Genomic DNA, 55,142 nt, shown 5'->3' with positions numbered 1-55,142 from the left:
GGCAGGGCGCCACCGCCGCCGCTGCTCCCGCCGGAGGTCGTGGTGGCCGTCACCGACGCCGACTTCGCCGACTCGCCCGCCGCGTTCGTCGCGGTCACCTGGAAGGTGTACGACGTCGACGCCGACAGGCCCGTCACGGTCGCCGACGTGCCCGTCGCGGAGGTCACCTTCGTGCCGTTCCGGTACACGTTGTAGCCCGTCGCGCCGGAGACCGCCGACCAGGACAGGGAGACGGACGAGGACGTCGTACCGGAGACCGCCAGGCCGGACGGCGTGGACGGGACCGTGGGGGCGGGGTCGCCGCCTCCGCCGCCGTCGGGGCCGTAGACCGAGACGTCGTCGGCGTAGTAGGCCGCCTGGCCGTACCAGCCGTGCGTGTAGATCGTGACCGATGTCGTTGACGCGCCGGTGGTGAAGGTCGTCGAGAGCTGCTTCCAGGACGCGGTGTCGGGGGTCCACGTCGAGACGTCCGTCGTGCCCGTGCCCGTCACGCCCAGGTAGGAGTAGCCGCCCTGGACCCATGCGCTCAGGGTGTACGTGGAGTTGGGCTTGACCGCGACCGTCTGGGTGCACTGGGCGTCGTCCTGGCCGGCCGGGGTCGCCTTGAGGGCCGCGGTTCCGCCGTGCACCGGGGAGGAGACGGTCGTGCCGCTGCCCGCCGTGCACGTCCAGTTGGCGAGGCCCGACTCGAAGCCCGCGTTCTTGACGTTGTTGACGTCCGCGGCGGAGGCGGGGCCGGCGGCGGCGGTGAGGCCCGCGACGGAGAGGGCCAGGGCCGTGGCCGCGGACCACAGGGTGATTCGCCGTCCACGGGGTCTGGGTATGCCTGGTGCATGGTCCACTGGGGCCTCCGGTGGGGAAGTGGGGTCCGGCGAGGGAGCCTGGGGAGGGGAGGGAGAGGCGGTGGCCACCGTCCGGCTACAAGTTGGTCCAGACCAATCCGGGTGTCAAGAGGTCCAGACCAAATACGTTTCCGGTTCGCCGCTCAACCTGTCCGGTTTTGGCGGGACTTGTGCCGGACGAGTTCCACGCGAGCTTCACAAACGCTGTTCTCCGGTCATTCGGCCGTGGATACAGTGCTCACGTAGTCACGCAGTGAAGTCGTCCTGGCTCACGGGAGTGACCTCCGTGAGCCGGCGGGTGTGAAGAGCGGGGAGCTGCGCGTGCCAACTGCCATTGCCGTGACCAGTGCCGACATGGCACTGCCGGCACAGGACGAACGGACCATGCCGGCCGTCGTGCTGAGCGGCCTCGACCAGCGGCCGCTGGAGCACACCCTCACCGAACTGCACACCCTGACCGAGCAGTACGGATACGTCATCGTCGTGTGCTCGACCGCGACGCCCGAGCCCGTGGTGCGCCGGCTCCACACCCTGCGCTCGCTGCTGGAGAGCGACCGCATCGCCGTGTTCCGGCCGCCCGAACTGCCCCCGCTGGCCATCGCCGTGCTCGCCCGGCAGCTGCGTCAGCTCGCCTCCTGCGACCTGAGCCCCGGTGTGCTCGCCTCCGCCGGGCGACTGCTCACCCACTACGTCCACGCCGGCGCCGTGCTCGGCTCGGTCGCCAGGCTGGACCGGGTGCCGGTCGGACTGAAGGCGCACGCCAAGTCGTGGGTGCCCGGCAGCCAGTTCGCCGTACTCGCCCATCCCGAGCCCCAGCTCGTGCGCACCGGTCCCGGCGTCACCCTCAAGGGACCGGAGTTCAACACCTGGATGCTGGTCGCCAGAGGACAGCAGGCGCAGGGCGACTGGGTCTCCGGGCTCGCGGGGCAGTGGAGCGTGCACGGTCTGCGCGAGGTCCCGCTGCCCGCCGAGTCCCCGGTGTGGTGGGGGACGGGCCGGACGACCGAGTTCTGCAGCTACCTCGCCGATCTGTCCGTTCTGTATCAACTGGTGACGTCGGTACGGCAGTCCAGCTGTCACTGGTGCGGACTCGACGTCATCGGCGACCGCTGTGTCTTCTGCTCCGCCACCCCGCCCGCGTACGAACCCGCCGCGCCCCGCGCCCTGGAACAGCGCACGCCCGCCTGACCCGGCCAACCAGTCCGCATCCCGCTCGACCGATTCCCCCAATGAGGTTGCACGGTTCATGAACTCCCGTCAGCGCCGCGGCGTGATACTCCTGATCCTCTCGGTCCTGTGCGCTCTCGGCGCGTTCGCCGGCGTGCTCTCCGTGGTCCACAACGTGAACTCCAAGGTCGGCCCCGAGGTCACCGCCTACCGGGTCAGGTCCGACGTGAAGCCGTACACCGCGCTGAGCGGCGACCAGTTCGAGAAGACCAAGATGCCCAGGCGGTGGCTGTCCGGCACCGCGGTCACCGACCTCCGGCAGATCCAGGGCAAGATCGCGGTGACCACCCTGCGCGCCGGCTCCCTCCTCCAGACCGACATGATCGTCGACCAGCCCGCCCTCCAGCCAGGACAGCAGGAGGTCGCCATCATGATCGACGCGGCGACCGGTGTGGCGGGGAAGATCACCCCGGGATCGCACGTCAACGTGTACGCCACCTTCCCCGGCAAGAAGGAGGGCGACCCGGACCAGTCGAAGATCATCGTCACCGACGCCCGGGTCCTCGACGTCGGCCAGATCACCGCCCTCGACCCGGACCAGAGCAAGAACCAGCAGCAGCCCAGCGAGGCCGTGCCGATCACCTTCGCGCTGTCCACCCTCGACGCCCAGCGCATCACCTACGCCGAGTCCTTCGCCCAGCGCGTCCGGCTCGCCCTGGTGGCACCCGGCAGCGAGACCAGCGTCCCCGACAAGGACCGCACCTACGAACTCGCGACGGACAAGTGAGAGGCGGCCCGCATGCCCACCAGGATCCTCCCGGCCGGCGCGGACCCCGACGCGGTCCGCTCCCTCGTCACCCTGCTCAGCCAGCTCCCGGACGCCGAGCCGCAGTCACCCGCCGGCGACTCCACCCAGCTGGTCGACACCCTCGCCCGCCTCGCCGCCGAGTCCGTGGACGAACTGCCCGAAGTCGTCGTCGTGCACGAGCGGATCGGCCCGGTCCCGGCCCTGGAGCTGATCCGTGAGGTCGCCCTGCGCTTCCCCGCCGTCGGCGTCATCCTCGTCACCACCGACGCCGGCCCGGGCCTGTTCTCCGCCGCCATGGACTCCGGCGCCCGCGGCCTGGTCGCGCTCCCGCTGTCGTACGAGGAACTCGCCAGCCGCGTCCAGGCCGTCGCCCAGTGGTCGACGGGGGTACGGCGCCATCTCGGCCACGGCGCCGACGTGTTCGGCGGAGCCGGCGGTACGGTCGTCACGGTCAGCGGCGCCAAGGGCGGCGTGGGCACGACGCTGACGGCCATCCAGCTCGCCCTTGCCGCGCAGGCCTCCGGGCGGCCGGCGGCCCTGGTCGACCTGGACCTGCAGACCGGGGACGTCGCCTCCTTCCTGGACATCCAGTTCCGACGGTCGGTGGTCGACCTCGCCGCCATCACCGACATCTCGCCCCGCGTCCTCGCCGACGCCGTCTTCCGCCACGACACCGGGCTCGCCCTGCTCCTCGCCCCCGCCGAGGGCGAACGCGGCGAGGAGGTCACCGACCGGGCCGCCCGCCAGATCGTCAGCGCGCTGCGCTCCCGCTACGAGGTGGTCGTCGTCGACTGCGGCGCCCAGCTGAGCGCCGCGGGCGCCGCCGTGGTGGAGATGGCCGACACCGCGCTGCTCGTCACCACGCCGGACGTCGTCGCCGTACGCGGCGCCAAGCGGACGGTACGGATGTGGGACCGGCTGCAGATCCGCAAGGCCGAGGAGACGACGGTCGTCGTCAACCGGCACACGCGCAGCACGGACATCCAGCCCGCGCTGGTGCAGCGCATCACCGGCACGGCGCTCGCGCGTACCGCCGTTCCCGCCAACTTCAAGGAACTTCAGGCCGTCGTGGACGCCGGACGGCTCCATGAGCTCGACAACAAGAGCACTGTGAAGCAGGCGCTGTGGGGGCTCGCGGGAGAGCTGGGTCTGGTGAAGGCGGCCGAGGGGGCGGCGCACCGCGGGAGCGGGCGCGGCCCCGGCGGATTCCGGCGGCGGAAGGAGTGAGCGCTCCATGAGAAGGCCCGACGGAGACCGGGGGCAGGTCAGCATCGAGTTCCTCGGCATGACGCCGCTGATCGTCCTGACGCTGGTGCTGGTGTGGCAGGCCGTACTCGTGGGGTACACCTTCACGCTCGCCGGGAATGCTGCCGACGAGGCCGTGCGGGCGGGGACGGCCGCGGCCCCGGGCGGCGCACGGCAGGCGGCCTGCTCGGCGGCGGGGCTGAAGGACCTGTCGGCGGCGTGGAGGGGGAGTGCCAAGGTGACCTGCAGTCCGAGCGGCTATGTGACGGCCGACGTCGCGCTGCACGTCCCCGTCCTCTTCCCCGGCCTGATCGACTTCCCGGCCACGGTGACCGGCCACGCCGGTGCCGTCGAGGAGGTGAAGCGCTGAGATGCCGTACCGGCGCGGGCGACGGGACGCGGGCCAAGTCGCCATCGAATACCTCGGGTTCCTCCCGGTGCTGCTGATCGTCGGGCTGGCCGGCATCCAGATCGGCGCCGTCGCCTACGCCGCCGAGCAGGCCGGCACGGCGGCCCGGGCGGGGGCGCGGGCCGCGTCGCTGCAGCAGTCGTACGGGCAGGCCTGCGCGGACGCGGTGAGCGGCGGGATGACGGTGAACTGTTCCGCCGCCGAGGGAGACGACTCCGTGACCGTCACCGCCACCGTCCACATCCCCAAGATCGTCTGGGACTTCGGCAACGCCACCAAGTCCGCCACCATGCCGCTCGACCACAGCGAGGAGCCATGAGCCTGCGGGCACGCATCAGCACTCCGGAGGAGCACGGCAGCCGGGGCGAGGACGGCCACCTGGTCGCCTCCTACCGGGCCAAGCTGCTGGAGGAGATCGACCTCGCGGAGATGAGTTCGCTCGCGGCCGCCGAGCGCCGGGCGCGCCTGGAGCGGGTGCTCGGGCACATCATCAGCCGCGAGGGCCCGGTGCTGTCGACCGTGGAGCGCTCGCAGCTGATCCGCCGGGTCGTGGACGAGGCGCTGGGCCTCGGCATCCTTGAGCCGCTGCTGGAGGACGCGTCGATCACCGAGATCATGGTGAACGGCCCCGACGCGATCTTCGTCGAGCGGGGCGGACGCGTGGAGCAGCTGCCGCTGCGGTTCGTCTCCGCCGACCAGCTGATGCAGACCATCGAGCGGATCGTCTCCACGGTGAACCGCAGGGTCGACGAGTCGAACCCGATGGTGGACGCCCGCCTGCCCTCCGGCGAGCGCGTCAACGTCATCATCCCGCCCCTGTCGCTGACCGGCCCGATCCTCACCATCCGCCGCTTCCCGCGCTCCTTCACCCTGCAGGAGCTGATCTCCTTCGGCTCGCTGGACGAGCACATGGTGTACCTGCTGGCGGGCCTGGTGCAGGCGAAGTTCAACATCATCGTCTCGGGCGCCACGGGCACCGGGAAGACGACCCTGCTGAACGCGCTCTCCGGACTGATCCCCTCCCACGAGCGCATCATCACCATCGAGGACTCCGCCGAACTCCAACTCCAGCAGACGCACGTGGTCCGCCTGGAGTCGCGGCCGCCGAACGTCGAGGGCAAGGGCCAGGTCAGCATCCGCGACCTGGTCCGCAACTCCCTGCGCATGCGCCCCGACCGGATCGTGGTCGGTGAGGTCCGCGGCGGCGAGTCCCTCGACATGCTCCAGGCGATGTCCACCGGCCACGACGGTTCGCTCGCCACCGTCCACGCGAACAGCGCCGAGGACGCGCTGACCCGGCTCCAGACCCTCGCCTCCATGTCCGACGTCGAGGTCCCCTTCGTCGCCCTGCACGACCAGATCAACAGCGCGGTCGACGTCATCGTCCAGCTCACCCGGTTCGCCGACGGCGCCCGCCGGATCACCGAGATCGCGCTCCTCGACAGCCACGGCGGGGAGCCGTACCGGATCGCGACCGTGGCCCGCTTCGACGCCCAGCCCATGACCTCCGACGGCCGCGTGTACGGCGCCTTCCGGTACTTCCCGCTGCCCCGCCGCACCGCCGACCGCCTCTACATGGCGAGCCAGCCCATCCCCCAGGCCTTCGGAGTCGCCGGCTCCGAGGACCAGCTCGCCACCCGAGAAGCCAGGTAGGCCACCCATGGAACTCCACACCCTCGTCCAGCTCACCACCGGCGTGACGCTGCTGACCTGCGTCCTGGCGGTGGCCGGCGTGCACACCTACGCCTCGGGCCGGGCCCAGCGCGCCGCCCTCGTGGACCGCCTCTCGCACACCGGCCCGCTCCCGGCCACCGGCCGCAGACGCCGCTTCCGCGACCTGGACCGGCGGCTGCGCCGCACCCGCTTCGGCCGCTGGCTCGAGCTGCGCCTCGCCGCGACCGGCCTGGACGTCACCCCGGGCGAGTTCTTCGTCTACATGCTCGCCACGGTCGCCGCGCTCTGGCTGATCGGCCAGGCCACCCTGGCCCCCTTCTTCGGCCCGATCGCCGGCCTCCTCGGCATCTGGGCGGCGGTCCAGTTCCTCAACTGGCAGCGGCAGAAACGCATCGAGCGGTTCATCAACCAACTCCCCGAACTGGCCCGCATCCTGGCCAACGCCACCCAGGCGGGCCTCGCCCTGCGCACCGCGATCGGCATGGCGGCGGAAGAACTGGAGGCTCCGGCGGGCGAGGAACTGGGCAAGGTCGCCGACCAACTGGCCATCGGACACTCCCTCGACGACGCGCTCGGCGAGCTCGCCGAGCGCCTCCCGTCGCGCGAACTGGTCGTCCTGGTCACCACCCTGGTCCTCTCGAACCGGGCGGGCGGCCAGGTGGTGTCGGCCCTGCGCAACCTCACCGAGACGCTGGAGGAACGCAAGGAGACCCGGCGCGAGATCCGCACCCAGCTCTCCCAGGTCACCATGACCTCGTACGCCGTCCCCGTCCTCGGCGTCGGCGCGCTCTTCCTCATGAACGCGGTCAAGGACGGCGCGCTGGCCCGGATGACCGGCTCCCCGGTGGGCCAGGGCTGCGTGATCGTCGCGTTCGCGATGTACGCCGTCGGCTTCGTCCTCATCCGGCGCCTGAGCCGGATCGACGTGTGAGGAGGCCGACGACCCGATGGCATTCCTGCTCGCACTGCTGATGGGCCTCGCCGTCTGGGGCGCCTTCACCGGCATCCGCATGTACCGCGCGGAGGCCAGGCTCCCCGGCGACCTCGCCCTCGCCCTGGAGGTGGGCGCCACCCGCACCGGCGCGGTGGGCTCGGTCATCGACCGGATGGGCATGCGCTACGCCCCCGCCGTGCTGCGGCTGATGGGCCCGCGCCTGGTCGCCAAGTACCGCCGCAGGATCGACCTCGCGGGCAACCCCGGCGGCCTGACCATCGACCGCTACGCGGCCCGCCGGGCGGTCTACGGCGCACTCGGCGGCGTGGGCTGCCTGGTCTTCCTCCTCCGCGGCCAGTGGTTCGTGGCCGTACTGCTGCTGCTCTTCGGCGCGTTCTGGACGGAGGTCGGCATCTGGTCGGCGATCCGGGTCCGCAAGGACGTCATCGAGCGCACCCTGCCCGACTTCCTGGACGTGCTCGCGGTGGTGGTCAGCGCCGGGCTCGGCTTCCGCCAGGCCCTGGACCGCGTCGCCTCGCGCTACGAGGGCCCCTGGGCCGACGAACTGCGCATCACCCTGCGCCAGATGGACCTCGGCATGAGCCGCCGCCAGGCCTTCGCGGAACTGCGCCGCAGGAACGACTCCGAGCAGGTGGCGATGTTCGTGACGGCGTTGCAGCAGGGCGAGGAACTGGGCGCGCCCATCGTCGACACGCTCGTCTCCCTCGCCAAGGACATGCGCCGCACCGACGCCCAGAACGCCCGCCGCAAGGCCGCCCGCGCGGTCCCCAAGGCCACGCTGATGATCACCACGTTCATGGTCCCGGCCACGATGCTCTTGCTGGGCGCCGGCCTGCTCCTCGGCTCGGGCGTGGACTTCGGCTCACTCACGGGGAAGTGAGGCGGACGTGACGGTGGCGGGTCTGACGGGGCGCGGCGGCGGGGGCGGGGAAGGTGCGCTCTTCGGAAGCCGGGTGAGAGGGGCGATGGCCCGTCTCCTACACCGGGTACGCGGACCGGAGCCGAGGGCCGGGGCAGCGGCCGGCCGGAGGGCTGGGGTGGTGGCCGGGGCGGGTGCCGGTGCCGGTGTGGCGGCTGGTACGACGGCTGGGGTGGTGGCCGGTGTGGCGGCTGGTACGACGGCTGGTGTGGTGGCCGGGACGGGTGCCGGTACGACGGTGGGATCGGCTGCCGGTGTGGAGGCCGGTGGGATGGCCGGTGTGGTGGCCGCTACGGCGACCGGTGTGGAGGCCGGGGTCGGTGTTGGCGTGCCGCCCTCGGAGAAGATCCAGGTCCGTGCCCTGCAGGCCATGTGCCGGCAGGTCTTCGGCTTCCGTCTGGCCATGATCGCCCTGGCCGCCCCCGCCGCCCTGCTCAACGCGGCCCCCGGCCTGGGCGTCCGCCTGGTCGGCGCGGCCGTGGTCGTCACCTTCATGGTGTCCTACGTCCTCTTCCGCGACTGGGAACGCTTCGGCCCCCTCCTCCTGCGCCACCCCAGCCTCCTCGCCGCCGACACCCTCTTCGGCTCCTTCCTCCTCATCTCGGCCGGCCCGGACACCACCCTCGCCTACGTCAGCGTCTGCACCCCGCTCCTCGCGGGCCTGGTCTACAGCTGGCGCGGCGCGGCCTGTTTCGCCTCGCTCCAGTCCCTCATCCTCCTGCTGGTCCACGCCACCCTGAAGGCCGACCGCCACGCACCGGTCGCCGAGGCTCTTCTCCTGCCCGGCCTGTGCGTCATCGCCGGCGCCATGGGCTCGACCCTGCGCAACCTCATGCTCCGCTTCGGCGCCGCCACGCACGCCCTGACGACGGCCCAGGCGCGCCTCGCGGCGGCGGAGGCGGTGAGTGCGGAACGCGCCCGGCTGGCCCGCGAGATGCACGACTCCGTGGCCAAGACCCTGTACGGCGTGGCCCTGGCGGCGGACGGCCTCGCGGAGACGGCCTCGACCGACGCGCCGGACCCCGACCGCATCAGACAGCAGGCGGAACTGGTGTCCCGCTCGGCCCGCAGGGCGGCGGCGGAGTCGAGGGAACTGCTGACGGACCTGCGCGGGCGGCAGCCGGACGCGTCGGGCGGGACCGAGACGACGGTGTGGCACGAAATCGCGGGCGTGGCCCGGGGTTTCACGGCTCGCACGGGACTCCCGGTGGCGTGTTCCTGGCTGGACGGCACGACGGGAGCGGACGACACGGACACGGACACGGACCAGGACCTCCCGGCCCCCCTGCCCGCACTGCCCGCCCCCACGGCTCGCCACCTCCTCTCCATCACCACGGAAGCCCTGGAGAACACCCACCGCCACGCGTCCGCGACCCGGGTGGAGGTGCGGGTGGCGGTGCACGGCGGCCTGCTGCGCCTGACGATCCACGACGACGGCCGGGGCCTGCCGCCCGCCACGACACTCGAACGGCTCCGCGCCGCCGGCCACTTCGGCCTGCTCGGCATGGTGGAGCGGGCCGCACAGATGGGCGCCCGGATCCGCATCGGCCGCGGCGGCCACGCGCGGGGCACGGAGGTACGTGTGGAACTCCCCCTGTCATTCCGGGAAGCCTGAGAGGAGGCACCATGCAGCACGGTCACCCCTGGCCCGAGACCCCCTCGCCGGCCCCTTCCCCCCTGCGTCTGCTGGTGGCCGACGACAACCCCGTGGTCCGCGCCGGCCTGACGGCCCTGCTCTCGGGCCGCGAGGACACCACGGTGGTGGCGGAGGCGGCGGACGGCCGCGAGGCGTACGAGGCGGCGCTGCGGCACCGGCCGGACGTGATCCTCCTGGACGTCCGCATGCCCGGAGTCGACGGAATCTCGGCATTGCCGCACCTGGTACGGCTGGCGCCGGTCATGATGCTGACCTACAGCCACGAGACGGAGACCGTACGGGAGGCGTTGCGGCTGGGAGCGGGGGGATACCTGGTGCACGGCGAGTTCACGACGGAGCAGTTGGTGCGGGCCGTGCGGGATGTCCGGGAAGGGCGGCCGCATGTGACGCCCGGGGCGGCGAAGGCGTTGCTGACGGAGCTCAGGGCGAATGCACCTGCACACGCGAAACATCAAGTCCCGCATATTTTAGGCAAAAGCGAGCTCCAAGGTCTTTCGCAATTGCAATCACCTATGGGACAGTCGTCCCGTTCACGTTTCCGGCTGAGCACGAGGGAGGCGGAGATCATGGACCTCATCGCGTCCGGCATGACCAACCAGCAGATCGCCGCCGCGTGCTTCATCTCCGAGAAGACCGTCAAGAACCACATCAACCGCATCTTCGCCAAGCTCCAGAGCACCACGAGGTCGCAGGCGGCCGCGAAGTGGCTGGGGGTGGCTTGAGGTGGAGTGGGTCCGGGGTTGGGCCCTGGGGCCCTTGGGTGACGGGAACGCCGGGTCGTACGTTGCCGAAATCGGAGGCGAACCCGGAGGGGACCACCATGAGCAACTGGTTCAACACCACCGTCGCGTATCTACAGTCCCGCGCCGCCCGCGGCGACAGGGGGCAGACCGCGGTGGAGTACCTGGGGATCATCGCGGTGGTTGTGGCGATCGTGTTGGCGATCACGGGTACGAGCATCGGACAGACGATCTTCGACGCGATCAGGAACAAGATCAGCGAGGTCACCGGGGGCTGATTCCTCCCCGTAGCGACGCAGGGCAGGCCTTCCCCATCTACATCACGGTGGTGGCGGGCCTGCTCTTTCTTGCTCTCGTCTACCTTGCGGTCGGCCAGGCGGCGGTGAACCGCAGCGGGGCCCAGGCGGCGGCTGACGCGGCGGCACTCGCGGCGGCCCAGAACGAGCGTGACCAACTCACGGCGCAGTGGCTCAAGGTTCTCGCCGACCCCACGAAGTGGCAGGAGATCTTCGACGGCAAGGCGACCTTCGATGTCGACCCGTGCGGGCGGGCCCGCCGACTCGCCGCGGCGAACGACGCCGTGCTGAACGGCTGCTTTCCGCCCGGGTTGCTGAAGTACCAGGCCGACGTGAAGACCAACAGATCGGTCGGGCGGTCCGTCGTGCCCGGTTCGGAGGACTTCAAGTCCACGGCTTCCGCCACCGCCGAGATCCAGCCCCTCTGCAGCAAGCTCCCCGACGAGGGTGCGGACAGCAAGGCGCTGCCCGCACTCGCCTGCAAGGGCAAGATCTGGCATCTGAAGCCGGACCAGACGACGGGGCTCCCACAGCCCCAAGACCTCTTCGACGTCCACCTGACCGACTCACCGGCGAACGATGAATGACGAAGGAAGCGGAGCGATGAGCATGCGGTTCACTGCGAAGGCCCGCAGGGGGATGGTCGCATTGGCCGTTGCGGCCGGCCTGGCGGTCGGTGTGGCCGGTTGCGGTGGAAGCGGTGGCGACGACAAGAAGCCGGACGGTTCGGCGTCCGCTTCCAAGGCTACCGGCCCGAACCCGAGCACCCAGCAAGGGCAGTCCGACCAGCCGCTGGCCGAACTGAAGGGCACGGATGGCCTGCTTCTCCAGATCACCTCCGCGCAACGTGATTCTGGTGGCTTCGTCACTGTGAACGGCACCTTGAAGAACGACGGCGCCAAGGATCTGCTCATCCCGTCAGCCCTCAGCGGCAACGAAACCGAGATCACCAAGAACGGCCCGTCCTTGGGCGGAGCCACCCTCGTCGACTCCAAGGGCAAGAAGCGCTACTACGTACTGCGCGACACGGAGGGCCGCCCGCTGACCACGACCGGTCTCAACACGCTCAAGGGGGGCCAGTCACTGCCGGTCTTCATGCAGTTCCCGTCCCCGCCCACGGAGACGACCGACGTGACCCTCCAGCTGCCCACCTTCTCCTCCGCCGACATCAAGATCTCCGGATGAGGCCCAAGTGACCACCCCCCGTCTCGCCCTCGCCCTCACCGCCGCCGCGCTCCTGCTCGCCACCACCCCCGCTCACGCCGATGACACCGACCCCAGCCCGCCCCCCGCCACCGAGCCCTCCGCCAGTGCCCCGGTGAAGATCGACTCCACCGATCCCGATCTCAAGCTGCCCGAGGGTGCCACCCTCGCCGCGCCCAAGGTGCTGGACATCAAGTCGGTCGTCGAGGACCAGAGTGGGGACGAGCGGCGGGAGGACACCAACGCCGACGTCACCTTCGCCCTCCAGGCCGAAGTCCTCTTCGGCAAGGACAGCGCCAAGCTCGGTGACGAGGCGAAGAGCCGGATCGCCGCCATCGCGGAGGAGATCAAGAAGCAGCACGCGACCCAGGTCCGCGTCTTCGGCTTCACCGACAACCTCGGCTCCTCCGCGCACGGCGACATCCTGTCCAGGCAACGCGCCAACGCCGTACAGGCGGTCCTGGACCAGGACCTGAACGACCCGGACATCACCTTCGAGGTCCGCGGCTACGGCGAGCAGTTCCCGATCGCCGACAACTCCACCGAGGAGGGCCGCAGGAAGAACCGGCGGGTGGAGGTGTCCTTCCCGCGTACGCAGGGGTGACCCGGCGGCGAAGGCCCGCTACTCACCCACCTCGTACTCGAACCAGATCCGATGGGTGCCGTCCGCGTCGATCTCCAGGCCGCCGGTGCCCCGGATCCCGGTCAGCGCCCCCGTCCCGCTCCCCGGCACGATCACGAGGAAGTCGGCCTCCCTGCCCTCCCCGAGGGTCGTCGCCGAGTGGGCGAAGTTGAAGGCGCCGCTCAGCCCGCCCAGCGTCCCTTCGAAGGACTCCATGGCGACATACGTGCCGGTCCCGCTCGACTGGTCGTACGCCGCGGTGAACAGCGTCCCGGACACTCCGGCGACCCCGCCCTCGTACCGCTTCCGCATCGTGGCCACCCCGACCGGCACCGCCGTCTCGACCGCCGGTTCCGGCAGCCGCACCTCCGCCGGGGTGAAGTCCTCGACCTCGAACGTGCCTGAAGCTCTCATGTCGCGATGCTAGAGCCCGCCACTGACAGCGCCCTCGGTCTCGACGCTCACCCGCACCCCCGCCCGCAGGCCCCACCCCGCCATCGTCCCCGCCTCCGCCTCCAGTACGTGCCGGGCCCGCAGCCGGGGCAGGCCGAGTCGGCCCGGGTTCATCGTGCGGACGGCACGGACGGTCAGGTGGCGGTCGAGGTAGGCGACGTCGATCGGGATGCGCATGCCGAAGGTGTGCACCCCGCTCGCCGGTGACAGCAGCATCGCCCCGTCGACCGTGTCCCGGCCCAGCAGCCCCTTCGTACGGGCCCGGTAGGAGGCCGCGATCTCCAGGGGAAGGACCACCGGGTCCCGCCCACCCTGCGCGCCCGGCACGATCAGCCTCCCGGTCCCGTCCCGCCAGCGTCCGCCCATGTGCCCTCCCGCTCTCCCGCCTACGTGTCGCGCCGCCAACTCTGCGCCGGGGAAAACCAGTTGTCACCCCGCTTCCTCCCCACTAGGAAGAGCCCCATGACTGCACTCGGTGTCGTGTTCCGTCCGCAGCTCCCGCCGGAGCGCCTGCGGGCGGTCGCCCGTCTCGCGGACGACGTGGGGCTCGACGAACTGTGGCTGTGGGAGGACTGTTTCCGGGAGGGCGGCGTCTCGACCGCCGCCGCGGCGCTCGCGTGGACCGAGCGGGTGCGTGTCGGGGTCGGACTGCTGCCCGTGCCCCTCAGGAACGTGGCCCTGACCGCCATGGAGGCCGCGTCCCTGCACCGCATGTTCCCCGGCCGCGCGACCCTTGTCGTCGGGCACGGCGTGCAGGACTGGATGGGACAGGTCGGCGCCCGCGCCGCCTCCCCGCTCACGCTCCTCGGCGAGCATCTCGACGCCCTGCGCGCCCTGTTGGACGGTGAGCGGCTCAGTGTGCGGGGCCGGTACGTCTCGCTGGACGACGTGGCCCTCGACTGGCCGCCGCAGGCAGCGGCACCCGTGTTCGCCGGCGCCACCGGTCCCCGTACGCTCCGCCTCTCCGGCGCCCGGGCCGACGGCACGGTCCTCACCGCTTCCACCTCGGCGGACGGCGTACGGCAGGCCCGCCGGCTCATCGAGGAGGGGCAGAAGGAGGCGGGGCGCGGGGGAGCCCACCAGGTCGTCGTCTACCTGCTCGCCGCCACGGGGCCGGACGCCGGCGACCGGCTGCGGGCCGAACTCGTCGCCGAGGGCCTGGGGGCGGCCACGGACGTGGGGGTGGCGGGCGACGCCGACGCCGTGGCCGCGGCCGTACGGCGGCTCGCCGAGGCCGGTGCCGACACCGTCGTGCTGCAGCCGACCGGGGACGAACCCGACCCGGAGGGGTTCGTGCGGTTCGCCGCCGAGCAGGTCCGCCCGCTGGTGCCGTAACCGCAGGTGGCGAGGCGTTGTCAGAGGCGGCTGCCACACTGCCCCGCATGACCGATGAGCATGGCGAGCACAGCGAAGTGAGCCTGCGGGGCGTCACGGACGACGATCTGTACGTCTTCCTCGCCCATGAACACGACGCGGAGGCCGTCCGGCGGTCGAGGTTCACGCCCCGGCCGCGGGACGCCTTCCTCACGCACTGGCGCGAGCGGGTGCTGGGCGACCCCGACAGCCTGGTGCGGACGGTCACCGTGGGCGGCGAGGTCGCCGGGAACATCGTGTCCTGGACGCAGGGCGAGCGGCGGTTCGTCGGGTACTGGCTCGGGCAGCCGTACTGGGGCCGCGGCGTCGGCACCCGCGCGCTCGGCCTCTTCCTGCAACTGGAGCGCGTACGGCCGTTGTACGCCGACCCCTTCCACGGAAACACCGCCTCCGTCCGCCTGCTGGAGAGACACGGATTCGAGCGGTCCGGCACCGTCCGGCACGGCGAGGACGAGCACATCCTGCTGGTGCTCGGCGGGCCGACGGCGCCCCGATGAGGTCGATGCCCGCAACCGGCCCGCCCGGCCACCGTCCGTGCACCACCCCGCGGCCCGCGAGGCCGGACGCCGGCCTGCTGGACGCGCCGTCGGCCGGGGCGGCGTACGACCTCGCCGCCCCGGCCCTGGTCAGATCCGGTCCGTGACCGGAGGATGGTCGCCGGTGGCGCCGTCGATCAGCTCCCGCAGGATGTCCATGTGACCGGCGTGCCGCGCGGTCTCCTCGACCATGTGGACCAGCGTCCAGCGCAGGCTGACGGTGATCTCCCGCCAGGCCGGGCTGCCCTGGGCGTCCAGGGGCAGCGCGTCGATCACCGCGTCGGCGGCGGCGCGGGCGCGGCCGTAGAAGGCGACGATCCGCTCCGCCGTCTCCTCGGGGGTGACGCGCATGTCGTCGTGGGGGTCGAACCACAGCGGCTCGGCCTCGCCGCCGAACGTCTCCACGAACCAGCCGTACTCGACGCAGGCGAGGTGCTTCACCAGGCCCAGCAGGTTGGTGCCGGACGGTGTCATGGGCCGGCGCAGCTGCTCGTCGTCGAGGCCGTCCAGTTTCCACAGGACGGCGTCCCGGTGCCGGTTCAGGCTCGCGTGCAGGGTCTGCTTCTCCCCGGCGGAGTAAGTCGTCATACGGGTCGTCATGCGGGCGGAAATTAGCAGGCGGCACCGACAGGAGTCCTGCGATCATGGGCGGCATGCCGGTGAACCCTTCCTTCGAGGACCTCGTGGCCGAGGGCGCGGCCGTACCGACCGGGGGCTGGGACTTCTCCTGGTTCGCGGGGCGGGCCACCGAGGAGCGGCCCTCGTGGGGGTACGCCGTGTCGGCGGGGGAGCGGCTGGCCGGGGCCGAGGCCGTGCTCGACGTCCAGACCGGCGGCGGTGAGGTGCTGGACTTCGCGCTGGGCAGGGCCGAGCCGGCCCGGCCGGTGCTGGCCGCCGCGACGGAGGGCTGGCCGCCGAACGTGGCCAAGGCCACCGCGCTGCTGCGGCCGCGCGGGGTGGTGGTCGTCGCCGCGCCGGACGACGCGCCGCTGCCGTTCGCCGACGAGTCGTTCGACCTCGTGCTCAGCAGGCATCCGGTGCGCCCGTACTGGGACGAGATCGCCCGGGTGCTGCGGCCCGGCGGCACGTACTTCGCCCAGCATGTCGGCCCGGCCAGCGTCTTCGAGCTGGTCGAGTACTTCCTCGGGCCGCAGTCCCCGCAGGTGCGCTCCTGCCGGGACCCCGAGCGGGAGCGGGCCGACGCCGAGGCGGCGGGCCTGGAGGTGGCCGGACTGCGGGCGGAGCGGCTGCGGATGGAGTTCCACGACATCGCCGCCGTCGTCCACTTCCTGCGCAAGGTGGTGTGGATGGTCCCGGGCTTCACGGTGGAGGCGTACGCGCCGCGACTGCGTGCGCTGCACGAGCGGATCGAGCGGGAGGGCCCGTTCGTCGCGCACAGCACCCGTCATCTCTTCGAGGTCCGCAAGCCGGCCCGCTGACGGTTCGGGCGGCTCCGGGGCGAAGGCGGCGGAAACCGGCTGAAAACAGTCGCGGTTCACCCACGATCTTCCCGAGGTTTCCACATCGTTACCCTCTTCGGTTCACAGCCGTCCCACCTGTCACGTAAGTTCAGACCAAGGTAATTCGCGTCAGCAAAGCTGCGCGGGCGGCATCGCGCAGTGGAGGGGGCTGCGCGGTGCTGTGCTTGCCGGCGCGGTCGCGCGCATCCCGTAGCGGAACCGTCAAGTCACCGTTCGCCCGCCGGGTAGCCCGTCGGGGGGACCCCCGGGGTGACTCGCCGACATGACCCCAAGGTGGCTTAAACCGCTCGGATCCCTACGAAACATTTCTTATCCGACCGGTTTTCCCTGAGAATCCGCTGTGAACCGGCCATGCGGCCCCCCTGAATCCGGCGTTCCGAGCCCACCGGGGCGTCGCCGGACGATTCCGGAGAGTAGTTGTCTCGCGGCAATGCACCCACCATCCCTCACGAAGGGTTATGGTGGAAACCCCCCCTCGGGCCGGTCCGTCTCCCCCCCACGGACCGGCCCGTTTTTCTTGCCCGCCGTCGGCACGTCCTTCGACGGCACACCGGGAACCTCTCGGCGCGGGCTCGGCGTCCCCACCAGTGGGGCGCGGGAACAGCCCCCCGCCCCGAGCCGGAGCCGAGCCACCGGCGGGGGTAGGCTCAACGGCTCCGCCACCTACCTACCCCGCGCCATCCCCGGAGGGCCACGTGAACCTGCGCGACAGCCTGCGCAGCCTGCTCGTCAGGCTCTACGCACGCCGGGTGGAGGGCCACCTGGACCACGACCAGGTGCCCAAGCACATCGGCGTCATCATGGACGGCAACCGCCGCTGGGCGAAGGCGTCCGGCTCCACCACCGTCCACGGCCACCGGGCCGGTGCGGAGAAGATCGAGGAGTTCCTCGGCTGGTGCACCGAGACCGACGTCGAGGTCGTCACCCTGTGGCTGCTGTCCACGGACAACTTCGACCGGCCGCAGGAGGAACTCGTCCCGCTGCTCGGCATCATCGAGGACGTCGTCCGTACGCTCGCCGCCGACGGCCGCTGGCGCGTGCACCACGTCGGCACGATGGACCTGCTGCCGGCCGGGCTGCAGCACATCCTGAAGGAGGCCGAGGAGGCCACCGCCCACATCGACGGCATAGTCGTCAACGTGGCCATCGGCTACGGCGGCCGGCAGGAGATCGCCGACGCCGTGCGCTCCATGCTGCTCGACGCCCATGACAAGGGCGAGACGCTGCAGGGCCTCGCCGAGTCCGTCGACATCGACATGATCGGCCGTCACCTCTACACCGGGGACCAGCCCGACCCGGACCTCGTCATCCGCACCAGCGGGGAGCAGCGGCTGTCCGGATTCATGCTGTGGCAGACCGCGCACTCCGAGTACTACTTCTGCGAGGTCTTCTGGCCGGCCTTCCGCAAGGTGGACTTCCTGCGCGCGCTGCGCGACTACGCCGCACGTCACCGCCGTTACGGCGGCTGAGCCACACCGAACACCCCGCCGGCCCCAGGGCCGGCGGGGTGTTGCGTTCGCCCCGATTCGGGCAGCCTTAACGAGGAGTTCACCGGCACGCCGATGGCCGCTTTTGCATGGCAGTGCATGTTCGAGGGCATAAGCCAGTCAGGTCGACACCCGAACCACGGGTGTCGGATCTCAGCGGGCGGCTCGGGGCCGTCCGCCCGGGAGGCCCTTTGCACCAGCCCGATCGTGCGGTCACAGCGCGGACGAAGAGGCGGAGGGCCGGTTGCCGGCCCGTGCAGGGCGGCCGTCGACCGGTCCAGCTCCTTCTCGTCGCTCCCCGACCTCATCCGAGGGGGTACGTCCTTCCGTGGTGACCAGCACAAAGCGCCACAAGCCAGACCGGCGCACCTATGTTCTCGACACCAGCGTCCTGCTGGCCGACCCGAACGCCCTGACCCGCTTCGACGAGCACGAGGTCGTGCTCCCCATCGTCGTGGTCACGGAACTGGAGGCCAAGCGGCACCATCCCGAACTCGGCTACTTCGCCCGCCAGGCCCTGCGCCTGCTGGACGACTACCGGGTGAAGAACGGTCGCCTCGACGCCCCCATCCCGATCGGGGAACTGGGCGGGACCGTCCGTGTCGAGCTCAACCACTCGGACCCCAGCGTGCTGCCCACCGGCTACCGCCTGGGGGACAACGACTCCCGCATCCTCGCGGTGGCCCGCAACCTGCAGGCCGAGGGGTACGACGTCACCGTCGTCTCGAAGGACCTGCCCCTGCGGATCAAGGCGTCCTCGGTCGGCCTGCTCGCCGAGGAGTACCGCGCCGAGCTCGCCATCACGGAGAACTCCGGCTGGACCGGAATGTCCGAACTGACGCTCTCCGGCGAACAGGTGGACATCCTCTTCGAGGAAGGGCACCTGTACGTTCCCGAGGCCGCCGAACTGCCCGTGCACACCGGACTGACCATCCACTCCGAGCGCGGCAAGGCGCTCGGCCGGGTCAGCGCCGAGGGCAACGTCCGTCTGGTGCGCGGCGACCGGGAGGCGTTCGGCATCAAGGGTCGCAGCGCCGAGCAGCGCATCGCGCTCGACCTGCTGCTCGACCCGGACGTCGGGATCGTCTCGATGGGCGGCCGGGCCGGCACCGGCAAGTCGGCGCTCGCGCTGTGCGCGGGGCTGGAGGCGGTGCTGGAGCGGCGCCAGCACCAGAAGGTGATGGTCTTCCGGCCGCTGTACGCGGTCGGCGGGCAGGAGCTGGGGTATCTGCCGGGTTCCGAGGCGGAGAAGATGAGCCCGTGGGCGCAGGCCGTCTTCGACACGCTGTCGGCGGTCACCAGCCGCGAGGTCATCGAGGAGGTCACCGCACGCGGCATGCTGGAGGTGCTCCCGCTCACCCACATCCGCGGCCGCTCGCTGCACGACGCGTTCGTGATCGTGGACGAGGCGCAGTCGCTGGAACGGAATGTCCTGCTGACTGTTCTGTCCCGAATCGGCGCCAATTCGCGGGTCGTTCTGACCCATGATGTGGCGCAAAGGGACAATCTGCGCGTGGGGCGCTATGACGGTGTGGTGGCCGTGGTGGAAAAGCTGAAGGGGCATCCGCTCTTCGCGCACGTCACCCTGACCCGATCCGAGAGGTCCCAGATTGCGGCGCTTGTGACCGAAATGCTGGAGGACGGTCACATCTGACCCCACCCGTACGGCAGTTGGCGCCGTCCGGCAAAGGCCAAGAGCCTAGCCGGGCGGCGCCTCGGCGTGTGGAGCTTTCCGGAAATCCGCGGGGCCAAACGGGATGTGAGCTTTCACACTCAACGCAGAATTGCCACCCGGCGTCCGGTTACGGCAGAGTCTCAGTCCTGTCAGGCCCCGCATACGACACACCTGTACCCCCAGCGGTACAGCACCACAGAAGCACCACCAACTCCATAGAGTTCGTCGTATGCCGCCCGAGCACCACGCGGCGCTCCCCCTGAGGGGAGTTGCCCACCGGGCCCGTGCCTCCCGTGACCCCGCAGTTGGGAGGCCAGTGTCAGGGGCACGATTGCGTCCGCCAGGGTCACCGAAGCGGGCGATGCTGGAAGGAAACCGTGTGAGCCGGATTTCGGTCCGGGGATTCGCAGTGGCCTCGGCCACCGCGGTCACCGCCGTCGGAAGCGTCGTCGGAGTTGCCTCGGGCAGCGTCGCGCAGAACAACAACGACGCCGAGGCGACGGCAGCCGACACCACGCTCCTCGCCGACATACCCGAGGGCCAGCAGGCTCAGGTCCAGTCCGCGTCGCTGACGCAGCAGGCCGACGCCCAGGCCATCGCGGCCGACGCGAGCGCCAAGAAGGACGCCGAGGAGGCGGCCCGCAAGGCAGCCGCCGAGACCGCCGTCGCGAAGAAGCAGGCGGCCGAGCAGGAGGCGGCCAAGCAGGCGAAGGCGCGCGCCGAGGCGAAGGCCGCGGCCAGCCGTGACAGCGCCCGCGACTCCTCCAGCTTCCCGGTCCAGAGCAGCTACACGGTCGCGCAGATCCAGGCGATGGCGCGTCAGATGGTGGCGAGCGACCAGTTCCAGTGCTTCAGCAACATCGTGGACCACGAGTCCAGCTGGAACTACCAGGCGACCAACGCCTCCTCCGGCGCCTTCGGTCTCTTCCAGGCCCTGCCCGCCGGTAAGTACGCCTCCGCCGGCGCCGACTGGCGGACCAACCCGGCGACCCAGATCAAGTGGGGCCTGAACTACATGAACAGCCGGTACGGCAGCCCCTGCCAGGCCTGGTCGTTCTGGTCGGCCAACCACTGGTACTAGGCGTTCCGCCGGGTCCGGCCGACTGAGCGCCTGCGCACGTCGAGCCGCCCCGCTCAACCTCGCGCGGCCCCTCCCCGTCCTCAGGGGAGGGGCTTTCGCACTGTACGGTCGTACCCGGACGCCTCCAGGGGGAGGAGAGGTGGCGAGCACGCGGGGACGCGGGGGAAGAGGACGGATCATGTCGCGAGTGCCAGGGTGGCTCGGCAAGCTCGGTGCCGGTCTCACCGAGATGAGCGAGCGCCTGGACGAGCGCCGTGCGGAGGTGGAGCGGGAGCAAGACCCGGACGCCCCGGAATCCTCCGACTTCCCGAAGGTCCCACCGCAGCCCGCCGCCCCGGAACCCGCCGTCCCGGAACCCGCCGCCGAGGCCGCCGTACCGCCCGCCCGCCGGCCCGCGCCCGCGGCCGGACACCGGCCGGACCCCGCCGAGGCCGTCCCCTGGGGTGTGCGCGTCGCGGCCGAGGCCGGCTGGCGCCTGCTGGTCCTCGCCGGCACCGTCTGGGTGCTGATGCGGGTCATCAGCGCGGTCCAGCTGGTGGTGTTCGCCTTCGTCATCGCGCTGCTCGTGACCGCGCTGCTGCAGCCGACGGTCGCCCGGCTCACCCGGCGCGGGGTACCGCGCGGCCTGGCCACCGCGCTGACCGCCATCAGCGGGTTCGTCGTCATAGGGCTGATGGGCTGGTTCGTGACCTGGCAGGTCATGGAGAACATCGACACGCTCTCCAACCAGATCCAGTCCGGCATCGACGACCTGCGGGACTGGCTGCTGAAGAGCCCCTTCCACGTCACCGACAAGCAGATCAACCAGATCGCCAAGAACCTCCGTGAGGCGATCGGCGCCAACGCCGACCAGATAACGTCCGCAGGACTGGAGGGCGTTCAGGTCATCATCGAGGCCCTCACCAGCATCCTGCTGGTGTTCTTCTCGACGCTGTTCCTGCTCTACGACGGCCGACGCATCTGGGAGTGGTTCCTCAAGCTGGTGCCCTCCGCGGCCCGCCCGGGCGTGGCAGGTGCCGGCCCGCGTGCCTGGCGGACCCTGACGGCCTACGTCCGGGGCACGGTCCTGGTCGCCCTGATCGACGCGATCTTCATCGGCATCGGCATCTACTTCCTCAACGTGCCGATGGCCGTGCCGCTGGCCGTGTTCATCTTCCTGTTCTCGTTCATCCCGCTCGTCGGCGCCGTCGCCTCCGGCGCGCTCGCGGTGATCGTGGCGCTGGTGACCCAGGGCGTCTTCACCGCTGTCATGACCCTGGTGGTCGTGCTCGCGGTCCAGCAGATCGAGGGCCATGTCCTGCAGCCGTTCATCCTGGGCCGCGCGGTCCGCGTCCACCCGCTGGCGGTCGTCCTCACGGTCGCGACCGGTGGCATGGTGGCCGGCATCGGCGGCGCGGTGGTGGCCGTACCGCTGGTGGCGGTGACGAACACGGTGGTCGGGTACCTGCGGCAGTACTCGGAGGAGCTCCAGCGGCAACAGGCCGCACCGGAGGAGACCGTCGCCCAGAACGCCGAAGACCCCGTCCACCAGGAGTGAACGGGGTCTTCAGGGGGTGGCCTACTCGGCCAGCACCGCCTCCGCGTCGAGGGTGACGCCGACCGCCTGGATCACCGAGGCGATCTTGAACGCCTCCTGGACGACCTCGCGCTCCACGCCGGCCTTGCGCAGCACCTGCTCGTGCGAGTCCAGGCACATGCCGCAGCCGTTGATCGCGGACACCGCGAACGACCACAGCTCGAAGTCGACCTTCTCCACGCCCGGGTTGCCGATGACGTTCATCCGCAGGCCCGCGCGCAGGGTGCCGTACTCGTGGTCGGACAGCAGGTGACGCGTCCGGTAGAAGACGTTGTTCATCGCCATGATCGCGGCGGCCGACTTGGCGGCCGTGTACGCCTCCGGCGTGAGGTTCGCCTTCGCCTCCGGCTCCAGCTCACGCAGCACGATCGGGGAGCGGGAGGCGATGGCGGTCGCCAGCACCGTGCCCCACAGCTGCTGCGCCGGCAGGTCGGAGTTGCCGATGACCGAGCCCAGGTTGAGCTTCAGGTCCTTGGCGTAGTCCGGGACGCGGGACTTCAGCGAGTCGAGCGACATGGGTCACTCACCGGCCAGCAGCGCGACCGGGTCCAGGGTGTTCTCGCCCTTGGTCCAGTTGCACGGGCACAGCTCGTCGGTCTGCAGGGCGTCCAGGACCCGCAGGACCTCCTTGGGGTTACGGCCCACGGAACCGGCGGTGACCATGGTGAACTGGATCTCGCGGTTCGGGTCGACGATGAAGACGGCGCGCTGCGCGAAGCCGTCCTCGCCCTCGATGCCCAGGTCGCGCATCAGCTCGTGCTTGGAGTCGGCCATCATCGGGAACGGCAGGTCGGTCAGGTCCGGGTGGTCCTTGCGCCAGGCGTGGTGGACGAACTCGGAGTCACCGGAGAAGCCGAGGATCTGGGCGTCGCGGTCGGCGAACTCGTCGTTCAGCTTGCCGAACGCGGCGATCTCGGTCGGGCACACGAAGGTGAAGTCCTTGGGCCACGCAAAAACGACCAACCACTTGCCCTCGTAGGTCTTGTGGTGGATCTGCTCGAACTCCTTGCCCTTCTCCAGCGAGACGCAGGCGGTCAGTTCGAACTCGGGGAACTTGTCACCGACAGTGAGCACACGCTCTCCTTGCAGCGAGGAAGGACCCCTTTTGAGGATCCTTCCCATGGGTTGGACTCCGTCGATGCTGGCACAGGGTGCATTGATTCGGGAAATAGCTACACTCGGTCATGTTGATCGGAGGTGGTTATCAGTGACCATGGGTAACGGCAAGCGGAGGCAGCCGAGCCTCGCCCAGCTGCGTGCCTTCGCCGCCGTCGCCGAGCATCTGCACTTCCGGGACGCGGCGGCCGCCATCGGGACGAGCCAGCCCGCCCTGTCGGGTGCGGTCTCGGCGCTGGAGGAGACCCTCGGGGTGACCCTCCTCGAGCGTACGACGCGCAAGGTGCTGCTCTCGCCCGCCGGCGAGCGGCTCGCGGTGCGGGCGAAGGCGGTGCTGGACGCGGTCGGTGCGCTGCTGGAGGAGGCCGAGGCGGTCCGGGCGCCGTTCACGGGCGTCCTGCGCCTCGGCGTGATCCCGACCGTGGCGCCGTACCTCCTGCCGACCGTGCTGCGGCTGGTCCACGAGCGCTATCCGCACCTCGACCTCCAGGTGCACGAGGAGCAGACCGCCAGCCTGATCGAGGGCCTGGGCTCCGGCCGTCTCGACCTGCTGTTGCTGGCGGTCCCGCTCGGCGTGCCCGGTGTCGTCGAACTCCCGCTGTTCGACGAGGACTTCGTGCTCGTCACCCCGCTCGACCACTGGCTCGGCGGCCGCGAGGGCATCCCGCGCGAGGCGCTGAAGGAGCTGAACCTGCTGCTCCTGGACGAGGGCCACTGCCTGCGCGACCAGGCCCTGGACATCTGCCGCGAGGCCGGCCGCGAGGACGCCCCGGTGACCACGACGGCCGCCGGGCTCTCGACCCTGGTCCAGCTGGTCGCCGGCGGCCTCGGCTGCACGCTGCTGCCGCGTACGGCGCTGAAGCTGGAGACGACGCGCAGCAGCCAGCTCCTCACCGGGTACTTCGCGGACCCGGCGCCGAGCCGCCGGGTCGCCTTCGCGATGCGGGCGGGGGCGGCGCGGTCCGCCGAGTACGAGGAGTTGGCCGCCGCTCTGCGAGGGGCGCTCGGGGCCCTGCCGGTGCGGGTGCTGGAAGCTTCCGTTTAGCGCTCCGGCCGGCCCGTTCCGGTGCGGGCCGACGCGGCGGAGTCGCGTGTCGCGCGCGGTCCCGTGGCCCTCCGGCGCGCTACTCCGTGCGCAGGCCCTCCGGGCGCATCAGCCGGACCAGCGGCGGCAGGCTCAGCGCGGTCACCGCGAGGACCACCGCCCCGCCGGGTACGAGGAGTTGGCCGCCGCTCTGCGAGGGGCGCTCGGGGCCCTGAGGTGCGGGTGCTGGAAGCTTCCGTTTAGCGCTCCGGCCGACCGGTTCCGGTGCGCGCCCACGCGGTCCCGTGCCCCTCCGGCGCGCTACTCCGTGCGCAGGCCCTCCGGGCGCATCAGCCGGACCAGTGGCGGCAGGCTCAGCGCGGTCACCGCGAGGACCACCGCCCCGCCGACGCCGGTCATGGACAGCATGCTCGACCAGTCCACGCCCACGGTCACCCCCACCATCTTCAGCAGCACCGCGCCCAGTGTCAGCCCCACGGCCGAGGCGAGCAGCAGGCCCAGGGCAACGGGGATGGCCGTCTGCCACAGCACCGACATGCTCAGGGTGCGCCGCCGGGTCCCGAAGGCGACCAGCGACGACAGCAGCTTCCTGCGCTCGCGCAACTGCTCCAGCTGGGAGACCAGCAGGCTCACGCCGATCAGCGCCAGCACACAGACGGCGCCGGCGAACGTGCCGGTGCGGATGGAGGCGAACTGCGCCGACCGCTCGGTGGCCCGCCAGATCATCGGGTCCGAGAACGGGTCGATCGCCGCTGCCGTGTTGCGGACGTACTCCGGCACGTCCGGCACCGAACCGTCGTACCAGACGTACACCGATCCGGTCAGCGTGCGGCTCGCCCGGTCGGGGACGGCGCCCGGGGTGGCCAGCACACCGCTCTCCCTGAGATCGGTCAGACCGGGGATCGCGCGGCCCTTCTCCAGTCCCCTCGGCACGGTCCACACGACGTCCGGGCCTCCGCCCTCGCCGTTGCTCGTGTCGATGTGCAGGGTCCGGCCGGGCCGGGCGAGCTTCGCCACGTCGGCGTCCCGGTCCCCGCCGGTCACCGCGAAGACGTCACCGTCGTGGCAGTCCGGCAGGTCGGCCATCTCGCGCAGCGAGGCACAGGTGCCCACGGTGAGCCCGACGGAGTTCGCCGGCCCCCGGTCGCGGCTCCAGGGCCCGTCGCCCAGGGTGGTGCTGCCCAGCGCGGTGGCCTTGCGCACGCCCTTGGTCGCGGTGAACTTCCCGGCGGTCGTCAGGAAGGGAATCCCCCGTGACAGGTTGACCTGCATCTGCGGCTGCTCGGCGTGCTGGGCGGGGGTCTTGGTGTAGTCGCCCTCGATGCCCGCGAACAGCATCTGCAGCGCGATCGCACCGGCCACCGCGACCGCGATGCCGCTCACCATCCGGGCGGCCGTACCGCTGCCCAACTGCAGCCGCCGTACGGCCAGTTGCCAGGCCACCCCGCCGCGTCCGAGCCGGGCCACGAACGCCTCCACGACCCACGGCAGCAGCGCGGTCACCCCGAAGAGCAGCAGCAGGACGCCGCCGATCACCAGGTACTCGTTGAAGTTGCCGTTGTTGCGGCCCTGTCCGATCATCGGCGCGAGGCACGCCAGTCCGCCCAGCGGCAGCAGCAGCCGCCACCACAGCCTGCGGCGCGCCGGCCGGGCGGTGCGGACCACGCCCAGCGGCTCGATGACCACCCCGCGCAGCGCGAACAGGGTGACCAGCACCGCCGCCGCCGGAACGGCGAGGGCGACCAGGGCGGCCAGCGCCGGGGAAGGGTTGAGATAGCTGGGGAACACGCTGATGCCCACGATCTCGACCGAGGCCGCGGACTGCCGGCCGAGCAGGAAGAAGACCGTGCCGAAGACCAGGCCCACCAGGGATCCGGCGAGCGCCTCGCCGGCCGCGATCCGCCGGGTCATCCGGCTGTCCGAGCCCACCAGCCGCAGCGCCGCCAGCCTGCGGTCGCGCCGCTCACCGCCGAACCGTACGGCCGTGGCGATGAACACGGTGACCGGCATCAGCAGCACCGTGAACACGACCAGCACCAGCAGGATCAGCACGGGGTCGGCCTTCTTCGACGGTGACGCCTGCGGATTGCCGAAGTGGGTGATCCGGGCGGTCCGCCAGCCGTCCATGCGCGAGGCCAGGTTCTGCGCGCCGGCGTAGTAGGCGAGTTCCCGCGAGCCGACGAGCCCGGGTTCGGCGATGGTTCCGGTGATCCGGTACGGCAGCCGCTCGCGCAGCAGCGTGCCGTCACCGGAGCCGAGCAGTTCCTTCAGCGCGGGGGAGACGACCATCTCGCCCGGCGCCGGGTACTTCGTGAGGCCCGGGGCGAGCGGTGCCCGCGGACCCTCGGGCTCCACCAGGCGGCCGCGCACGTCCATGCCGTGGTACGTCGTGTCGACGTCGGAGATCACCAGCGTGTTCGCGGCCTTCGTCCGCTTCGGGCCGTAGGTGTAGTCCATGCGGGCGTCGTTGCGCTGGTCCCGCACCGCCAGCGCGGTCGGGAGCGCGGTCGTCAGCAGCAGCAGCGCCACACCGAGCCCCACGCCGACCGCCGTCAGCAGCACCCGGATCCAGCCCTCGCGCCCGCCGGTGAAGGCGAACCGGACCCCCATGCCGAGATCCCGGCCCCACTGCCGGGCGTTCATATGGCGCGCTCCATGTCCCGGGACCTGCCGTCGCGTACGACGATCTCGCGGTCGGAGTAGGCGGCCACCCTGGCCTCGTGCGTGACCAGGACGACGGCCGCGTTGGTGGAGCGGGCCGCGTCGGTCAGCAGCTCCATCACGCGCTCGCCGTTGAGGGAGTCCAGCGCGCCGGTCGGCTCGTCGGCGAACAGCACCCGGGGCCCGGTGACCAGGGACCGTGCCACCGCGACGCGCTGCCCCTGGCCGCCGGAGACCTCGCCGGGCCGCTTGTCCCGGAGGTCGTCCACCTCCAGGCGCTCCATCCAGGTGAGCGCGGCCCGCTCGGCCTGCTTGCGGGAGGTGCCGTTCAGCCGCAGCGGCAGGGCCACGTTCTCCACGCAGGTCAGCTCGGGGACGAGCTGGCCGAACTGGAAGACGAACCCGAACTCGCTGCGCCGGAGCGCACTGCGCTGGGCGTCGCTCATGCCGGCCAGTTCACGGCCGTCGTAGGTGATGGACCCGGAGTCGGGCGGCACGATGCCGGCGAGGCAGTGCAGCAGCGTCGACTTGCCGGAGCCGGAGGGGCCCATCACGGCGACGACCTCGCCGGGGTGGATGGAGAACGCGGCGCCGTCGAGCGCGACCGTGGGGCCGTAGGCCTTGCGCAGGTTGTCGGCGACGAGCAGGGAGCCTGCGGGAGCGGTCACTTGGCCACCTCCGCACGGAGCTTGTCGAGGCGCGCGGCGGCCAGTTCCAGCCAGCGCAGGTCGGCCTCCAGGTGGAACAGCGCGTGGTCGCAGATCAGCTGGTCCGCGAGGTCGCCCTTGCGCTTGCGGTCGGTGAGGATCCGCATGCTGCGCAGGTGCTCGGAGCGCTGGGTGTCGAGGATGTCGGCCGCGTTCCGGTTGGTCAGCAGCGCGAGGACGACCTTGGTGTACAGGGTCGACTGGAGGTACTCCTCCGGCTTCTCCGGCGTGGCGAGCCAGCGCTCGACGTCCGTGACGCCGGCGTCGGTGATGGCGTACCGCTTGCGCTCGGGACCGTCGCCCGCCTCGATCCCGTCGACCTCCACGAGGCCGTGCTTCAGCAGCCGGGACATCGTGGAGTAGACCTGGCCGTAGTGCAGTGGCCGGTCGTGACCGAACTTCTCGTCGAAGGCCCGCTTCAGGTCGTAGCCGTGGCGCGGGCCGGACTCCAGGAGCCCCAGGAGGGTGTGACCGATGGACATGCGAAGCACTCTACACACGGTGTATACGCCGCATGTATACGCGGAGTGCGGTGGCCGTGGCAGGGGGTACGGCGGCCCTGGTAGGGGCCGATTGTCACAGTTACGAAACAGGGGGCCGGCCGCGACGCGGCAGCGGTCCGGTGTCCTTCGGCAGCCGCCCCGCCTCCGCCAGCGCCTTGCGCAGCAGGAACTCGATCTGCGCGTTGGCCGACCGCAGCTCGTCGCCGGCCCAGCGGGCCAGTGCCTCGTACACCGACGGGTCGAGCCGCAGCAGCACCTGCTTGCGCTGCTGCGGCCGCCGCTTCGGAGTCTCCGAAGGATCCGTCACTGGTAGAGGGTCCCGGTGTTGAGGACCGGCTGCGGGGCCCGGTCGCCGCACAGCACCACCATCAGGTTGGACACCATCGCCGCCTTGCGCTCCTCGTCCAGTTCCACGATGTCCGCCTCCGCGATGCGGCCGAGCGCCGCCTCGACCATGCCGACCGCGCCGTCCACGATCTGCCGCCGCGCGGCCACGACCGCGCCGGCCTGCTGCCGCTGGAGCATCGCCGAGGCGATCTCGGGAGCGTACGCGAGATGGGTGAAGCGCGACTCGATGATCCGCACTCCGGCCGCCTGCACCCGCGCCTGCAGCTCGACGGCCAGCTTCTCGGTGATCTCCTCGGCGTTGCCGCGCAGTGACAGCCCGGCCTCGTCGTGGGCGTCGTAGGGGTACTCGATCGCGATGTGCCGTACGGCCGTCTCGGTCTGGGTGGCGACGAACTCGGCGAAGTCGTCCACCTCGAAGGTGGCCTGCGCGGTGTCCTGGACCTTCCAGACCACGACCGCGGCCAGCTCGATCGGGTTGCCGTAGGCGTCGTTGACCTTCAGTACGGCGGTCTCGTGGTTGCGCACCCGGGTGGAGATGCGGGTCCGTGAGGTGAAGGGGTTCACCCAGCGCAGGCCGTCCTGCCGGATCGTGCCCCGGTAGCGCCCGAAGAGCTGGACGACCCGGGCCTCGCCGGGCGCGACGGTGTTCAGGCCGCGCAGCGAGATGACGGCGGCGAGGAAGACGACGATCCCGGCGACGACGAGCCCGCCCTTGGCGCCGGCGGCGGAGACGGCCGAGGCGGCGGCGAGCAGCGCGGCGGTGGCGCCGAGCCCGAGCAGGCCGAGCAGCAGGGCGAGCCCGCCGCCGATGCTGTGCGCGGTGAACTCCCGCACCCGCGGCGCGGGCATCTCGGGCACGTCGAGTGCGTCGGGAGTGGAGTCGTTGGCGGTCATGGTGGTCCCCGTTCCGGTGGTGCCTATCTTCTGCCTAGCTAAGTGATATCACTTTTACGCCCGAAGGCAACCCTGTGACCTCCAGATCCGTCGGTTCCCTTGGAGCAGGTGCTGATTGTCACGTCCGTAAAAGAACGGATCAGACGTCCTTTGTCATATAGGCGGGTGTTAGTTTTCGGAGCTGACCCCGAGACGGAAGCGGAGCGAAGGGACCCATGGGACGAGCGGAAGAGAGACGAGCGCGACAGCGCGGTGGCCACCGCGCGGCGCCCAGGCGCGGCCGCTCCGCCCCCACGGCGGGTGCCCCAGCCGGTGGCAAGCCCGCCAAGGGCCGCATACGCCGGCTGTTCACCTGGAAGAAGGTCCTCGGCACGTTCTTCGGGACGTGCCTGCTCGTGATCGCGGCCTTCATCGGGCTGTACATGTACGTCGACATCCCGGCCGGGAACGCCGACGCCCAGCTGCAGAGCAACATCTACAAGTACAGCGACGGCACGATGCTCACCCGCACCGGCTACCTCAACCGGGAGAGCGTCGACCTCGCCGATGTCCCCAAGGGGGTCCAGCGGACCTTCGTCGCGGCCGAGAACAAGACCTTCTACCACGACGCCGGCGTCGACCTGAGGGGCACCGCCCGCGGTGTGCTCAACACCGTCATGGGGCGCGGCACGCAGGGCGGTTCGACGATCACCCAGCAGTACGTCAAGAACTACTACCTGGACCAGAACCAGACCGTCTCGCGCAAGCTGAAGGAACTGGTCATCTCGCTGAAGCTGGACCGCCAGAAGTCCAAGGACTACATCCTCGCGGGCTACATCAACACCAGCTACTACGGCCGCGGTGCGTACGGCATCCAGGCCGCGGCACAGGCGTACTACCACAAGGACGCCAAGGACCTTTCGGTCCAGCAGGGTGCCTACCTGGCCGCGCTGCTCCAGGCGCCGAACCAGTACGACTGGGCCGTCGCCACCGACACCGGCAAGAAGATGGCCAAGGCCCGCTGGAACTACGTCCTGGACAACATGGTCAAACAGCACTGGCTGGACGCGGGCAAGCGCCAGGCCATGACGTTCCCGGAACCGAAGGCCCCCAAGGCGGCGCCCGGCATGAAGGGACAGACCGGCTACCTGGTGGACGCGGCCAACACGGCGCTGGAGAAGCAGCTGGTCGCCCAGGGCAGGGCCAACTCCCTCGGTGACGCCGAGGCGTTGGTGAAAAAGGGCGGCTGGACCATCACGCTCAACATCGACAGGAAGAAGCAGCGCGAGCTGGAGCAGTCCGTCACCGAGCAGCTGACCAGCAAGCTCGATCCGAAGAAGCGCTCCGTCGACGGCGACGTCCAGCCCGGTGCCGTGTCCGTCGACCCGGGCACGGGCAAGGTCCTCGCCATGTACGGCGGTACGGACTACTTCAAGCACTTCTACAACAACGCGACCCGCCGCGACTACCAGCCCGCCTCCACCTTCAAGCCGGTGATCCTGGCCGCCGCCCTGGCCGAGGGCGCCCAGACGCAGGAGGGTCAGCCCATCACGGCGAACACGATCTACGACGGCACCAGCGGCCGCCAGGTCGTGGACCACGGCAGCAAGGTCGGCTTCGGCCCGCCCAACGAGGACGACAAGAGCTACGGCCCCATCACCGTCCAGAAGGCCATGAACCAGTCCGTCAACTCCGTCTTCGCGCAGATGGGCGTCGACGTGGGCATGAAGAACGTGATGGACGTGGCCGGCAAGCTCGGCATGGACACCAAGGGCATGGATCCGGTCCCCGCGCAGACGCTGGGTTCCATGGGCGCCAGCCCGCTGGAGATGGCCGGCATCTACGCGACCTTCGACAACCACGGCAAGAAGGTCACCCCGGCGATCATCAAGTCGGCCGAGCACAAGGACATCAGCGTCACCGTGCCGGACCCGATCGGCGACCAGGTGATCCCCCGCGAGGCGGCCGACACGGTCACCTCGGTGCTCACCGGCGTGGTCGACGACGGTACGGCCAGCCAGTCGGTGGCGGGCAACTCGGCGCGCGACGGCCAGCAGGTCGCCGGCAAGACGGGTACGTCCGACAACAACAAGTCGGCCTGGTTCACCGGCTACACGCCCGGCCTGGTCACCTCGGTCGGCATGTTCGGCGAGTCCGCCAAGACCCACGCCCAGGTTCCGCTGACCGGTGCCACCGGCCCCCTCAACCCCATCGGTCACACCGGCCGCATCAACGGCGGCGGCTATCCGGCGATGATCTGGGCCGCGTACACCTTCGAGGCGATGGGTGACGTCAGCAAGTTCGACCTGAACACGACGCAGGGCGCGGCGGTCCAGCCGACCCAGACGCCGACGCACTCCCAGACCCCGTCGCAGACGCCGTCGCACACGCCGACCAGCAAGCCGCCCACGTCCACGCCGCCGTCCAGGACGCCGACGCAGTCGCCGACCCAGTCGCCGACCCAGTCACCCACGCAGTCCCCCACGCAGTCGCCGACGCAGTCGCCGACGGGCACCATCACGGACAACCCGCTCGATCCGGGCGGCGGCCAGAACTTCGGCCAGTAGGAACGCACGCGCGAAGGGCGCCCGGGAACTCCCCGGGCGCCCTTCGCGCGTGCGGGCGGCCTCAGTTCCGGTTCAGCTCGAACCAGACCACCTTGCCCATGCTCAGCCGGGTCGCGCCCCAGCGGCGGGCCAGCCTGTTGACGAGGTACAGGCCGCGCCCGCCCTCGTCCGTGGCCCGGGCCTGCCTCAGCCGCGGCAGCTGCGGCACGTCGTCACCGACCTCGCAGCGCAGCACGTCCGTGCGCAGCAGCCGTAGCGTCACCGGCCGGGAGGCGTACCGTACGGCGTTCGTCACGACCTCGCTGACCAGCAGCTCCACCGAGTCCGACAGGTCCTCCAGGCCCCAGCGGGCGAGCGCGCGCCGGGCCAGCCGGCGAGCCTGACCGGGGGCCGTCTCCTCCGGCTCCAGCTTCCAGTACGCGACATCGCTCGGCGCGATCCCGTCGAAACGGGCCGCGAGCAGCGCGATGTCGTCGTCCCGGTCGCCCGGGCCGAGCATGTCCAGCACCTCGTCGCACAGGGCCTCCAGCGGCGGCGGATGGTCCGGGCCGGTCAACTGGGCGGTCGCGGCGAGCTTTTCGCGCAGCTGCTCTATGCCGGTCCACACGTCCCGCAGCCGGGACTCCACCAGGCCGTCGGTGTACAGCAGCAGCGTGGCCCCCGCGGGCGCGTCCAGCTCGACCGCCTCGAAGTCCACCCCGCCGACGCCGATCGGCGCGCCCGGCGGCACCCGCAGCACCTCGGCGCGGCCGCCCAGGTGCAGCAGCACGGGCGGCGGATGGCCCGCGTTGGCGATGGTGATGCGGTGCGTGACCGGGTCGTAGACGGCGTACAGACACGTCGCCATGCGGTCGGTGCCGAGCCGCTGCGCCTGCTCGTCCAGGTGGTGCAGCACCTCCTGCGGCGGCAGGTCGAGCCCGGCCAGGGTCTGCGCGGTCGTACGCAGCTGGCCCATGATCGCCGCCGACGTCATGGAGTGCCCCATCACGTCACCGACCACCAGCGCGACCCGGCTGCCGGGCAGCGGGATCGCGTCGTACCAGTCCCCGCCCACCCGCGCGGTCTCGGCGGCCGGCAGATAGCGGGAGGCGAGCCGCACCCCGGTCGGGCGGGGCAGGGTCTCGGGCAGCATGGTGCGCTGCAGCTCGTCGGCGATGTACGCCTCACGGCCGTACAGCACCGCCTTGTCGATGCCGAGCGCGCTGTGCGTGGCCAGCTGCGCCGCCACGAGCAGGTCGTCGCTCTCGAACGCGAGCCGCTCCGGGCGGCGCAGGAACAGGGCCGCGCCGATCACCCGGCGCCGGCCGCGCAGCGGCGCGAGAATCGCGTGCTGCCCGGACGGTACGACCGCCTCGGCGCACTCGCCGAGCAGCTCGGGCAGTGCGGACCGGGCCGCGGGCGCGTCGGCGAACACCGGCCGCACCCCGCGCAGCACCTCGTTCAGCGCGCCGCCGGGACGCACCTCGCACAGCTCGGTGGTGAGCGAGGACAGCTCGGCCAGCGCGCTCGGCTCCGGCTCCGGGTCGAAGGCCGGCGGCAGCAGCACACCATCGGTGTCCCGCTCCTCCGGGATCCGGTCGGTACGGCGCAGCCGCAGCACCACCGGACCGGTGGGCCGCTCGTCGCCGACCGGCAGCGGGTCGCGCAGATAGACCAGGATCGCGTCGGAGAACGTCGGCACGGTCGCCCGGCACAGCCCCATCACGATCTCGTCCAGATCGAGGCCGCGCGCGATCCGCCGGGTGGCCGCGCCCACGAATCTGAGCCGGTCCCCGTCGCGCCGCATCGGCATCGGGCGGCCCGGCGGAAGCCCGCGCCCGGTACGCCGCTCCTGGCCGCCCGGCGCCCGCTCCTGCTCGGTGCCTGGCTGCGGCGGAATGCCCTCCGGCGCGGGGCGCGGGCGGTGTGCGCCGGGCTCGGTGGTGGCGGGCTGGGAGTGCTCGGGGCCGTTGACTGGGGGCTCCTTCCCCTTGCCGTCCTTTCCCTGGCCACAGGGCGTGGCCGTGCCCGGTCCGGAGGACGCTCCCTCCGACCGGGCCTGTACCGGTAAGGCCGGGGTGGCGGCAGGCTTCGGGGTACGCAGGAGCGCCCCGCGGCCCTCCGCGGGGTCGGCGCCCTGAGGGCGCTCGAAGGAGGTGGGCTGCTCCGTCACGCGTGTCGCATCCATCCGTATGGCACTGCACGCCGGGCGCGCAGTTGCTCCCGCAGAAGTCCCGATACCCGCAATACGTGTCCCAGGAACGGAATTCCCGCGTGGTCGGAGGCAGTTCCTGTGCCCTGGTTCCCCTCGCTCACCTGCTGCCGCCCCTCGATGACGATCGGTCAAGCCCGGCGCATGCTCCGGGAGTTGCTTGTGTGCGCCCTTGCGGAGGACGATCCTACGTTTCTTGCCCGGGGGCGCATCAAGGGTCTCATGAGGACACGTGCACGGGCGTACGGTCCCAGTCCTCGGGGAGAGAAGGTACCGCCCAGGACGGATCCGGGCGCCAGTGCTGCCAGCCGTCGGAGAACGGCGGCCCCCAGGCGTCGATCACCTCGACCGCGTCCCGTCCGGCCGCCCGCACCCGCTCCGCGGTCGCCGCGTCCATCAGCCCGTCCCGCTGGGCCTGCGCGAACTCGTCCTCGTCGCGCCAGTGCCAGCTGCGGTCCGGGTGCACGGAGATGTCCAGGAAGTAGTCCTCGGAGTCCACCCCGCCCGCCCACCGCCGCAGGGGCTGCTCGAGGTTGACGTACCAGTTCTTGAACTGCCAGCCCGGCTCCCAGAACAGCCACACCGACCAGGGCTTCCCGGGCTGGGCCAGCTTCAGCACGCCGGTGCCGAACCAGTGGTCCCGCTGCACCGTGCGCGGCCTGGTGTAGCGGGACTCCAGCGGCTCCAGGTGCACGGGGCTGCCGTCGGCGAGGACCGGCTTCATGCACTCGGTGCCGGGCGCGAGCCATACCGCGAGGAGTTCCGCGTCGTCGCGTACGACGGTGACGGGCCGGGCGATGTGGAAGTGCTCGCCGGCGTTCTCCCGGTAGCGCCACAGGATCGGGGTCCCCGGCATCCAGTGCGCAGGTGCCGTGTCCACGCGTGTCATCGCTCCGTCGTCCGTCATGGACAGATATTAGGTGCCGTGGGCATGCGATGCTGCGGTCCACATCACGGTTCCCTGCCAGTGGCCGGAAAGGTTCGCTCCCGGTTACGGGTGCGTCATGCGCAGGACATCCAGCGCCTCGTCCAGCTGCTCCAGGGTCAGGTCGCCGCGCTCGACGTACCCGCTCTCCAGCACGACCTGGCGGATCGTCTTCCGCTCGGCGAGGGACTTCTTGGCGACCTTCGCCGCCTCCTCGTAGCCGATGTACTTGTTGAGCGGCGTGACCACGGACGGGGAGGACTCGGCGTACTCGCGGGTCCGCTCCCGGTCGGCGGTGATGCCGTCGATCGTGCGGTCGGCCAGCAGCCGCGAGACGTTGGCCAGCAGCCGGACCGACTCGAGCACGTTCTTGGCGATGACCGGGAGCATCACGTTCAGCTCGAAGTTCCCGGCCGCGCCGGCGGTGGCGATGGTGGCGTCGTTGCCGACGACCTGGGCGGCGACCATCAACACCGCCTCCGGCACGACCGGGTTGACCTTGCCCGGCATGATGGACGAGCCCGGCTGCAGGTCGGGCAGGCGGATCTCGGCGAGCCCGGTGCGCGGGCCGGAGGACATCCAGCGCAGATCGTTGGCGATCTTCGTCAGCCCGACCGCGATGGTCCGCAGCTGCCCGCTGGTCTCCACGATCCCGTCCCGGGCACCCTGCGCCTCGAAGTGGTCGCGGGCCTCGGTCAACGGCAGCCCGGTGGCCCGGGCGACCTCCTGGATGACGGCGGCGGAGAAGCCGGGCGGGGTGTTGATGCCGGTGCCCACCGCGGTGCCGCCCAGCGGCAGCTCGGCCAGCCGCGGCAGGGAGGTGTGCAGTCGCTCGACGCCGTAGCGGATCTGGGCGGCGTATCCGCCGAACTCCTGGCCGAGCGTGACGGGGGTGGCGTCCATGAGGTGGGTCCGCCCCGACTTCACGACGTCGGCGAACTCCCCGGACTTGCGGGTCAGGGAGGCGGCGAGGTGCTCGAGGGCGGGGACGAGGTCGTGGGTCACGGCCGCGGTGGCGGCGATGTGGAGGGAGGAGGGGAAGACGTCGTTGGACGACTGGGAGGCGTTGACGTGGTCGTTCGGGTGCACGTCCCGGCCGAGCCGTTCACTGGCGAGCGTCGCGATGACCTCGTTGGTGTTCATGTTGGACGAGGTGCCCGACCCGGTCTGGAAGACGTCGACGGGGAAGTGCTCGTCCCACTTTCCCTCGGCGACCTCGGCCGCGGCCTGCTGAATCGCCTCGGCCGTCTCCTTGTCGAGCACGCCGAGTTCGGCGTTCACCTTGGCGGCGGCGCCCTTGATCCGGGCGAGCGCTTCGATGTGGGCGCGTTCCAGTCGCTGGCCCGAGATCGGGAAGTTCTCGACGGCACGCTGGGTCTGGGCGCGCCACTTGGCGGTGGCGGGGACGCGGACCTCGCCCATGGAGTCGTGCTCGATGCGGTAGTCGCTCATGGCAGCTATAGCGATCAGGTGCGCCGGGTTGTTCCCCGCGACTACGCTGAGTGAGTGACCGATTGCGAAGGGGTGCCACATGACCACCGCGTACGGCGACTGGCTGAGGCAGCAGCGGGAGGCGGCGGAGCTGACGCAGCAGCAGCTGGCGGAGGCGGCGATCATGTCGCGGACGCATATCGCGCATATTGAGGCGGGGAGGAGGGTGCCGTCTCAGGAGGACGCGCGGAGGCTGGACAGGGTGCTCAATACGCGCGGCGCGTTGACCAGTTTCCGGCCGGGGAACGAGCGGAGGCCGGTGGCGGCGCATTTCGAGGCCGCGTTGGCGTTGGAACAACAGGCAGTGATGCTCCGGGAGTTCGCGCTGTCGTTCGTGCCCGGGATTCTCCAGACGGAGGCGTACGCCGATGCGGTGCTGCGGGACGTGTCCTTCCCGCCCCTGGTCAAGGAGGACCGTGTAGAGGCCGTCGCGACCCGGCTTGATCGGGCTCGGGTCCTTGAGGACGCTCGCACACCGATCGTCTGGGCGCTGCTCGACGAGGTCGTTCTGCGGCGGCCGATCGGCGGCCCCGAGGTGATGGCGGATCAGATCACGCGTCTCGTCGGGCTGGTGGAGGCCGAGCGGATCCGGCTGTACATCGTGCCGCTGGGGCATGGAGGGCACCCGCTCCTCGGCGGCATGGTCACGTTGATGTGGTTCGAGGATCAGCCTCCGGTGGCCTACGAGGAAGGGGCCTTCTCGGGCACGGTGCACGACGAACCGGCCCTGGTCGAGCGTATCCAGGCCGCCTACGATCTGGTGCTCGGAGAAGCCCTGCCGCAGCGGGAGTCGCTGGCCTTGCTGCGGTCGATTGCGAAGGAATACGGCCACCATGACTGAGCAGCACATCATCCCCGAGTCCTCCGCGCTGGAGGGCTGGCGCAAGTCGACCTACAGCGGGGGGAACGAGGGTAGCTGCGTCGAGGTGGTGGACCACCACCCCCACGGCCTGCCCGTCCGCGACTCCAAGGCCCCCCACGGCCCGGCGTTGGTCTTCGGTACGTCGGCCTGGGCGTCGTTCGTCTGCGCGGTGCGCGAAGCGGAGGTGTGAGGCGGCTCCAACGGGCACGTGGAGCCGCCGTGTACCCCAGCGAGGCTCTTACGCCAGCCCAGGACCCCGGACCGGGATCGAGGTGAACGTCGGCTGCGGGGCCGGGTCCTGGAAGAAGTCGTTGCCCTTGTCGTCCACGACGATGAACGCCGGGAAGTCCTCGACCTCGATCTTCCAGACGGCCTCCATGCCCAGCTCCTCGTACTCCTGGACCTCGACCTTCTTGATGCAGTCCTGGGCGAGACGGGCCGCCGGGCCGCCGATGGAGCCCAGGTAGAAGCCGCCGTGCGCGTCGCACGCGTCGGTGACCTGCTTCGACCGGTTGCCCTTGGCGAGCATCACCTTCGAGCCGCCCGCCGCCTGGAACTGCTCCACGTAGGAGTCCATGCGGCCGGCCGTCGTGGGACCGAAGGAGCCGGAGGCGTAGCCCTCGGGGGTCTTCGCCGGGCCCGCGTAGTACACCGGGTGGTCCTTCAGGTACTGCGGCATCTCCTCGCCCGCGTCCAGGCGCTCCTTGATCTTCGCGTGCGCGATGTCACGGGCGACGACCAGCGGGCCGGTGAGGGACAGGCGGGTCTTCACCGGGTACTTGGTGAGCTCGGCGAGGATCGTGTCCATCGGCTGGTTGAGGTCGATCTTGACCACGTCGCCGTCCGACTCGAGGTGCTCGTCCGTCGTCTCCGGCAGGAAGCGCGCCGGGTCCGTCTCCAGCTGCTCCAGGAAGACGCCCTCGGCCGTGATCTTGGCGACCGCCTGGCGGTCCGCCGAGCAGGAGACCGCGATCGCGACCGGGCAGGAGGCGCCGTGCCGGGGCAGGCGGACCACGCGGACGTCGTGGCAGAAGTACTTGCCGCCGAACTGCGCGCCGATGCCGATCTTCTGCGTCAGCTCGAAGACCTTCTGCTCCAGCTCCTTGTCGCGGAAGCCGTGGCCGAGCTCCGAGCCCTCGGCCGGGATCTCGTCCAGGTAGTGCGCGGAGGCGTACTTCGCGGTCTTCAGCGCGTACTCCGCGCTGGTGCCGCCGACGACGATCGCCAGGTGGTACGGCGGGCAGGCGGCCGTGCCGAGCGAACGGATCTTCTCCTCCAGGAACTTCATCATGGAGGCCTCGTTCAGGACGGCCTTCGTCTCCTGGTAGAGGAAGGACTTGTTGGCGCTGCCGCCGCCCTTCGCCATGAAGAGGAACTTGTAGGCGCCGCCGTCGGTGGCGTACAGCTCGATCTGGGCCGGCAGGTTGGAGCCGGTGTTCTTCTCCTCCCACATGGTGAGCGGAGCCATCTGCGAGTAGCGCAGGTTGAGGTTCAGGTACGCGTCGTAGATGCCGCGCGAGAGGGCCGCCTCGTCGCCGCCCTCGGTCAGCACGTTCTGCCCGCGCTTGCCCATGACGATCGCCGTGCCGGTGTCCTGACACATCGGGAGCACGCCGGCCGCCGCGATGTTCGCGTTCTTCAGCAGGTCCAGGGCGACGAACTTGTCGTTGTTGGACGCCTCGGGGTCGTCGACGATCCGGCGCAGCTGGGCGAGGTGGGCGGGGCGCAGGTAGTGCTGGATGTCGTGGATGGCCTCCTCGGCCAGCTTGCGCAGCGCCTCCGGCTCCACCTTGAGGAACGTCCGCCCGTCCGGGCCCTCGACGGTGGAGACGCCCTCGGACGTCACCAGCCGGTACGGGGTGGTGTCCTCTCCCTGGGGGAGCAGATCGGTGTACGCGAACTCAGGCATCTCAGCCCATTCCTCACTCTGACGGACGGCCGCCCGTCGACATCGGCGGGCGTCACCAGCCTAGAACCTGCCACCGACACGGAACCTGTGAGGTAAGGCTCAGTTCGGCACGTCGGGGTTTTCCACAGCCCCTAGTCGCGATCTATCGCGTTTCGGTACGCTGTCCCCGTGGACCTTCAGAAGCACACCGAAGCACCTGTCTCCGAGCTGCGTGCCTCGGACGCCGACCGCGATCGCATCGCCGACCTCCTCCGTGAGGCCCTCGCCGAGGGCCGGCTGACCGCCGACGAGCACGCCGAGCGCGTCGACGGCGTGCTGCACGCCAAGACGGTGGGCGAGCTGGAGGCCTTCATCCGTGACCTGCCCGCGGCCCACCAGGGCGCCGCCCCCGGCTACACGCCGGTTCCGCCCCGCCCCGCCCCGGGTGCGATCCCGCACGAGGCCGACGCCAACGTGGTCGCCGTCTTCAGCAGCGCGGTGCGCCGGGGCCGTTGGCGCGCCGGCCGCCGTCTCCACGCGTACTCGGTCTTCGGCAGTGTCGAGATCGACCTCAGCGAGGCGATCTTCGAGTACCAGCAGGTGGTGATCAAGGCCGTCTCGGTCTTCGGTGACGTCCAGATCCGCGTCCCGGAGAACGTGTCGCTGCGTGGCACCGGCGGTGGCGTCCTCGGCAACTTCGAGGTGGACACGCTGGATTCGGTCGAGTCCGACGCGCCGGTCGTCTACGTCGACGGGTGGGCCGTACTCGGCAATGTCGAGGCGCGTCCCAGGCGCGGCAAGCGCGTGGCGGACATCCTGGAGCGGGTGCAGAGCAAAGTCGACCGCAAGCTGGAGCGGGTCCAGGACAAGGTCGACCGGAAGATGCGCAGGCACCTGGGCCATTGACGGCCGCGAATCCGCCGGTGAATGGAGGGTTCCGCTCCGCCTGTGTCGTCATGGCGGGGGCGCGAACGAGCCGCACGCGCGCCGACGGGTGGGAACGCTGTGCATAGGCGCGCGCACAGCGGGTAGGCCTTGCTGCATCGTCTCTCGCTCGCGAAGCCGTCGTCAGGAGTAGACCGTGCTGCAACCGCCGCATTCGTCCCTGCAGGTCGCTGCCGTTCCGGCCCAGCGGGTGCCAGTGCGAGACAGGGACCAAGACGCTCCGTGGCACACCGAGGCGGTGTGCCGGCGCGACGAGGCCGGCCTGTTCTTCGCCCCGTCGAAGGAGCCGACCGCCGCCCGGCTGTCCCGCGAGGAGGCGGCCAAGCGTGTCTGCGCCCGCTGCCCGGTGATGGTCGAGTGCCGCGAACACGCCCTCCTCCAGCCCGAACCGTACGGCGTGTGGGGCGGCCTGACGGCGGCCGAACGCCGTGTGGTGCTGGCCAGGCGCCGCCGCCGGGAGATGGAACTGAAGAAGACGGCGAGGGCGACGACGGCCGACCGCATGGCTGGATGAGCGGACAGGTGCGCCCCCTCCGCACAGGGGGCGCCCGCCACTGCGGGGGTGCGGTTCGCCCCTGACCTACTTGGCGCGGTCGAAGTCGATCGCGCTGTAGGCCCGCAGCTTGCTCAGCCGGTGCTCGGAGTCGATCCTGCGGACCGTCCCGGACTTCGACCGCATGACGATGGACTCGGTCAGCGCGGTCTCCGACTTGTACCGCACACCCCGCAGCAGCTCACCGTCGGTGATGCCGGTCGCGACGAAGAAGACGTTCTCCCCGGACACCAGGTCGTCGGTCGTCAGAACGCGGTCCAGGTCGTGCCCGGCGTCGATGGCGCGCGCCCGCTCCTCGTCGTCCTTGGGCCACAGCTTGCCCTGGATGGTCCCGCCCAGGCACTTCACGGCGCAGGCCGAGATGATGCCCTCCGGCGTGCCGCCGACACCGAGGAGCAGGTCGACGCCGGTGCCCTCGCGCAGCGCGTAGACGGAGCCGGCCACGTCGCCGTCGGAGATCAGCTTGATGCGCGCGCCGGCCTCCCGGACCTCCCTGATCAGGCCCTCGTGCCGGGGCCGGTCGAGGATGACGACGGTGACGTCCTCCGGCGTGGCCTTCTTCGCCTTGGCGATCCGCCTGATGTTGACGGCCACGGGCGCGTCGATGTCGACGAAGTCGGCGGCCTCCGGGCCGGTGACCAGTTTGTCCATGTAGAACACGGCGGACGGGTCGAACATGGCGCCCCGCTCGGCGGCGGCGAGGACGGCGATCGCGTTCGGCATTCCCTTGGCCGTCAGCGTGGTCCCGTCGATCGGGTCGACCGCGATGTCGACCTCGGGGCCGGTGCCGTCGCCCACGTGCTCCCCGTTGAAGAGCATCGGCGCCTCGTCCTTCTCGCCCTCGCCGATGACGACGACGCCGTTCATCGACACGGTGGAGACGAGGGTCCGCATGGCGCGCACCGCGGCACCGTCGGCGCCGTTCTTGTCACCGCGCCCCACCCAGCGGCCCGCTGCCATCGCGGCGGCTTCGGTCACCCGGACGAGTTCCAGGGCGAGGTTGCGGTCGGGAGCCTCGGAGGGAACGTCCAGCTCGGACGGCAGATGATGATTTTCGGTCATCGGAGCGCACCTTTCTGATACGACGACGGCCGGATGAGGGTATTGGACCCTGACTCTATCGTTAGGCAGACAAAATGAGCAGGGGACCCCACGGATGAGCGCTTGGGGCACCTGCGACGATAGGGGGCGTGGCAGGTTCGAACGGCAAGCAGAAGACGGCCCGGGACATGATTCTCTCCCTGGCCCTGATCGGCATCGCGGCGGCGGTCGTCTACTTCCTCAGCATCCCGCACGACGATCACGCTCCCGACCTCAAGCGGGTCGACTACCGGGTCGAGCTGCTCACGGCCCGCCGCGCGGCGAGCTACCCGGTGGCCGCACCCGAGGGCCTGCCGAGTACCTGGAAGGCGACCTCCGTACGCTTCCAGGGCGAGGACGGCGACCGCTGGCACCTGGGCTTCCAGACCCCGGACAGCCAGTACGTGCAGATCGAGCAGTCGACCCAGAAGGCGGCCGACTTCATCCACGACGCCAGCCAGGGCGCGTCGGCCACGAAGAAGACCGAGTCCATCGACGGCCGCACCTGGACCCGGTACACCGGCGGCCGCTACGACGCCCTCGTCCTGAACGGTGCGTCCGGCTCCACGACGGTGGTGGCCGGCACGGCGTCCTTCGCGGAGCTGACGAAGATGGCGGCGTCGCTGAAGATGCGGTGACGTCCCCGTACGCGAAGAGGCCCCCGGCCGTGCCGGGGGCCTCTTCGCGTACGGATCCGCTCAGACGGTCGTGACGACGTCGTCGTACGCCAGGCGCGGCGAGCGCGGGAACCAGGCGTCCGGGCCCGGCTTGCCGATGTTGACGACCATCAGCGGGGTGTGGTCGTCGTCCAGGAACTCCTTGCGGACGCCCTCGAAGTCGAGGCCGGTCATCGGGCCGGCGGCGAGGCCCGCGGCGCGGATGCCGATGATGAAGTAGGCGGCCTGCAGGGCGGCGTTCAGCGCGGCGGCGCCCTCACGGGCCGGACGCTCGCTGAAGAACACGTCCTTGGCCTGCGGGAAGTGCGGGAAGAGGGCCGGCAGCTCCTCGTGGAACTCGTTGTCCGCGGAGAGGATCGCGACCAGCGGGGCGGTGGCGGTCTTGGGCTGGTTGCCCTCGGCCATGTGCTGCACCAGGCGCTCACGGGCCTCGGTGGAGCGGACCAGGGTGATGCGCAGCGGGCTCTGGTTGAAGGCGGTGGGGCCGTACTTGACCAGGTCGTAGATCGCCTGGACCTGCTCCTCGGTCACCGGCTCGTCGGTGAAGGTGTTCGCGGTGCGGGCCTCACGGAACAGCAGGTCCTGGGCAGCGGGGTCAAGAACGAGAGACATGGGTGAACTTCCTAGGTGCCTTGGTCCGACGTACCGGACCGTGGTCCGGATCGGCTGACGGCACGACTGTACGACAGCTGAAGTTCAACCTTCAACAAATCTCGGGGTGCGGTGACCCGCCTCACAACCCCGGTCGCCGACGCCTACTCGGCGTCCTCCTCTTCGGACTCCTCGGCCAGCGCCGCGTCCAGCCGGGCCCGCGCCCCCTCCAGCCAGCGCCGGCACACCTTGGCCAGCTCCTCGCCGCGCTCCCACAGCGCCAGGGACTCCTCCAGCGTCGTACCGCCCGCCTCCAGGCGACGTACGACCTCGATCAGCTCGTCCCGCGCCTGCTCGTAGGGGAGTGCCTCATCGGTCTTGCTGCTCATTCGCTCACCTTCACCGTGAATTCGCCGTCGGCGACGCGGGCCCGGAGCGCCTCGCCGCCCGTCACCTCGTCCGGGCCGCGCACCACGTGCCCGTCCGCCCTCTGCAGCACCGCGTAGCCCCGCCTGAGCGTGGCCGCGGGGGAGAGGGCCACCACGCGCGCGTGCGTGTGCGTCAGTTCCGAGTCCGCGCGGTCCAGGAGATGGCCGAGCGTGCGCCGGCCGCGGTCGACGAGGGACGCCACCTGGTCGGCGCGCTCGTCGATCATCCGGTGCGGATCCTCCATCGAGGGCCGGGCCAGGGCGTGCGCCAGCCCGCGCTCCTCGCGCTCCACGGACGCGGCCATGCACCGCCGGGCCCGGTCCCGCAGCATCCGCACCCGCTCGAACTCCTCACCCACGTCCGGCACGACCTTCTTGGCCGCGTCGGTGGGCGTGGAGGCGCGCAGGTCGGCGACGTGATCCAGCAGCGGGTTGTCCGGCTCGTGCCCGATCGCGGACACGACGGGCGTACGGCACTCGGCCACGGCCCGCACCAACTGCTCGTCGGAGAACGGCAGCAGGTCCTCCACACTGCCGCCACCCCGCGCGACGATGATGACGTCGACGTCCTCGATCTCGTCCAGCTCCTTGACGGCCTGCACGACCTGCGGGACGGCGTGCACCCCCTGCACCGGGACGTTGCGCACCTCGAAGCGGACGGCGGGCCAGCGGTGCCGGGCGTTCTCCAGCACGTCCCGCTCCGCTGCGGAGGCCCGGCCGCAGACCAGCCCGATCAGCTGCGGCAGGAACGGCAGCGGCTTCTTACGCTCCGGCGCGAACAGCCCCTCCGCCGCGAGCGCCTTCTTCAGCCGCTCCAGCCGGGCCAGCAGCTCCCCGACACCGACGGGCCTTATCTCGGCGGCGCGCAGGGACAGCTGTCCGCGCGGGGCGTACCACTCGGGCTTGGCGAGGACGACGACGCGGGCACCCTCGCCGACGACGTCCGCCACGGCGTCGAACACCTGCCGGTAGCAGGTCACGCTCACGGAGACGTCGTACGACGGATCCCGCAGCGTCAGGAACACGACCCCGGCGCCGGGCCGCCGCGACAACTGCGTGATCTGCCCCTCGACCCACACCGCACCGAGCCGGTCGATCCAGCCCCCGATCAGCCGGGAGACCTCGCCCACGGGGAGGGGGGCTTCGGGAGTGCTGTTCACAGGCATGGGGTCGAGCGTAACGGGGGGTACCGACAGGGGAGCGCCGTCGGCCCACGGTCACCGCTTCCTGTCCCGCTGCCCCACCGGCATAGGCCGACGCCCGGCCACACCGCGCCCACCGCCCGCGCCGTCCCGCTCGCCGCCAGCTCACCGTCACCCAGATCACCGCCCCGGCCACCGGAGACCGTGGCCACCACCTGCACCAGCGCCACCGCGCCGTGCGACGTCGCGTCCAGCGCGCCGAACGCGCCGGCCGGTGCCATGGGCGCGATGAAGAGGAGACCGTGGCCGGACGCGATCTCCGCGCCCCGGACGCACCCTTACGATGGGACGCATGACCGCTTCGTCTGGCCGCCGTGTCCTGCTCGCCGCCCCCCGGGGCTACTGCGCCGGTGTGGACCGCGCCGTGATCGCCGTCGAGAAGGCCCTGGAACAGTACGGGGCCCCGATCTACGTCCGGCACGAGATCGTCCACAACAAGTACGTGGTGCAGACCCTGGAGAAGAAGGGCGCCGTCTTCGTCGAGCGGACGGAGGAGGTGCCACCGGGCAACATCGTCATGTTCTCCGCGCACGGCGTCGCCCCGGTCGTGCACGAGGAGGCCGAGCGCGGCCGCCTCGCCACCATCGACGCCACCTGCCCCCTGGTCACCAAGGTCCACAAGGAAGCCGTCCGCTACGCCAAGGAGGACTACGACATCCTCCTGATCGGCCACGAGGGCCACGAGGAGGTCATCGGCACCTCCGGCGAGGCCCCCGAGCACATCCAGCTCGTGGACGGCCCCGGGGACGTCGCCAAGGTCGAGGTCCGTGACCCGTCGAAGGTCGTCTGGCTGTCACAGACCACGCTCTCCGTCGACGAGACCATGGAGACCGTCGACGCCCTGAAGACGAAGTTCCCCGGTCTCGTCTCCCCGCCGAGCGACGACATCTGCTACGCCACGCAGAACCGCCAGCTCGCCGTGAAGCAGATGGGCGCCGAGGCCGAACTGGTCCTCGTGGTCGGCTCGCGCAACTCCTCCAACTCCAAGCGGCTGGTCGAGGTCGCCAAGCTCGCGGGCGCCCGCGAGGCCTACCTGGTGGACTTCGCCAGTGAGATCGACGAGGCCTGGCTGGAGGGCGTGACCACCGTGGGCGTCACCTCCGGCGCCTCCGTGCCCGAGGTCCTGGTCGAGCAGGTCCTGGAGTGGCTCGCCGAGCGCGGCTACGGCGACGTGGAGATCGTCAAGGCGGCCGAGGAGTCGATCACCTTCTCGCTGCCCAAGGAGCTGCGCCGCGACCTGCGCGAGGAAGCGGCCGCCCTGGCCGCCGAGCGCGGCGGCAGCGGCACTGCCGGGGAGTGACCGTCAGTCGTCCGTCGTAACGTGGTGCCATGCAGATCTTCGGCGTGGACATCGGCGGATCCGGGATCAAGGGCGCTCCCGTGGACCTGGAAAAGGGCGACCTGGCCCAGGAGCGCTGCAAGGTGCTCACCCCGCACCCGGCGACACCGGAAGGCGTGGCCGACGGGGTGAAGCAGGTCGTGGACCACTTCGGCTGGACCGGCCCGGTCGGTCTGACCTTCCCCGGCGTGGTCACGGGCGGCGCCATGATCCGGACGGCGGCGAACGTCGACAAGAGCTGGATCGACACGGACGCGCGCGCGTTGTTCGGCGGCAGGCTCGGCGGCCTGCCGGTGACCGTGGTCAACGACGCGGACGCGGCGGGCGTCGCCGAGATGCAGTTCGGCGCCGGCCGGGACCGCGCGGGCACGGTGATCCTGCTCACCTTCGGCACCGGCATCGGCAGCGCCGTCTTCGTGGACGGCGCCCTCGTCCCCAACACCGAACTGGGCCACCTGGAGCTGAACGGCCACGACGCCGAGAGGCGTGCCTCCAGCAAGGCGAAGGAGGACCACGACCTGTCCTGGGAGCAGTGGGCACGCCGCGTCCAGAAGTACCTCGCGCACGTGGAGATGCTGTTCTCGCCGGAGCTGTTCATCATCGGCGGCGGAGTCAGCCGCAAGGCCGACAAGTTCCTGCACCTCGTCGAGGGCGTCAAGGCCGAGATCGTCCCCGCACAGCTGCAGAACAACGCGGGGATCGTGGGAGCGGCGATGAGAGCGGCCCAGCTGTCGTAGCGCCCGGCGGCCGCGCGCGCCGCTCAGCTCCGGCGCCGCCGCCGTACCCACCGCACCCGGCGTACGAGCACGATCACCCCGGCGACGAGCGTCCCGCCGTACAGCCAGCCGGCCTGGGTGGCGAGCCCGGTGAACAGTCCCATCAACCGGCCGAGGAGCCCCCCCTCGCCACCGGCGACGGGCAGCAGCCCCACGGCGAACGCGATCGGTACGACCACCGGGGCGGTCAGCACGTCCCCCGCCCGCACCCACAGCGCGGTCAGGACGCACACCGGGATGAACAGCACGCCGTACGTGGGCAGCGAGGCGCCGAAGAACAAGGCGTCCAGGAAGCCGAGCAGGAACATCAGGAGACCACAGAACAGCCCGCTGCCGAGCCCGGTGAGGCGCGGGCCCGGCACCAGCGGCGGGGGGACCCGCACCTTCCGTCCGGTCCGCTCGGGCCGCTGCCTCGGCCGGCGCCGGGCCTGCGGGGGCAGGTGCGCGGACGGTGGGGTGCCGCGTCGCGGTCCGTCGTTCGGGGGTCGCGTTCTGCGTTGCTCCACTGGACCAACTTAGGTCTGTTTATGTGCCGAATCGCCCATCAGACACGCCGGTGGGAAGAGCTTGGCCAGGCGTTCGAAGCTCCCGCGAGCCACCGGGCCCGGACGCCGTAAACTGGGGGATCGGCCAGCGTCGGTCTCCGGCCCCTGGCACCCCCTGGCCCACTCATCTACGGGAAGTCGCAACGTGTCGCTCACGATCGGAATCGTCGGCCTGCCCAACGTCGGCAAGTCGACCCTGTTCAACGCCCTGACCAAGAACGACGTGCTGGCGGCCAACTACCCGTTCGCCACGATCGAGCCGAACGTCGGCGTGGTCGGCGTCCCCGACGCCCGCCTCGCCCAGCTGGCCTCGATCTTCAAGTCGGAGCGTATCCTGCCCGCCACGGTCGACTTCGTGGACATCGCGGGCATCGTGCGCGGCGCCTCCGAGGGCGAGGGCCTCGGCAACAAGTTCCTCGCGAACATCCGTGAGTCCGACGCGATCTGCCAGGTCATCCGTGCCTTCAAGGACGAGAACGTCGTCCACGTCGACGGCAAGGTCTCGCCGAAGGACGACATCGAGACGATCAACACCGAGCTGATCCTGGCGGACCTCCAGACCATCGAGAAGGTCCTTCCCCGTCTCCAGAAGGAGTCGCGGATCAAGAAGGACGTGGCGCCCAAGGTCAAGGCGGTCGAGGAGGCCAAGGAGATCCTCGAGAAGGGCGACACCCTCTTCGCCCACGGCATCGTCCAGGGCACCGAGCGCAACGAGCTCCTGCACGACCTGCACCTGCTGACGACGAAGCCCTTCCTCTACGTCTTCAACGTCGACGAGGACGAACTGGTCGACGAGGACTTCAAGAACGAGCAGCGCGCCCTGGTCGCCCCGGCCGAGGCGATCTTCCTCAACGCCAAGCTGGAGGCCGACCTCGCCGAGCTGGACGAGGAGGAGGCCCTCGAACTCCTCCAGTCCGTCGGCCAGGACGAGCCCGGCCTCGCCACCCTCGCCCGCGTCGGCTTCAACACGCTCGGCCTGCAGACCTACCTCACGGCCGGCCCGAAGGAGTCCCGCGCCTGGACGATCAAGAAGGGCGCCACGGCCCCCGAAGCGGCCGGCGTGATCCACACCGACTTCCAGAAGGGCTTCATCAAGGCCGAGGTCATCTCCTTCCACGACCTCGTCGAGACGGGCTCGGTCGCCGACGCCCGCGCCAAGGGCAAGGCGCGCATGGAGGGCAAGGACTACGTCATGCAGGACGGGGACGTGGTGGAGTTCCGCTTCAACGTCTAAGCGATCATCGGAAGGCCGTCTGACCTGCGGCGGAGTGGGTTGGGTGGCCTAGCGGTCCGCACGAGGTCCGCAGGACTGCCAACTCCGGCCAGCCCGATCGGCGTCGTTACGCCGCTTCGGCGGTCGGGATGTCACCCTGGTCCGCGTCGTTGTCGGCGCCGTAAGCGCGGTCCACGGCGGCGCGGGTCCGCTCCTCGGAGTCGGGCCAGAGGTGGGTGTAGATGTTCAGCGTCATCGCGGCATTGGTATGACCGAGCCGCTCGGAGACGGTCTTCACCGACTCGCCGTTCTTGATCAGCAGGCTGGCGTAGTGGTGCCGGAGGGCGTGGGGACCAGTGCCCTTCGGTATGCCGGCCTTCTGGCATGCGGGCCGCCATGCACCGTCCATGAAGTGGGTGTAGACGACCGGGCCGCCCTCAGGAGCGGTGAACAGCCAGCCCTCGGGCTCGCTGACGGGAAAGCCCTGTAGGTGCGCCTTGAGAGCCTCGGCGGTGCGAACGCCGAGAGCCGGGTGAACACCCCACAGGCAAGCAGCCGTTCGGACCGGTGGAGCAGGGCCTGCCAGCCCGCGCGCTCCACCACCAGGAGTGCACGTTGAAGACTACTTCCCCGCATGCCGTAGGCGCATCCCTCAGCGCTTCATGGCCTCCGGCAGCGATACCCGGCCAGCTCGGCCGGCATCAGTCGACCCAAGGGCACGCCGACGTATCCACACCGTGTGGAGACGACGCCGCCGCTGCATTGGCCGACCTGGGCGGGCCGGCGGGGCTCGACGCCATGCCGGATACACCGTCCACTGAGGGCGACGATCTCCTGAGTCAGCTGAAGGGACTGATCGCGAGCTTCGTGATCCTGCCTTCCGAGCAGGCCCTGGACGCGGTCACGCTCTGGGTCGCGGCGACCCATCTGCAGCCTGCGTGGCAGCACGCGCCGCGTCTCGCGGTGGTGGGCCCGGCGAAGCGGTGCGGCAAGTCCCGCCTGCTGGACGTGTTGACCGAGACGGTCCACAACCCGGTGATAACGGTCAACTCCACCCCGGCAGCGGTCTTCCGCTCGATTGGCGAGGAGCCGCCTACGCTGCTGGTGGATGAGGCGGACACCATCTTCGGCACGCCGAAGATGGCGGAGAAGAACGAGGAGATGCGGGGCTTGCTCAACGCTGGTCACCAGCGCGGGCGTTACGTGCTGCGGGTGGTGGGCAACGACCACACGCCGCGCAAGTTCCCCACCTTCGCGATGGCGGCCATCGCGGGTATCGGTGATCTGCCGGACACGATCATGGACCGGTCGGTGGTCATCCGCATGCGCCGCCGTGCCGCGGGCGAGCGGGTCTCGCCCTTCCGCTCCAAGAGGGACACCCCGGCCCTGCACGCGATCCGGTCCAGGCTCACCGCCTGGACCAAACCCTTGGTGAACCAGGCCCTGCATCTGGAGCCGGAGATGCCGGTCGAGGACCGGGCCGCCGACACCTGGGAGCCCCTGGTGATCGTCGCCGACCTGGCGGGCGGCCCGTGGCCGCGGCTGGCCCGGCAGGCGTGCGCGCGCATGGTCGCCTCCGAGGTCCAGACCGAGGAGGACAACCCCAGCGGCGCGAGGATCCTCGCCGACATCCGCCGGATCTTCTTCGGCCGGGGCGACGTGGACAGCCTGTGCACCGACGACCTGCTGTACGCCCTCAACAACGACCCCGAGGCCCCCTGGGGTGAATGGGGCCGAGGCGGCCTGACCGCCCGCGGACTCAGCGCCATGCTGCGCGAGTACGGCATCTCCTCGGCCAACGTGCGCGTCGGCGAGATCCAGCGCAAGGGCTACACCCGCAACAAGTTCGCCGACCCCTGGCGACGCTACTGCCCCACCGTCCACCCGCTGGACGCCGCCGAACGCGCCGCAGGCTGACCACCTCCGCCGTTTGCGTACGTGCCGTCCCTGCCGTAACTGCGCAGCTCAGACGGCTACGGCCAAGACGGCAACCGGACGCAAGACGGCAGCCCGGCCCGCCTGCCGCCGAGCGCACGTCAGCCCTCGACGGCAGGCGGGGCGTGGGACGGCACCGATATGCGTCTTGTGCCGTCCGTGCCGTCCCAGCCGTAAAGCCCCAGCTCACCGCCCATGCCCGCAAGACGGCACACACGGCCAAGACGGCAACGTGCCGTCCCACCACCTCCTGCCGTGACCGCCCTGACCTGCGGTTGCAACGCCCAAGACGGCAAAGACGGATCCCGAGACCACCCCCCGGCACTGCCCACGGAGCACCGCACCACGATGCCCACCACCGCACAGCTCTCCCGCATACCGGCCAGCCGCGTCACCGGCTGGGACCGCGCCGCCATCAGCGTCCTCGCCGCCGCCGGGTTCGCCCTGTCGTACGACGCCCTGCGACAGACCGCCGACGCCATCCACGTCCGGGGAGCCCTGACCTACCTCTTCCCCCTGGTCATCGACGGGTTCATCGCTTACGGCGTCCGAGCCCTGCTCATCCTGCGCCGGGCAGCCTTCACCGCCCGCGCCTACGTCTGGGCCCTCTTCCTGGCCGCCACTGCCGCCAGCGTGTGGGCCAACACCCTGCACGCCGTCCGTCTCAACGACCAGACCCCGACCGGTTCGGGACTCCACCTCGGTGACACGGCAGTCGGAGCCCTGTCGATGATCGCCCCGCTCGCCCTGGCCGGAGCGGTCCACCTCGGCATCCTCATCCGCCACGCCACCATGCTGGATCTTGCCGAACCCAGCGGGCCTGTCAGCCATGAGGACGCGGGCGAGCCTGCTCTCCCAACGATCACGGACGAACCCGATCCGGTCGCGGAGTTCTCGTGGGGGAAAGCCCACGGTCCGGGCGCTGTCGGCGGTGGTGGTGGTGCACCGGGTGCGGACCGGGCAGGGGCGGCACTGGCTCTTGGTGAACCGGGCCACGATCAGCGGGGCGGCGGTGGGCGAGGAGGTCGCATAGGGACCGTGCCAGCCCTGGCTGACCTGGTCCTGGGGGCAGGTGACCTGTCGGCGGTCGAAGCCGATGTGGAAGTCGTCCGGGTCGAAGCCCTCGTTCTTGCGGTGCTGGCGGGTGGGGTTGCCCGGCAGCGGCCCACTGACGGTGACCTGGTGTTCGCGCTCGGCTCGTTCCAGGTGGACCAGGGAGGTGTAGCCGCCGTCGACCAGGTGCTCGGCGGGCAGCAGTCCGCGACGCGCCAGTCGGGTGTGGATGCCGGTCAGGGCCTGGCCGTCGTTCGTGGCGGCCGAGGTGGTGGCCACGTCCGTGATCACGTTGACGCTGTCGGGGGCACACGTCTCGGTGACATGCGCGGCGAACCCCTTCCAGCGGATGATGTGCCCGTGCCGGACGTAGCGCGCCGTGGTGTCGTAGGGAGAGACGATCGCCGATGAAGAGGGTGGCAGCCCACCGTCGTCGGCGGTGCGCCAGCGCAGGCGGCCTGCCGCGTCGCGGTAGTAGTTCTGCACGACGATCTGCCGCAGGGCCTCGGCGTGCGGGCCGGGACGGTAGCCCGGTTCGTGCTGGTGGAGGCGTTCCAGCAGCCGACAGGCGTCGTCGCCAGCGGTGAGGATCCTGGTCTTGGGCCGGGTGGGGTTCTTGCCCAGGCGGACCGGCCGGCCGTAGCGGCGCCCCCAGTCCTCGTCGACCAGGCCGACCAGCAGCTGCCCGGCCGTGCGGGCGACTTCTTCCAGTGCAGCACGGACGGCCTCAGTGACCAGTTCCAGCCGGGTCAGGTCGCGTACCGCGGCCAGGACGTGGGTGGAGTCGGTGCGCCGCGTGCTGCGCTCGCGTACGAGCCCGGCTTCCTTCAGGCGGGCAAGCGCCAGATCGAGAAGTCGGTCGGCGCGGCCGTCCTGGGCGACGCGCTCGCGGAAGTCCGCCAGCACGCTGTGGTGGAAGCCGGGATCGTCCAGCTCCATGTCCAGCGCGTATGTGAAATCGATGCGGCAGCGGACCGCTTCCGCCGCCTGCCGGTCCAACAGACCCAGCACGAACTGCAACACGCAGACGGTGGCCAGCTGGGCGGGCGACAGCCCCGGACGGCCGTCGCGCGGGTACCAGCCGGCGAAGTCCTCGTCGTGCCACAGCCCGTCCAACCGGTCCCGCACCCATATCGCCGTCGTACCGTCCGGGTTGCTCGCCCGCGCGATCTGCGCGGTCAGAGAAGGGACTTGCTCACCGGGACGGGAACGGAGGACAACGGACACCGCAACAACTACGTCGGCTTGCGGAACAGCCGCGAGCATGCCCGTTGATCATGTCGTTGCACCGGGAAACACCAAGATCCCCGACAGAGTCAAGCTGAGGGTCGGTTGGAATCCATGTTTGTGCGCTGGTGTTGGCGTACCGGTTGGCGTAATGGCCCACCAGCGACTGTTGTGCGATCGAGGAGCAGGTTGCGCCGCTGGACTGCCCCTGGAACGGCGCAGGAGTCGCCTATTTGCCGTGAAGCATCCGGTTTTGCTCGGTCGCGATTCGCCGCATTGCTGGAACCTCGGCACACATCGACACCGCTCTGACCTTGGCGTTTCTCTATGCCTAGAGAAACGCCCCAACAGGCCCCTCGGGAGCGTCTCCGCAGGTCAGGTGGCCTGTCGTTGCTCTAGGCGCGTGGAATTACGCGGAACGCAGGCCTAGGAGAACTGGTGACAGTTGAATATGCGAGCCACCAGGATCACATCCGGTCCCGATGTTCCTCAGGGCCGGAGTGCCGTGCACGGGGCGTGTTCGCCGTAAGTTGCATCTCTCGCTCCGTAAAATTGCCTCCACGCCCCTCCACGCAGGACCGAGCGAATACGAGGCCCCGCCGTGCGCCGACGCACCCTCCTCCTTGCTGCGCTACCCGCTGCGGGGCTGTGTCCACTCGTGGGATGCGATCACAACGAGTCCCCCTCCAGCAGGACCAGCCCTAGCACGGTCCCTGCCACTTCCCCCCCGCCGCCACCGAAGATCGTCGATGGCCCGCTCCCGGCCATCACGGCGGGCACACGCTTCGGCGAGAAGCCCACCGTCGCCAAAGGCCCGGGTGAACCCTCCAAGGACCTGGCGGTCAGGACCGTCATCGCCGGCAGCGGCCCCATCGCGGCGGCAAATGACTACACCCAGGTCAATTTCCTGGGCCAGATCTGGGCCACCGCCAAAGTCTTCGACAACTCCTACGACGACAAGACCCCCGTGTTCGTCCAGCTCGCTCAGGGCGGCGTCGTCGCCAGTTGGCGCTATGCACTGACTGGCAAGAAGGCTGGCAGCCGCGTCGAGTTCTCCGTGCCGCCCACCTGGGGCTTTGGCACGCAGGGCAATCCTCAGGAAGGGATCAAGGGCAGCGACACCCTGGTCTTCGTTGTCGACCTGGAAGCCACCTTCAACTCCAAGAGCTCCGCCCACGGCAAGGCCGTCGCCCAGAACGACGCGGCTCTGCCCAAGGTCGGCACCAACACCGATGGCAAGGCACCCGCCATCGACGTCCCCAAAACCGCAGCTCCCAACAAACTCGTGTCGGCCTACGTCCTGGAAGGCGACGGCCCCGAGATCAAGGCGAACAGTACCGTCCTTGTTCAGTACAAGGGCGTCCTGTGGGACACCGGCAAGGAGTTCGACTCGTCGTACAGCAAGAACGCGCTGACGTCGTTTTCCCTGCAGCAGGTCGTCAAGGGCTGGGCCGTAGGCCTGAAGGGCAAGAAGACCCGCAGCCGCCTCCTCCTCGTCGTTCCCCCGGACCTGGGCTACGGCAGCAGCCCTCCCCCCGGCAGCCCCATCACGAAGGACTCCACGCTGGTCTTCAGCGTGGACATCCTGGCAGCAGCCTAGCCTCGAACTTGCAGGACGGTCCGCCGACGGAGTCGGTGGACCGTTTCGTTTTCGGTGGCTGGTGAAGGGCTCTTCCACTGCGACAAGTGGGCCCAGCTCCGCGTCCGGGCACGCCAAGGGGCATGTGCAGCGGGGCTTCTGCAGCCCGAGTTCATCACATGCTCTGTGTGAGTCTCGGGTGGCCGATCTCGGCATTGCGAAGGGCTGGGGCCGCCCGGGCAAGACGCACATCGCCGTCGCGGCCTGCCGGGCCGATCGCCCCCGCCAGGAGAGGGGAAGGGGCGGCTGACCTGGTGCGGCCGGGTGACTCCGCCCGGGAACCGGGCGGAGTCAGGTGCTAGTCGTCATTGCGCTGCCGCTCGCCAGGTGTTGCTGGACCATATGGCCTGGCCCCTGGTGGGTCCCCCGTAGGACCTGTAGATGACGAAGTTGCCGTCGTCCTGCAGTACCGCCCAGGCGCCGGCGTTGTCTGGGGTGCCAGCGGTGTTGGTGTTCCACAGGAAACGGTTGTTCGCGTCGTAGATGACGAAGTTGCCGTCCTGCTGCATCACGGCGTACGCGCCCGGGTGGCCGTTGGTGCGGCTGGACCAGATGGCGGCGC

Annotated in this window: 53 protein-coding genes and 4 pseudogenes (1 of these 57 running past the window's edge); 34 read left to right on the top strand and 23 right to left on the bottom strand. The window is 70.6% G+C overall.

What is annotated here, in order from left to right:
* A protein-coding gene (locus AB0D93_RS10800; RefSeq protein ID WP_362116450.1) for a glycoside hydrolase family 18 protein crosses the window boundary here: on the bottom strand, window positions 1-842 show its 5' portion. 880 nt of this gene lie to the left of the window's left edge; only the first 842 of its 1,722 coding nucleotides appear in the window; it begins with the start codon at window positions 840-842; its stop codon lies beyond the left edge, outside the window.
* A gap of 354 nt (window positions 843-1,196) precedes the next feature.
* Between AB0D93_RS10800 and AB0D93_RS10795 the strand changes: the two genes are divergently transcribed.
* The 14 genes from AB0D93_RS10795 to AB0D93_RS10730 all read left to right on the top strand — a co-directional run bounded on the left by AB0D93_RS10795 (window position 1,197) and on the right by AB0D93_RS10730 (window position 12,519).
* On the top strand, window positions 1,197-2,030 hold the full coding sequence (locus tag AB0D93_RS10795) for a hypothetical protein (RefSeq protein ID WP_362117216.1): 834 nt from the start codon (window positions 1,197-1,199) through the stop codon (window positions 2,028-2,030).
* 58 nt (window positions 2,031-2,088) lie between these two features.
* Window positions 2,089-2,796 carry a Flp pilus assembly protein CpaB gene (cpaB, locus tag AB0D93_RS10790; protein WP_362116447.1) on the top strand — a complete coding sequence of 236 codons (708 nt, stop codon included), beginning with the start codon at window positions 2,089-2,091 and terminating at the stop codon, window positions 2,794-2,796.
* A 12-nt stretch (window positions 2,797-2,808) separates the two neighbouring features.
* Window positions 2,809-4,044, top strand: coding sequence for an AAA family ATPase (locus AB0D93_RS10785; RefSeq protein WP_362116444.1), 1,236 nt, complete (start codon window positions 2,809-2,811; stop codon window positions 4,042-4,044).
* Between the two features lie 7 nt (window positions 4,045-4,051).
* Window positions 4,052-4,432, top strand: a complete 381-nt coding sequence (locus tag AB0D93_RS10780; protein ID WP_362116441.1) for a TadE/TadG family type IV pilus assembly protein — start codon at window positions 4,052-4,054, stop codon at window positions 4,430-4,432.
* A 1-nt stretch (window position 4,433) separates the two neighbouring features.
* Window positions 4,434-4,790, top strand: a complete 357-nt coding sequence (locus tag AB0D93_RS10775; protein ID WP_362116438.1) for a TadE/TadG family type IV pilus assembly protein — start codon at window positions 4,434-4,436, stop codon at window positions 4,788-4,790.
* Complete coding sequence (locus tag AB0D93_RS10770; protein ID WP_362116435.1) at window positions 4,787-6,124, top strand: CpaF family protein; 1,338 nt, start codon at window positions 4,787-4,789, stop codon at window positions 6,122-6,124. The genes AB0D93_RS10775 and AB0D93_RS10770 overlap by 4 nt, the downstream gene beginning before the upstream one ends.
* A gap of 7 nt (window positions 6,125-6,131) precedes the next feature.
* Window positions 6,132-7,076, top strand: coding sequence for a type II secretion system F family protein (locus AB0D93_RS10765; RefSeq protein ID WP_362116432.1), 945 nt, complete (start codon window positions 6,132-6,134; stop codon window positions 7,074-7,076).
* 16 nt (window positions 7,077-7,092) lie between these two features.
* On the top strand, window positions 7,093-7,980 hold the full coding sequence (locus AB0D93_RS10760) for a DUF5936 domain-containing protein (RefSeq protein ID WP_362116429.1): 888 nt from the start codon (window positions 7,093-7,095) through the stop codon (window positions 7,978-7,980).
* A gap of 409 nt (window positions 7,981-8,389) precedes the next feature.
* Window positions 8,390-9,634 carry a histidine kinase gene (locus AB0D93_RS10755; protein ID WP_362117213.1) on the top strand — a complete coding sequence of 415 codons (1,245 nt, stop codon included), beginning with the start codon at window positions 8,390-8,392 and terminating at the stop codon, window positions 9,632-9,634.
* A gap of 11 nt (window positions 9,635-9,645) precedes the next feature.
* Window positions 9,646-10,398 (top strand): response regulator transcription factor, encoded by a 753-nt coding sequence (locus tag AB0D93_RS10750; protein ID WP_362116426.1) that lies wholly within the window; start codon window positions 9,646-9,648, stop codon window positions 10,396-10,398.
* Window positions 10,399-10,496: 98 nt separating this feature from the next.
* Window positions 10,497-10,694: a hypothetical protein gene (locus tag AB0D93_RS10745; protein WP_362116423.1), complete on the top strand. Its 198-nt coding sequence runs from the start codon at window positions 10,497-10,499 to the stop codon at window positions 10,692-10,694.
* A gap of 50 nt (window positions 10,695-10,744) precedes the next feature.
* Window positions 10,745-11,299, top strand: coding sequence for a pilus assembly protein TadG-related protein (locus AB0D93_RS10740; protein ID WP_362116420.1), 555 nt, complete (start codon window positions 10,745-10,747; stop codon window positions 11,297-11,299).
* 16 nt (window positions 11,300-11,315) lie between these two features.
* A complete protein-coding gene (locus tag AB0D93_RS10735) occupies window positions 11,316-11,897 on the top strand; it encodes a hypothetical protein (protein WP_362116417.1) in 582 nt (193 codons plus the stop codon).
* Window positions 11,898-11,904: 7 nt separating this feature from the next.
* Window positions 11,905-12,519: an OmpA family protein gene (locus AB0D93_RS10730; protein WP_362116414.1), complete on the top strand. Its 615-nt coding sequence runs from the start codon at window positions 11,905-11,907 to the stop codon at window positions 12,517-12,519.
* A gap of 18 nt (window positions 12,520-12,537) precedes the next feature.
* On the opposite strand, the gene AB0D93_RS10725 is transcribed toward AB0D93_RS10730, so the two are convergent.
* Together AB0D93_RS10725 and AB0D93_RS10720 are read right to left on the bottom strand one after the other, a co-directional pair.
* On the bottom strand, window positions 12,538-12,951 hold the full coding sequence (locus tag AB0D93_RS10725; protein WP_362116411.1) for a DUF3224 domain-containing protein: 414 nt from the start codon (window positions 12,949-12,951) through the stop codon (window positions 12,538-12,540).
* 9 nt (window positions 12,952-12,960) lie between these two features.
* The gene (locus AB0D93_RS10720; RefSeq protein WP_362116408.1) at window positions 12,961-13,356 is read right to left on the bottom strand and encodes a DUF192 domain-containing protein; all 396 of its coding nucleotides are present in this window, start codon (window positions 13,354-13,356) and stop codon (window positions 12,961-12,963) included.
* Between the two features lie 60 nt (window positions 13,357-13,416).
* Here AB0D93_RS10720 and AB0D93_RS10715 point away from each other — a divergent pair, with 60 nt between their 5' ends.
* A complete protein-coding gene (locus AB0D93_RS10715; RefSeq protein WP_362116405.1) occupies window positions 13,417-14,325 on the top strand; it encodes an LLM class flavin-dependent oxidoreductase in 909 nt (302 codons plus the stop codon).
* 47 nt (window positions 14,326-14,372) lie between these two features.
* Window positions 14,373-14,861 (top strand): GNAT family protein, encoded by a 489-nt coding sequence (locus AB0D93_RS10710; RefSeq protein ID WP_362116402.1) that lies wholly within the window; start codon window positions 14,373-14,375, stop codon window positions 14,859-14,861.
* 129 nt (window positions 14,862-14,990) lie between these two features.
* Here AB0D93_RS10710 and AB0D93_RS10705 read toward each other — a convergent pair whose 3' ends face one another.
* Complete coding sequence (locus AB0D93_RS10705) at window positions 14,991-15,488, bottom strand: DinB family protein (protein ID WP_362116399.1); 498 nt, start codon at window positions 15,486-15,488, stop codon at window positions 14,991-14,993.
* Window positions 15,489-15,553: 65 nt separating this feature from the next.
* Between AB0D93_RS10705 and AB0D93_RS10700 the strand changes: the two genes are divergently transcribed.
* The 5 genes from AB0D93_RS10700 to AB0D93_RS10680 all read left to right on the top strand — a co-directional run bounded on the left by AB0D93_RS10700 (window position 15,554) and on the right by AB0D93_RS10680 (window position 22,161).
* Window positions 15,554-16,339: a class I SAM-dependent methyltransferase gene (locus AB0D93_RS10700; RefSeq protein WP_362116396.1), complete on the top strand. Its 786-nt coding sequence runs from the start codon at window positions 15,554-15,556 to the stop codon at window positions 16,337-16,339.
* A 737-nt stretch (window positions 16,340-17,076) separates the two neighbouring features.
* On the top strand, window positions 17,077-17,850 hold the full coding sequence (locus tag AB0D93_RS10695) for an isoprenyl transferase (protein ID WP_362116393.1): 774 nt from the start codon (window positions 17,077-17,079) through the stop codon (window positions 17,848-17,850).
* Window positions 17,851-18,196: 346 nt separating this feature from the next.
* Window positions 18,197-19,522 (top strand): PhoH family protein, encoded by a 1,326-nt coding sequence (locus tag AB0D93_RS10690; RefSeq protein ID WP_362116390.1) that lies wholly within the window; start codon window positions 18,197-18,199, stop codon window positions 19,520-19,522.
* Between the two features lie 382 nt (window positions 19,523-19,904).
* Complete coding sequence (locus AB0D93_RS10685) at window positions 19,905-20,624, top strand: transglycosylase SLT domain-containing protein (protein ID WP_362116387.1); 720 nt, start codon at window positions 19,905-19,907, stop codon at window positions 20,622-20,624.
* Window positions 20,625-20,802: 178 nt separating this feature from the next.
* Entirely contained in the window at window positions 20,803-22,161 is a 1,359-nt protein-coding gene (locus tag AB0D93_RS10680; protein ID WP_362116384.1) for an AI-2E family transporter, read from the top strand.
* A gap of 21 nt (window positions 22,162-22,182) precedes the next feature.
* Here the strand turns inward: AB0D93_RS10680 and AB0D93_RS10675 are convergent, their stop codons facing one another.
* Both AB0D93_RS10675 and AB0D93_RS10670 read right to left on the bottom strand, forming a co-directional pair.
* Window positions 22,183-22,716: an alkyl hydroperoxide reductase gene (locus AB0D93_RS10675; RefSeq protein WP_362116381.1), complete on the bottom strand. Its 534-nt coding sequence runs from the start codon at window positions 22,714-22,716 to the stop codon at window positions 22,183-22,185.
* 3 nt (window positions 22,717-22,719) lie between these two features.
* Complete coding sequence (locus tag AB0D93_RS10670) at window positions 22,720-23,274, bottom strand: peroxiredoxin (protein WP_362116378.1); 555 nt, start codon at window positions 23,272-23,274, stop codon at window positions 22,720-22,722.
* A gap of 139 nt (window positions 23,275-23,413) precedes the next feature.
* Here AB0D93_RS10670 and AB0D93_RS10665 point away from each other — a divergent pair, with 139 nt between their 5' ends.
* Window positions 23,414-24,361, top strand: a complete 948-nt coding sequence (locus AB0D93_RS10665) for a LysR substrate-binding domain-containing protein (RefSeq protein ID WP_362117210.1) — start codon at window positions 23,414-23,416, stop codon at window positions 24,359-24,361.
* Between the two features lie 300 nt (window positions 24,362-24,661).
* Here AB0D93_RS10665 and AB0D93_RS10660 read toward each other — a convergent pair whose 3' ends face one another.
* From AB0D93_RS10660 to AB0D93_RS10640, 5 genes are all read right to left on the bottom strand, one after another.
* The gene (locus AB0D93_RS10660; RefSeq protein WP_362116375.1) at window positions 24,662-27,004 is read right to left on the bottom strand and encodes an FtsX-like permease family protein; all 2,343 of its coding nucleotides are present in this window, start codon (window positions 27,002-27,004) and stop codon (window positions 24,662-24,664) included.
* On the bottom strand, window positions 27,001-27,690 hold the full coding sequence (locus tag AB0D93_RS10655; protein ID WP_362116372.1) for an ABC transporter ATP-binding protein: 690 nt from the start codon (window positions 27,688-27,690) through the stop codon (window positions 27,001-27,003). Before AB0D93_RS10655 ends, AB0D93_RS10660 begins: the two co-directional genes overlap by 4 nt.
* Window positions 27,687-28,211: a PadR family transcriptional regulator gene (locus tag AB0D93_RS10650; RefSeq protein WP_362116369.1), complete on the bottom strand. Its 525-nt coding sequence runs from the start codon at window positions 28,209-28,211 to the stop codon at window positions 27,687-27,689. Before AB0D93_RS10650 ends, AB0D93_RS10655 begins: the two co-directional genes overlap by 4 nt.
* Window positions 28,212-28,311: 100 nt before the next feature.
* On the bottom strand, window positions 28,312-28,539 hold the full coding sequence (locus tag AB0D93_RS10645) for a hypothetical protein (protein WP_362116366.1): 228 nt from the start codon (window positions 28,537-28,539) through the stop codon (window positions 28,312-28,314).
* Window positions 28,536-29,474, bottom strand: coding sequence for an SPFH domain-containing protein (locus tag AB0D93_RS10640; protein ID WP_362116363.1), 939 nt, complete (start codon window positions 29,472-29,474; stop codon window positions 28,536-28,538). The genes AB0D93_RS10645 and AB0D93_RS10640 overlap by 4 nt, the downstream gene beginning before the upstream one ends.
* Before the next feature lie 215 nt (window positions 29,475-29,689).
* On the opposite strand from AB0D93_RS10640, the gene AB0D93_RS10635 reads away from it, so the two are divergent.
* Window positions 29,690-32,020 carry a transglycosylase domain-containing protein gene (locus tag AB0D93_RS10635; protein WP_362116360.1) on the top strand — a complete coding sequence of 777 codons (2,331 nt, stop codon included), beginning with the start codon at window positions 29,690-29,692 and terminating at the stop codon, window positions 32,018-32,020.
* A gap of 61 nt (window positions 32,021-32,081) precedes the next feature.
* On the opposite strand, the gene AB0D93_RS10630 is transcribed toward AB0D93_RS10635, so the two are convergent.
* The 3 genes from AB0D93_RS10630 to AB0D93_RS10620 all read right to left on the bottom strand — a co-directional run bounded on the left by AB0D93_RS10630 (window position 32,082) and on the right by AB0D93_RS10620 (window position 36,588).
* The gene (locus tag AB0D93_RS10630) at window positions 32,082-34,172 is read right to left on the bottom strand and encodes a SpoIIE family protein phosphatase (RefSeq protein ID WP_362116357.1); all 2,091 of its coding nucleotides are present in this window, start codon (window positions 34,170-34,172) and stop codon (window positions 32,082-32,084) included.
* Window positions 34,173-34,431: 259 nt separating this feature from the next.
* Window positions 34,432-35,118 carry a DUF402 domain-containing protein gene (locus AB0D93_RS10625; RefSeq protein ID WP_362116354.1) on the bottom strand — a complete coding sequence of 229 codons (687 nt, stop codon included), beginning with the start codon at window positions 35,116-35,118 and terminating at the stop codon, window positions 34,432-34,434.
* 84 nt (window positions 35,119-35,202) lie between these two features.
* Window positions 35,203-36,588, bottom strand: a complete 1,386-nt coding sequence (locus AB0D93_RS10620) for a class II fumarate hydratase (protein ID WP_362116351.1) — start codon at window positions 36,586-36,588, stop codon at window positions 35,203-35,205.
* A 79-nt stretch (window positions 36,589-36,667) separates the two neighbouring features.
* On the opposite strand from AB0D93_RS10620, the gene AB0D93_RS10615 reads away from it, so the two are divergent.
* Both AB0D93_RS10615 and AB0D93_RS10610 read left to right on the top strand, forming a co-directional pair.
* The gene (locus AB0D93_RS10615; RefSeq protein ID WP_362116348.1) at window positions 36,668-37,468 is read left to right on the top strand and encodes a helix-turn-helix transcriptional regulator; all 801 of its coding nucleotides are present in this window, start codon (window positions 36,668-36,670) and stop codon (window positions 37,466-37,468) included.
* Entirely contained in the window at window positions 37,461-37,679 is a 219-nt protein-coding gene (locus AB0D93_RS10610; protein ID WP_362116345.1) for a DUF397 domain-containing protein, read from the top strand. The genes AB0D93_RS10615 and AB0D93_RS10610 overlap by 8 nt, the downstream gene beginning before the upstream one ends.
* A 48-nt stretch (window positions 37,680-37,727) precedes the next feature.
* Here AB0D93_RS10610 and AB0D93_RS10605 read toward each other — a convergent pair whose 3' ends face one another.
* Window positions 37,728-39,398, bottom strand: coding sequence for a fumarate hydratase (locus AB0D93_RS10605; RefSeq protein ID WP_362116342.1), 1,671 nt, complete (start codon window positions 39,396-39,398; stop codon window positions 37,728-37,730).
* Between the two features lie 168 nt (window positions 39,399-39,566).
* Between AB0D93_RS10605 and AB0D93_RS10600 the strand changes: the two genes are divergently transcribed.
* Complete coding sequence (locus tag AB0D93_RS10600) at window positions 39,567-40,283, top strand: DUF1707 domain-containing protein (RefSeq protein WP_362116339.1); 717 nt, start codon at window positions 39,567-39,569, stop codon at window positions 40,281-40,283.
* A gap of 175 nt (window positions 40,284-40,458) precedes the next feature.
* A complete protein-coding gene (locus AB0D93_RS10595; protein ID WP_362116336.1) occupies window positions 40,459-40,836 on the top strand; it encodes a WhiB family transcriptional regulator in 378 nt (125 codons plus the stop codon).
* Between the two features lie 66 nt (window positions 40,837-40,902).
* Here the strand turns inward: AB0D93_RS10595 and glpX are convergent, their stop codons facing one another.
* Window positions 40,903-41,937, bottom strand: a complete 1,035-nt coding sequence (gene glpX / locus AB0D93_RS10590) for a class II fructose-bisphosphatase (RefSeq protein ID WP_362116333.1) — start codon at window positions 41,935-41,937, stop codon at window positions 40,903-40,905.
* 128 nt (window positions 41,938-42,065) lie between these two features.
* Between glpX and AB0D93_RS10585 the strand changes: the two genes are divergently transcribed.
* Window positions 42,066-42,593 (top strand): DUF4245 domain-containing protein, encoded by a 528-nt coding sequence (locus tag AB0D93_RS10585; protein ID WP_362116330.1) that lies wholly within the window; start codon window positions 42,066-42,068, stop codon window positions 42,591-42,593.
* A gap of 60 nt (window positions 42,594-42,653) precedes the next feature.
* Here the strand turns inward: AB0D93_RS10585 and AB0D93_RS10580 are convergent, their stop codons facing one another.
* The 3 genes from AB0D93_RS10580 to xseA all read right to left on the bottom strand — a co-directional run bounded on the left by AB0D93_RS10580 (window position 42,654) and on the right by xseA (window position 44,817).
* A complete protein-coding gene (locus tag AB0D93_RS10580) occupies window positions 42,654-43,244 on the bottom strand; it encodes a malonic semialdehyde reductase (RefSeq protein WP_362116327.1) in 591 nt (196 codons plus the stop codon).
* 143 nt (window positions 43,245-43,387) lie between these two features.
* Window positions 43,388-43,612 carry an exodeoxyribonuclease VII small subunit gene (locus AB0D93_RS10575; protein WP_362116324.1) on the bottom strand — a complete coding sequence of 75 codons (225 nt, stop codon included), beginning with the start codon at window positions 43,610-43,612 and terminating at the stop codon, window positions 43,388-43,390.
* Complete coding sequence (gene xseA / locus AB0D93_RS10570; RefSeq protein ID WP_362116321.1) at window positions 43,609-44,817, bottom strand: exodeoxyribonuclease VII large subunit; 1,209 nt, start codon at window positions 44,815-44,817, stop codon at window positions 43,609-43,611. The genes AB0D93_RS10575 and xseA overlap by 4 nt, the downstream gene beginning before the upstream one ends.
* A 328-nt stretch (window positions 44,818-45,145) precedes the next feature.
* Here xseA and AB0D93_RS10565 point away from each other — a divergent pair, with 328 nt between their 5' ends.
* On the top strand, window positions 45,146-46,153 hold the full coding sequence (locus AB0D93_RS10565) for a 4-hydroxy-3-methylbut-2-enyl diphosphate reductase (RefSeq protein ID WP_362116318.1): 1,008 nt from the start codon (window positions 45,146-45,148) through the stop codon (window positions 46,151-46,153).
* Window positions 46,154-46,182: 29 nt separating this feature from the next.
* The gene (gene ppgK, locus AB0D93_RS10560) at window positions 46,183-46,929 is read left to right on the top strand and encodes a polyphosphate--glucose phosphotransferase (RefSeq protein ID WP_362116315.1); all 747 of its coding nucleotides are present in this window, start codon (window positions 46,183-46,185) and stop codon (window positions 46,927-46,929) included.
* Between the two features lie 23 nt (window positions 46,930-46,952).
* Here the strand turns inward: ppgK and AB0D93_RS10555 are convergent, their stop codons facing one another.
* Window positions 46,953-47,474: a DUF6542 domain-containing protein gene (locus AB0D93_RS10555; RefSeq protein ID WP_362116312.1), complete on the bottom strand. Its 522-nt coding sequence runs from the start codon at window positions 47,472-47,474 to the stop codon at window positions 46,953-46,955.
* A 184-nt stretch (window positions 47,475-47,658) separates the two neighbouring features.
* On the opposite strand from AB0D93_RS10555, the gene ychF reads away from it, so the two are divergent.
* A complete protein-coding gene (gene ychF / locus AB0D93_RS10550) occupies window positions 47,659-48,747 on the top strand; it encodes a redox-regulated ATPase YchF (protein WP_362116308.1) in 1,089 nt (362 codons plus the stop codon).
* Between the two features lie 106 nt (window positions 48,748-48,853).
* Here ychF and AB0D93_RS10545 read toward each other — a convergent pair.
* A pseudogene (locus tag AB0D93_RS10545) lies at window positions 48,854-49,234 on the bottom strand (tyrosine-type recombinase/integrase); the annotation flags it as partial.
* A 290-nt stretch (window positions 49,235-49,524) separates the two neighbouring features.
* On the opposite strand from AB0D93_RS10545, the gene AB0D93_RS10540 reads away from it, so the two are divergent.
* Complete coding sequence (locus tag AB0D93_RS10540; RefSeq protein WP_362116305.1) at window positions 49,525-50,643, top strand: DUF3631 domain-containing protein; 1,119 nt, start codon at window positions 49,525-49,527, stop codon at window positions 50,641-50,643.
* A gap of 366 nt (window positions 50,644-51,009) precedes the next feature.
* A pseudogene (locus AB0D93_RS10535) lies at window positions 51,010-51,441 on the top strand (DUF2637 domain-containing protein); the annotation flags it as partial.
* Window positions 51,442-52,623: 1,182 nt separating this feature from the next.
* On the opposite strand, the pseudogene AB0D93_RS10530 reads toward AB0D93_RS10535, so the two are convergent.
* Window positions 52,624-52,980, bottom strand: a pseudogene (locus tag AB0D93_RS10530) (transposase); the annotation flags it as partial.
* 562 nt (window positions 52,981-53,542) lie between these two features.
* On the opposite strand from AB0D93_RS10530, the gene AB0D93_RS10525 reads away from it, so the two are divergent.
* Entirely contained in the window at window positions 53,543-54,541 is a 999-nt protein-coding gene (locus tag AB0D93_RS10525; RefSeq protein WP_362116302.1) for an FKBP-type peptidyl-prolyl cis-trans isomerase, read from the top strand.
* Window positions 54,542-54,885: 344 nt separating this feature from the next.
* Here AB0D93_RS10525 and AB0D93_RS10520 read toward each other — a convergent pair.
* Window positions 54,886-55,142 (bottom strand): annotated as a pseudogene (locus AB0D93_RS10520) (hypothetical protein); the annotation flags it as partial.

It is taken from the genome of Streptomyces sp. NPDC048191 (assembly GCF_040652655.1).
In the GTDB taxonomy this organism is placed as follows: domain Bacteria; phylum Actinomycetota; class Actinomycetes; order Streptomycetales; family Streptomycetaceae; genus Streptomyces.
This window is presented reverse-complemented; position numbering and strand designations above follow the sequence as displayed.

Excerpts from the sequence above, each read along its gene's own strand:
- AB0D93_RS10610 (WP_362116345.1), top strand. The coding sequence starts at position 37,461 with ATGACTGAGCAGCACATCATCCCCGAGTCCTCCGCGCTGGAGGGCTGG.
- AB0D93_RS10665 (WP_362117210.1), top strand. The coding sequence starts at position 23,414 with ATGGGTAACGGCAAGCGGAGGCAGCCGAGCCTCGCCCAGCTGCGTGCC.
- AB0D93_RS10755 (WP_362117213.1), top strand. The coding sequence starts at position 8,390 with ATGTGCCGGCAGGTCTTCGGCTTCCGTCTGGCCATGATCGCCCTGGCC.
- AB0D93_RS10735 (WP_362116417.1), top strand. The coding sequence starts at position 11,316 with ATGAGCATGCGGTTCACTGCGAAGGCCCGCAGGGGGATGGTCGCATTG.
- AB0D93_RS10625 (WP_362116354.1), bottom strand. The coding sequence starts at position 35,118 with ATGACGGACGACGGAGCGATGACACGCGTGGACACGGCACCTGCGCAC.
- AB0D93_RS10765 (WP_362116432.1), top strand. The coding sequence starts at position 6,132 with ATGGAACTCCACACCCTCGTCCAGCTCACCACCGGCGTGACGCTGCTG.
- AB0D93_RS10710 (WP_362116402.1), top strand. The coding sequence starts at position 14,373 with ATGACCGATGAGCATGGCGAGCACAGCGAAGTGAGCCTGCGGGGCGTC.
- AB0D93_RS10785 (WP_362116444.1), top strand. The coding sequence starts at position 2,809 with ATGCCCACCAGGATCCTCCCGGCCGGCGCGGACCCCGACGCGGTCCGC.
- AB0D93_RS10580 (WP_362116327.1), bottom strand. The coding sequence starts at position 43,244 with ATGTCTCTCGTTCTTGACCCCGCTGCCCAGGACCTGCTGTTCCGTGAG.
- AB0D93_RS10680 (WP_362116384.1), top strand. The coding sequence starts at position 20,803 with ATGTCGCGAGTGCCAGGGTGGCTCGGCAAGCTCGGTGCCGGTCTCACC.
- AB0D93_RS10745 (WP_362116423.1), top strand. The coding sequence starts at position 10,497 with ATGAGCAACTGGTTCAACACCACCGTCGCGTATCTACAGTCCCGCGCC.
- AB0D93_RS10615 (WP_362116348.1), top strand. The coding sequence starts at position 36,668 with ATGACCACCGCGTACGGCGACTGGCTGAGGCAGCAGCGGGAGGCGGCG.
- AB0D93_RS10795 (WP_362117216.1), top strand. The coding sequence starts at position 1,197 with ATGGCACTGCCGGCACAGGACGAACGGACCATGCCGGCCGTCGTGCTG.
- AB0D93_RS10720 (WP_362116408.1), bottom strand. The coding sequence starts at position 13,356 with ATGGGCGGACGCTGGCGGGACGGGACCGGGAGGCTGATCGTGCCGGGC.
- AB0D93_RS10770 (WP_362116435.1), top strand. The coding sequence starts at position 4,787 with ATGAGCCTGCGGGCACGCATCAGCACTCCGGAGGAGCACGGCAGCCGG.
- AB0D93_RS10780 (WP_362116441.1), top strand. The coding sequence starts at position 4,052 with ATGAGAAGGCCCGACGGAGACCGGGGGCAGGTCAGCATCGAGTTCCTC.
- AB0D93_RS10605 (WP_362116342.1), bottom strand. The coding sequence starts at position 39,398 with ATGCCTGAGTTCGCGTACACCGATCTGCTCCCCCAGGGAGAGGACACC.
- AB0D93_RS10640 (WP_362116363.1), bottom strand. The coding sequence starts at position 29,474 with ATGACCGCCAACGACTCCACTCCCGACGCACTCGACGTGCCCGAGATG.
- AB0D93_RS10620 (WP_362116351.1), bottom strand. The coding sequence starts at position 36,588 with ATGAGCGACTACCGCATCGAGCACGACTCCATGGGCGAGGTCCGCGTC.
- cpaB (WP_362116447.1), top strand. The coding sequence starts at position 2,089 with ATGAACTCCCGTCAGCGCCGCGGCGTGATACTCCTGATCCTCTCGGTC.
- AB0D93_RS10675 (WP_362116381.1), bottom strand. The coding sequence starts at position 22,716 with ATGTCGCTCGACTCGCTGAAGTCCCGCGTCCCGGACTACGCCAAGGAC.
- AB0D93_RS10650 (WP_362116369.1), bottom strand. The coding sequence starts at position 28,211 with ATGTCCATCGGTCACACCCTCCTGGGGCTCCTGGAGTCCGGCCCGCGC.
- AB0D93_RS10705 (WP_362116399.1), bottom strand. The coding sequence starts at position 15,488 with ATGACGACTTACTCCGCCGGGGAGAAGCAGACCCTGCACGCGAGCCTG.
- AB0D93_RS10700 (WP_362116396.1), top strand. The coding sequence starts at position 15,554 with ATGCCGGTGAACCCTTCCTTCGAGGACCTCGTGGCCGAGGGCGCGGCC.
- AB0D93_RS10565 (WP_362116318.1), top strand. The coding sequence starts at position 45,146 with ATGACCGCTTCGTCTGGCCGCCGTGTCCTGCTCGCCGCCCCCCGGGGC.
- ppgK (WP_362116315.1), top strand. The coding sequence starts at position 46,183 with ATGCAGATCTTCGGCGTGGACATCGGCGGATCCGGGATCAAGGGCGCT.
- AB0D93_RS10575 (WP_362116324.1), bottom strand. The coding sequence starts at position 43,612 with ATGAGCAGCAAGACCGATGAGGCACTCCCCTACGAGCAGGCGCGGGAC.
- AB0D93_RS10760 (WP_362116429.1), top strand. The coding sequence starts at position 7,093 with ATGGCATTCCTGCTCGCACTGCTGATGGGCCTCGCCGTCTGGGGCGCC.
- glpX (WP_362116333.1), bottom strand. The coding sequence starts at position 41,937 with ATGACCGAAAATCATCATCTGCCGTCCGAGCTGGACGTTCCCTCCGAG.
- AB0D93_RS10635 (WP_362116360.1), top strand. The coding sequence starts at position 29,690 with ATGGGACGAGCGGAAGAGAGACGAGCGCGACAGCGCGGTGGCCACCGC.
- AB0D93_RS10775 (WP_362116438.1), top strand. The coding sequence starts at position 4,434 with ATGCCGTACCGGCGCGGGCGACGGGACGCGGGCCAAGTCGCCATCGAA.
- AB0D93_RS10750 (WP_362116426.1), top strand. The coding sequence starts at position 9,646 with ATGCAGCACGGTCACCCCTGGCCCGAGACCCCCTCGCCGGCCCCTTCC.
- AB0D93_RS10725 (WP_362116411.1), bottom strand. The coding sequence starts at position 12,951 with ATGAGAGCTTCAGGCACGTTCGAGGTCGAGGACTTCACCCCGGCGGAG.
- xseA (WP_362116321.1), bottom strand. The coding sequence starts at position 44,817 with ATGCCTGTGAACAGCACTCCCGAAGCCCCCCTCCCCGTGGGCGAGGTC.
- AB0D93_RS10540 (WP_362116305.1), top strand. The coding sequence starts at position 49,525 with ATGCCGGATACACCGTCCACTGAGGGCGACGATCTCCTGAGTCAGCTG.
- AB0D93_RS10660 (WP_362116375.1), bottom strand. The coding sequence starts at position 27,004 with ATGAACGCCCGGCAGTGGGGCCGGGATCTCGGCATGGGGGTCCGGTTC.
- AB0D93_RS10685 (WP_362116387.1), top strand. The coding sequence starts at position 19,905 with ATGCTGGAAGGAAACCGTGTGAGCCGGATTTCGGTCCGGGGATTCGCA.